General features: G+C 38.4%; 60 protein-coding genes (2 of these 60 running past the window's edge). 39 read left to right on the top strand and 21 right to left on the bottom strand.

Features of this window, described 5'->3' with window-relative positions; genetic code table 11:
- The 8 genes from dolP to murA all read left to right on the top strand — a co-directional run.
- A protein-coding gene (gene dolP, locus C5N92_RS09915; protein WP_111750689.1) for a division/outer membrane stress-associated lipid-binding lipoprotein crosses the window boundary here: on the top strand, window positions 1–14 show its end. It extends 577 nt beyond the left edge of the window; the window shows 14 of its 591 coding nt (coding positions 578–591); its start codon lies off the left edge, out of view; the stop codon is at window positions 12–14.
- 155 nt (window positions 15–169) lie between these two features.
- On the top strand, window positions 170–970 hold the full coding sequence (gene mlaF, locus C5N92_RS09910; RefSeq protein WP_111750688.1) for a phospholipid ABC transporter ATP-binding protein MlaF: 801 nt from the start codon (window positions 170–172) through the stop codon (window positions 968–970).
- Entirely contained in the window at window positions 967–1,743 is a 777-nt protein-coding gene (gene mlaE, locus C5N92_RS09905) for a lipid asymmetry maintenance ABC transporter permease subunit MlaE (RefSeq protein WP_111750687.1), read from the top strand. The genes mlaF and mlaE overlap by 4 nt, the downstream gene beginning before the upstream one ends.
- Window positions 1,744–1,806: 63 nt before the next feature.
- Complete coding sequence (mlaD, locus tag C5N92_RS09900) at window positions 1,807–2,316, top strand: outer membrane lipid asymmetry maintenance protein MlaD (RefSeq protein ID WP_111750686.1); 510 nt, start codon at window positions 1,807–1,809, stop codon at window positions 2,314–2,316.
- A gap of 69 nt (window positions 2,317–2,385) precedes the next feature.
- Window positions 2,386–3,021, top strand: coding sequence for a phospholipid-binding protein MlaC (gene mlaC, locus C5N92_RS09895; protein WP_111750685.1), 636 nt, complete (start codon window positions 2,386–2,388; stop codon window positions 3,019–3,021).
- A gap of 6 nt (window positions 3,022–3,027) precedes the next feature.
- Window positions 3,028–3,366, top strand: coding sequence for an STAS domain-containing protein (locus C5N92_RS09890; protein ID WP_111750684.1), 339 nt, complete (start codon window positions 3,028–3,030; stop codon window positions 3,364–3,366).
- A gap of 2 nt (window positions 3,367–3,368) precedes the next feature.
- Window positions 3,369–3,626 (top strand): BolA family protein, encoded by a 258-nt coding sequence (locus C5N92_RS09885; RefSeq protein ID WP_111750683.1) that lies wholly within the window; start codon window positions 3,369–3,371, stop codon window positions 3,624–3,626.
- 95 nt (window positions 3,627–3,721) lie between these two features.
- The gene (murA, locus tag C5N92_RS09880) at window positions 3,722–4,996 is read left to right on the top strand and encodes a UDP-N-acetylglucosamine 1-carboxyvinyltransferase (RefSeq protein ID WP_111750682.1); all 1,275 of its coding nucleotides are present in this window, start codon (window positions 3,722–3,724) and stop codon (window positions 4,994–4,996) included.
- A gap of 101 nt (window positions 4,997–5,097) precedes the next feature.
- Here murA and serA read toward each other — a convergent pair whose 3' ends face one another.
- The 9 genes from serA to tsaA form a co-directional block, all read right to left on the bottom strand.
- Complete coding sequence (gene serA, locus C5N92_RS09875; protein WP_111750681.1) at window positions 5,098–6,330, bottom strand: phosphoglycerate dehydrogenase; 1,233 nt, start codon at window positions 6,328–6,330, stop codon at window positions 5,098–5,100.
- A gap of 80 nt (window positions 6,331–6,410) precedes the next feature.
- On the bottom strand, window positions 6,411–7,070 hold the full coding sequence (rpiA, locus tag C5N92_RS09870; protein WP_111750680.1) for a ribose-5-phosphate isomerase RpiA: 660 nt from the start codon (window positions 7,068–7,070) through the stop codon (window positions 6,411–6,413).
- 99 nt (window positions 7,071–7,169) lie between these two features.
- Complete coding sequence (gene glmM, locus C5N92_RS09865; RefSeq protein ID WP_111750679.1) at window positions 7,170–8,504, bottom strand: phosphoglucosamine mutase; 1,335 nt, start codon at window positions 8,502–8,504, stop codon at window positions 7,170–7,172.
- Window positions 8,505–8,650: 146 nt separating this feature from the next.
- Complete coding sequence (gene ilvA, locus C5N92_RS09860) at window positions 8,651–10,177, bottom strand: threonine ammonia-lyase, biosynthetic (protein WP_111750678.1); 1,527 nt, start codon at window positions 10,175–10,177, stop codon at window positions 8,651–8,653.
- A gap of 18 nt (window positions 10,178–10,195) precedes the next feature.
- On the bottom strand, window positions 10,196–10,771 hold the full coding sequence (slyD, locus tag C5N92_RS09855; protein ID WP_111750677.1) for a peptidylprolyl isomerase: 576 nt from the start codon (window positions 10,769–10,771) through the stop codon (window positions 10,196–10,198).
- Between the two features lie 120 nt (window positions 10,772–10,891).
- The gene (locus C5N92_RS11270) at window positions 10,892–11,053 is read right to left on the bottom strand and encodes a hypothetical protein (protein WP_165827755.1); all 162 of its coding nucleotides are present in this window, start codon (window positions 11,051–11,053) and stop codon (window positions 10,892–10,894) included.
- 56 nt (window positions 11,054–11,109) lie between these two features.
- The gene (gene aqpZ, locus C5N92_RS09850) at window positions 11,110–11,796 is read right to left on the bottom strand and encodes an aquaporin Z (protein WP_111750676.1); all 687 of its coding nucleotides are present in this window, start codon (window positions 11,794–11,796) and stop codon (window positions 11,110–11,112) included.
- 101 nt (window positions 11,797–11,897) lie between these two features.
- Entirely contained in the window at window positions 11,898–12,626 is a 729-nt protein-coding gene (locus C5N92_RS09845; RefSeq protein WP_111750675.1) for an SIMPL domain-containing protein, read from the bottom strand.
- 67 nt (window positions 12,627–12,693) lie between these two features.
- Window positions 12,694–13,437 carry a tRNA (N6-threonylcarbamoyladenosine(37)-N6)-methyltransferase TrmO gene (gene tsaA / locus C5N92_RS09840; protein ID WP_111750674.1) on the bottom strand — a complete coding sequence of 248 codons (744 nt, stop codon included), beginning with the start codon at window positions 13,435–13,437 and terminating at the stop codon, window positions 12,694–12,696.
- 100 nt (window positions 13,438–13,537) lie between these two features.
- Between tsaA and C5N92_RS09835 the strand changes: the two genes are divergently transcribed.
- On the top strand, window positions 13,538–14,443 hold the full coding sequence (locus C5N92_RS09835; RefSeq protein ID WP_111750673.1) for a 1,4-dihydroxy-2-naphthoate polyprenyltransferase: 906 nt from the start codon (window positions 13,538–13,540) through the stop codon (window positions 14,441–14,443).
- A 65-nt stretch (window positions 14,444–14,508) separates the two neighbouring features.
- Here C5N92_RS09835 and erpA read toward each other — a convergent pair whose 3' ends face one another.
- Entirely contained in the window at window positions 14,509–14,850 is a 342-nt protein-coding gene (gene erpA / locus C5N92_RS09830) for an iron-sulfur cluster insertion protein ErpA (RefSeq protein WP_111750672.1), read from the bottom strand.
- A 154-nt stretch (window positions 14,851–15,004) separates the two neighbouring features.
- Here erpA and rffG point away from each other — a divergent pair, with 154 nt between their 5' ends.
- From rffG to wbaP, 14 genes are read left to right on the top strand one after another with little or no spacing between them, the layout of a single operon-like run.
- A complete protein-coding gene (gene rffG, locus C5N92_RS09825; protein WP_111750671.1) occupies window positions 15,005–16,069 on the top strand; it encodes a dTDP-glucose 4,6-dehydratase in 1,065 nt (354 codons plus the stop codon).
- Window positions 16,070–16,075: 6 nt separating this feature from the next.
- On the top strand, window positions 16,076–16,954 hold the full coding sequence (gene rfbA, locus C5N92_RS09820) for a glucose-1-phosphate thymidylyltransferase RfbA (protein WP_111750670.1): 879 nt from the start codon (window positions 16,076–16,078) through the stop codon (window positions 16,952–16,954).
- Complete coding sequence (gene rfbD / locus C5N92_RS09815; RefSeq protein ID WP_111750669.1) at window positions 16,954–17,832, top strand: dTDP-4-dehydrorhamnose reductase; 879 nt, start codon at window positions 16,954–16,956, stop codon at window positions 17,830–17,832. Before rfbA ends, rfbD begins: the two co-directional genes overlap by 1 nt.
- A gap of 15 nt (window positions 17,833–17,847) precedes the next feature.
- On the top strand, window positions 17,848–18,444 hold the full coding sequence (locus C5N92_RS09810) for a Uma2 family endonuclease (protein WP_111750668.1): 597 nt from the start codon (window positions 17,848–17,850) through the stop codon (window positions 18,442–18,444).
- 13 nt (window positions 18,445–18,457) lie between these two features.
- Window positions 18,458–19,000, top strand: coding sequence for a dTDP-4-dehydrorhamnose 3,5-epimerase (rfbC, locus tag C5N92_RS09805; RefSeq protein ID WP_111750667.1), 543 nt, complete (start codon window positions 18,458–18,460; stop codon window positions 18,998–19,000).
- 23 nt (window positions 19,001–19,023) lie between these two features.
- Window positions 19,024–19,815, top strand: a complete 792-nt coding sequence (locus C5N92_RS09800; protein ID WP_111750666.1) for an ABC transporter permease — start codon at window positions 19,024–19,026, stop codon at window positions 19,813–19,815.
- A complete protein-coding gene (locus C5N92_RS09795; protein ID WP_111750710.1) occupies window positions 19,815–20,552 on the top strand; it encodes an ABC transporter ATP-binding protein in 738 nt (245 codons plus the stop codon). The genes C5N92_RS09800 and C5N92_RS09795 overlap by 1 nt, the downstream gene beginning before the upstream one ends.
- A 19-nt stretch (window positions 20,553–20,571) precedes the next feature.
- The gene (locus C5N92_RS09790; protein WP_111750665.1) at window positions 20,572–23,292 is read left to right on the top strand and encodes a glycosyltransferase; all 2,721 of its coding nucleotides are present in this window, start codon (window positions 20,572–20,574) and stop codon (window positions 23,290–23,292) included.
- 4 nt (window positions 23,293–23,296) lie between these two features.
- Window positions 23,297–24,646 (top strand): DUF2142 domain-containing protein, encoded by a 1,350-nt coding sequence (locus tag C5N92_RS09785; protein ID WP_111750664.1) that lies wholly within the window; start codon window positions 23,297–23,299, stop codon window positions 24,644–24,646.
- A gap of 1 nt (window position 24,647) precedes the next feature.
- On the top strand, window positions 24,648–25,007 hold the full coding sequence (locus tag C5N92_RS09780; protein ID WP_111750663.1) for a GtrA family protein: 360 nt from the start codon (window positions 24,648–24,650) through the stop codon (window positions 25,005–25,007).
- Window positions 25,008–25,019: 12 nt separating this feature from the next.
- Window positions 25,020–25,985 (top strand): glycosyltransferase family 2 protein, encoded by a 966-nt coding sequence (locus C5N92_RS09775; protein WP_111750662.1) that lies wholly within the window; start codon window positions 25,020–25,022, stop codon window positions 25,983–25,985.
- Complete coding sequence (locus C5N92_RS09770; protein ID WP_111750661.1) at window positions 25,978–26,853, top strand: glycosyltransferase family 2 protein; 876 nt, start codon at window positions 25,978–25,980, stop codon at window positions 26,851–26,853. Before C5N92_RS09775 ends, C5N92_RS09770 begins: the two co-directional genes overlap by 8 nt.
- Complete coding sequence (locus tag C5N92_RS09765) at window positions 26,850–27,761, top strand: glycosyltransferase family 2 protein (RefSeq protein WP_111750660.1); 912 nt, start codon at window positions 26,850–26,852, stop codon at window positions 27,759–27,761. The genes C5N92_RS09770 and C5N92_RS09765 overlap by 4 nt, the downstream gene beginning before the upstream one ends.
- Window positions 27,761–29,179, top strand: a complete 1,419-nt coding sequence (gene wbaP, locus C5N92_RS09760; protein ID WP_111750659.1) for an undecaprenyl-phosphate galactose phosphotransferase WbaP — start codon at window positions 27,761–27,763, stop codon at window positions 29,177–29,179. The genes C5N92_RS09765 and wbaP overlap by 1 nt, the downstream gene beginning before the upstream one ends.
- Window positions 29,180–29,236: 57 nt before the next feature.
- Here wbaP and C5N92_RS09755 read toward each other — a convergent pair whose 3' ends face one another.
- Complete coding sequence (locus C5N92_RS09755) at window positions 29,237–30,493, bottom strand: O-antigen ligase family protein (protein ID WP_111750658.1); 1,257 nt, start codon at window positions 30,491–30,493, stop codon at window positions 29,237–29,239.
- A 209-nt stretch (window positions 30,494–30,702) separates the two neighbouring features.
- On the opposite strand from C5N92_RS09755, the gene rpsU reads away from it, so the two are divergent.
- From rpsU to rpoD, 3 genes are all read left to right on the top strand, one after another.
- Window positions 30,703–30,918, top strand: coding sequence for a 30S ribosomal protein S21 (gene rpsU / locus C5N92_RS09750; RefSeq protein ID WP_005712190.1), 216 nt, complete (start codon window positions 30,703–30,705; stop codon window positions 30,916–30,918).
- Between the two features lie 144 nt (window positions 30,919–31,062).
- On the top strand, window positions 31,063–32,811 hold the full coding sequence (gene dnaG / locus C5N92_RS09745) for a DNA primase (protein WP_111750657.1): 1,749 nt from the start codon (window positions 31,063–31,065) through the stop codon (window positions 32,809–32,811).
- Between the two features lie 99 nt (window positions 32,812–32,910).
- Window positions 32,911–34,779, top strand: a complete 1,869-nt coding sequence (gene rpoD / locus C5N92_RS09740; RefSeq protein WP_111750656.1) for an RNA polymerase sigma factor RpoD — start codon at window positions 32,911–32,913, stop codon at window positions 34,777–34,779.
- Window positions 34,780–34,821: 42 nt separating this feature from the next.
- On the opposite strand, the gene C5N92_RS09735 is transcribed toward rpoD, so the two are convergent.
- The 8 genes from C5N92_RS09735 to rluC form a co-directional block, all read right to left on the bottom strand.
- Window positions 34,822–35,340: a porin family protein gene (locus tag C5N92_RS09735; RefSeq protein ID WP_111750655.1), complete on the bottom strand. Its 519-nt coding sequence runs from the start codon at window positions 35,338–35,340 to the stop codon at window positions 34,822–34,824.
- Between the two features lie 76 nt (window positions 35,341–35,416).
- Window positions 35,417–36,169 carry a class I SAM-dependent methyltransferase gene (locus tag C5N92_RS09730; protein WP_111750654.1) on the bottom strand — a complete coding sequence of 251 codons (753 nt, stop codon included), beginning with the start codon at window positions 36,167–36,169 and terminating at the stop codon, window positions 35,417–35,419.
- A 98-nt stretch (window positions 36,170–36,267) separates the two neighbouring features.
- Window positions 36,268–36,954: a M15 family metallopeptidase gene (locus tag C5N92_RS09725; protein WP_111750653.1), complete on the bottom strand. Its 687-nt coding sequence runs from the start codon at window positions 36,952–36,954 to the stop codon at window positions 36,268–36,270.
- Window positions 36,955–37,198: 244 nt separating this feature from the next.
- Window positions 37,199–38,596 (bottom strand): cytochrome-c peroxidase, encoded by a 1,398-nt coding sequence (locus tag C5N92_RS09720; protein ID WP_111750652.1) that lies wholly within the window; start codon window positions 38,594–38,596, stop codon window positions 37,199–37,201.
- A gap of 123 nt (window positions 38,597–38,719) precedes the next feature.
- Window positions 38,720–39,853 carry a succinyl-diaminopimelate desuccinylase gene (gene dapE / locus C5N92_RS09715; protein WP_111750651.1) on the bottom strand — a complete coding sequence of 378 codons (1,134 nt, stop codon included), beginning with the start codon at window positions 39,851–39,853 and terminating at the stop codon, window positions 38,720–38,722.
- A gap of 1 nt (window position 39,854) precedes the next feature.
- Window positions 39,855–40,202: an ArsC family reductase gene (locus C5N92_RS09710; protein ID WP_111750650.1), complete on the bottom strand. Its 348-nt coding sequence runs from the start codon at window positions 40,200–40,202 to the stop codon at window positions 39,855–39,857.
- Between the two features lie 11 nt (window positions 40,203–40,213).
- Entirely contained in the window at window positions 40,214–41,059 is an 846-nt protein-coding gene (gene folP, locus C5N92_RS09705) for a dihydropteroate synthase (protein ID WP_111750649.1), read from the bottom strand.
- Window positions 41,056–42,018, bottom strand: a complete 963-nt coding sequence (rluC, locus tag C5N92_RS09700; RefSeq protein WP_111750648.1) for a 23S rRNA pseudouridine(955/2504/2580) synthase RluC — start codon at window positions 42,016–42,018, stop codon at window positions 41,056–41,058. The genes folP and rluC overlap by 4 nt, the downstream gene beginning before the upstream one ends.
- 108 nt (window positions 42,019–42,126) lie before the next feature.
- Here rluC and C5N92_RS09695 point away from each other — a divergent pair, with 108 nt between their 5' ends.
- The 9 genes from C5N92_RS09695 (at window position 42,127) to C5N92_RS09655 (ending at window position 53,369) form a co-directional block, all read left to right on the top strand.
- Window positions 42,127–43,044, top strand: coding sequence for a mechanosensitive ion channel family protein (locus C5N92_RS09695; protein ID WP_111750647.1), 918 nt, complete (start codon window positions 42,127–42,129; stop codon window positions 43,042–43,044).
- A 379-nt stretch (window positions 43,045–43,423) separates the two neighbouring features.
- Window positions 43,424–46,360, top strand: a complete 2,937-nt coding sequence (gene rne / locus C5N92_RS09690; RefSeq protein ID WP_181015882.1) for a ribonuclease E — start codon at window positions 43,424–43,426, stop codon at window positions 46,358–46,360.
- 110 nt (window positions 46,361–46,470) lie between these two features.
- A complete protein-coding gene (locus C5N92_RS09685) occupies window positions 46,471–46,950 on the top strand; it encodes a hypothetical protein (protein ID WP_111750646.1) in 480 nt (159 codons plus the stop codon).
- A 71-nt stretch (window positions 46,951–47,021) separates the two neighbouring features.
- The gene (locus tag C5N92_RS09680; protein ID WP_111750645.1) at window positions 47,022–47,678 is read left to right on the top strand and encodes a hypothetical protein; all 657 of its coding nucleotides are present in this window, start codon (window positions 47,022–47,024) and stop codon (window positions 47,676–47,678) included.
- Window positions 47,679–47,826: 148 nt separating this feature from the next.
- Entirely contained in the window at window positions 47,827–48,753 is a 927-nt protein-coding gene (locus C5N92_RS09675) for an aminoimidazole riboside kinase (protein ID WP_111750644.1), read from the top strand.
- Window positions 48,754–48,951: 198 nt separating this feature from the next.
- Entirely contained in the window at window positions 48,952–50,394 is a 1,443-nt protein-coding gene (locus C5N92_RS09670; protein WP_111750643.1) for a glycoside hydrolase family 32 protein, read from the top strand.
- 63 nt (window positions 50,395–50,457) lie between these two features.
- Window positions 50,458–51,480: a LacI family DNA-binding transcriptional regulator gene (locus C5N92_RS09665; protein WP_111750642.1), complete on the top strand. Its 1,023-nt coding sequence runs from the start codon at window positions 50,458–50,460 to the stop codon at window positions 51,478–51,480.
- Window positions 51,481–51,753: 273 nt separating this feature from the next.
- Window positions 51,754–53,268: a sodium-dependent transporter gene (locus C5N92_RS09660; RefSeq protein WP_369828929.1), complete on the top strand. Its 1,515-nt coding sequence runs from the start codon at window positions 51,754–51,756 to the stop codon at window positions 53,266–53,268.
- A 2-nt stretch (window positions 53,269–53,270) separates the two neighbouring features.
- Window positions 53,271–53,369 carry a methionine/alanine import family NSS transporter small subunit gene (locus C5N92_RS09655; protein WP_111750641.1) on the top strand — a complete coding sequence of 33 codons (99 nt, stop codon included), beginning with the start codon at window positions 53,271–53,273 and terminating at the stop codon, window positions 53,367–53,369.
- Window positions 53,370–53,488: 119 nt separating this feature from the next.
- Here C5N92_RS09655 and infA read toward each other — a convergent pair whose 3' ends face one another.
- Together infA and C5N92_RS09645 are read right to left on the bottom strand one after the other, a co-directional pair.
- Window positions 53,489–53,707 (bottom strand): translation initiation factor IF-1, encoded by a 219-nt coding sequence (gene infA / locus C5N92_RS09650; protein WP_005712424.1) that lies wholly within the window; start codon window positions 53,705–53,707, stop codon window positions 53,489–53,491.
- 95 nt (window positions 53,708–53,802) lie between these two features.
- Window positions 53,803–54,471, bottom strand: coding sequence for a YtjB family periplasmic protein (locus tag C5N92_RS09645; protein WP_111750640.1), 669 nt, complete (start codon window positions 54,469–54,471; stop codon window positions 53,803–53,805).
- An 83-nt stretch (window positions 54,472–54,554) separates the two neighbouring features.
- On the opposite strand from C5N92_RS09645, the gene serB reads away from it, so the two are divergent.
- From serB to dnaN, 4 genes are all read left to right on the top strand, one after another.
- Entirely contained in the window at window positions 54,555–55,415 is an 861-nt protein-coding gene (serB, locus tag C5N92_RS09640) for a phosphoserine phosphatase SerB (protein WP_111750639.1), read from the top strand.
- Window positions 55,416–55,425: 10 nt separating this feature from the next.
- Entirely contained in the window at window positions 55,426–55,917 is a 492-nt protein-coding gene (locus tag C5N92_RS09635) for a YajQ family cyclic di-GMP-binding protein (protein WP_111750638.1), read from the top strand.
- Between the two features lie 296 nt (window positions 55,918–56,213).
- Window positions 56,214–57,560 carry a chromosomal replication initiator protein DnaA gene (gene dnaA, locus C5N92_RS09630; RefSeq protein WP_181015881.1) on the top strand — a complete coding sequence of 449 codons (1,347 nt, stop codon included), beginning with the start codon at window positions 56,214–56,216 and terminating at the stop codon, window positions 57,558–57,560.
- A gap of 9 nt (window positions 57,561–57,569) precedes the next feature.
- Window positions 57,570–57,671: the 5' portion of a DNA polymerase III subunit beta gene (gene dnaN, locus C5N92_RS09625; protein WP_111750636.1), read on the top strand. The gene runs 1,002 nt beyond the window's last position; only the first 102 of its 1,104 coding nucleotides appear in the window; the start codon lies at window positions 57,570–57,572; its stop codon lies off the right edge, out of view.

The raw sequence follows: 57,671 nt of genomic DNA, 5'->3' as shown, positions 1-57,671 counted from the left end.
CTTATGTACAATAATTTGTAGCGATATCATGTAGATCGGCATATTGAATAAACGCCTATCAATATGCCTTTTTTATTGGAAAGAAATTTGTCAATTTTTTTAAATAACATTGACTTTAATAAGGTCATCATTGATTATCGCAAGCTATTTTTTAACCTAGAGAGACCGAATGCGTAATGAAGAGAATTTGGTTGAAGTAAAGCATCTCACCTTTAAACGAGGTGAAAGAGTGATTTATGACAATCTCAATCTAAAAGTGCAGAAAGGCAAAGTAACGGCAATTATGGGACCATCAGGGATTGGGAAAACGACCCTACTACGCCTTATTGGTGGTCAAATTTTACCTGAAAGCGGTGAAATACTCTTTGATGGACAAGATATTTGCCAAGCAAATAATAAAACCTTGTACCAAATTCGTCAGCGAATGGGCATGTTATTTCAATCAGGCGCATTATTTACCGATTTATCTACCTTTGATAATGTTGCGTTTCCTATTCGTGAACATACCCGTTTACCAGAAGAATTAATTCGTAAACTTGTTTTAATGAAATTAGAAGCAGTCGGATTAAGAGGGGCTGCACAGCTTATGCCTTCAGAACTATCAGGCGGTATGGCACGTCGAGCTGCGTTAGCTCGAGCGATTGCCTTAGATCCCGATCTGATCATGTATGATGAACCATTTACAGGGCAGGATCCTATTAGCATGGGCGTGATTGTTGAATTAATTAAAAAGCTAAATCAAGCGCTTAATTTGACATCGATTGTGGTTTCCCATGATGTCACAGAAGTGTTAAGTATCGCAGATTATGCCTACATTATTGCCGATAAGCGAATTATTGCAGAAGGTATACCTGAAGCATTATTAGCAAGTCAAGATCCGCAAGTCGTGCAATTTTTAGCGGGAAAATCAGATGGACCGGTGAGATTTCATTATCCTGCGGAAGATTATACGAAGGAGCTGTTTCAATGATAGGATTCATTTCATCTGTTGGACGCTCAGTGATCCACTTTATCCAAGCCTTTGGGCGAGCGAGCTTTATGCTCTGGGGCGCACTGGTTGGTAAACCTGAATTTCGTAAGCATACGCCATTATTGATTAAGCAACTGCATGTATTAGGTGTTCAATCCTTATTAATTATCATGCTTTCAGGCTTATTTATTGGTATGGTACTTGGCTTACAAGGCTACGTGGTTCTTGTTGATTTTTCAGCAGAAACAAGCTTAGGACAGTTAGTTTCTCTTTCTCTTTTACGTGAATTAGGTCCTGTGGTGACAGCATTATTATTTGCTGGGCGAGCAGGTTCTGCATTAACGGCAGAAATAGGCTTAATGAAAGCGACAGAACAGCTATCTAGTTTAGAAATGATGGCGGTTGACCCACTTCGCCGCGTCATTGCACCACGCTTTTGGGCGGGGGTAATTGCTATGCCAATTTTGGCTGTTATTTTTACAGCTATTGGTATTTGGGGCGGATCACTTGTTGGCGTGGATTGGAAAGGCGTAGATTCAGGCAGTTTCTGGTCTGTGATGCAAAGTAGCGTTACTGTTAGCGATTTACTTAATGGCTTTATTAAGAGTGCCGTATTTGCTTTTGCGGTAGTATGGATTGCCTTATTTAATGGCTATGATGCGTTGCCAACATCAGAAGGGATTAGCCAAGCAACAACAAGAACCGTTGTTCATGCATCATTAGTGATTTTAGGCTTAGATTTTATTTTAACGGCGATTATGTTTGGTGGCTAAGCGCCATTTTGCAAAAAATAAAGCAAAAGTGACCGCTTGTAGCTCATTTCAATAAGGAAAATTATGCGTCAATCAATTAAATATGAATTTTGGGTAGGCTTGTTTGTTCTACTTGGCTTAGGAGCTTTAATCTTTTTAGGCTTGCGAGTTGCCAATGTGCAAGGTTTTAGTTCTGAAAAAACTTATGCGCTTTATGCAACTTTTGATAATATTGGTGGACTAAAGGTTCGCGCACCGATTAAGGTCGGTGGCGTTGTTGTAGGACGAGTCTCAGATATTCAACTTGATCCAAAAACCTATACGCCGAAAGTGACTTTAGCGATTAATGAAGAATTTAACCAAATTCCAGATACAAGTTCACTTTCAATTAAAACAGCTGGTTTACTCGGAGAACAATATATTGCCTTAAATGTTGGCTTTGTTCTTGAAGGTGAAACAAGCATGTTAAAAGCAGGAGATACTTTTGCGGATACAAATTCAGCAATGGTACTCGAAGATTTAATTGGTCAGTTCTTATATGGTGATAAGAAATCTGATACAAAAGAAGAAGCCGCTGAGCCAAAAGCGGAATAAGTAACAGGCATATGCCTATTATCATTTGATAAAAGTGGAGTTTTCCACCTAAACTTTGGAGTTTTAAACATGATCAAAACCCTTAAAAATCTTTTTGTTGCTGGTTTAGTTGCGGTTTCTGCGCTAGTTTCAACAACGGCATTTGCTTCAACAAGCCCTTATGTTTTAATGCAACAAACAGCAGATAAACTTTTCGGGGATATCAAAGCAAATCAAAGCAAAATTCAAAAAGATCCTAACTATTTACGTACCATTGTGCGTAATGATTTAATGCCACATGTTCATGTGAAATATGCAGGACAATTAGTGTTAGGTAAAAATTTAGCGTCAGCCACAGATGCACAACGTGAAGCATTCTTCACTGCGTTTGGTCAATTTATTGAACAATCTTATGCGCAAGTTTTAACGCAATACAAAGATCAACAAGTTCAAATTGAAAGTGAAAAACCAGTGGGTGACAAGTCTATCGTTAGCATCCGTGTCAATGTATTACAATCAGGTAATGCACAGCCAATTAAACTTGATTTCAAATGGCGTAAAAACAGCAAAACAGGTGAATGGCAAGCATATGATATGGCGGCTGAAGGCGTGAGTATGGTGGCAACGAAGCAAAATGAATGGAGTGGTGTTTTACGTCAACAAGGTATTGATGCACTCACAGCTCAAGTTGCTCAATCAGCAAAACAACCTATTACTTTAAAATAATTCTGTATGCAATCTAAAAATCCATTACAATGGGACATTCAGCAAAATAATGAAAGCTTGATCGTTCAGTTGTCTGGTGACTTTACTCGTGACACGTTGCTTCCGTTATGGAAGCAACGTGCTTCTTTTTTATCACCAAAAAGCAACCAACATATTTATTGGGATCTCAAATCGCTTACCAGTATCGATTCTTCGGGCTTCACATTACTTGCAGAACTTCTTAACCATTATCAACAAAAAAATCCAAACAGCCTATTAAATGCGCCGTCAACAGTGTATAGCTTAGCGGAATTATTTGATTTAGCTGATTGGTTTAAAACTTTTTTATCTCAAGAGAAAAAATAACAATGGAACCAAAACAAATTGAAGAAATTCTAAAAAATGCGCTAGACCTTGATGAAGTCTATGTGCAAGGTGAAAATTCACACTATGGCGTTATTGCTGTCAGCGATGCATTCGCATCATTATCAAAAGTAAAACAACAACAAATGATTTATGGCCCATTAACTGAATTTTTTGCCACAAATGCCATTCATGCATTAACAATCAAAACATTTACAACAGAACAGTGGAAGAGAGAACGTCTTCTCAATATGGCTGGTTAATTTAAAATTGAAGATAAAATACAAAAAAGTGAGTTAATCTCACCGCTTGTAGTGTTTTATATTTGATTTTTTGTCTCATTATTTAAGGAATCAAGATGGAAAAATTTCGTGTGCACGGCCCCTTTACATTAAGTGGAACGGTAGATATTTCAGGTGCAAAAAATGCTGCCCTGCCGATTTTATTTGCGGCTATTTTGGCGGAAGAACCTGTTGTTTTAACGAACGTACCTAATTTAAAAGATGTCGATACGACATTTAAAATTTTACGTAAGTTAGGTGTGGTTGTAGAACGTAAAGAAGATAATGCTGTTCATATTGATGCAAGTCGCATTGACCATTATGTCGCACCTTATGAATTAGTGAAAACCATGCGTGCATCCATTTGGGCTTTAGCGCCGTTACTCACACGTTTCCATCAAGGACAAGTATCATTACCGGGGGGATGTACTATCGGTGCCCGTCCTGTTGATATGCATATTGCAGGTCTTGAAAAAATGGGGGCAGAAATTACCCTTGATGAAGGTTATGTCAAAGCAGAAGTGAGCGGACGTTTATCTGGTGCGCGTGTGTTAATGGACAAAGTGAGTGTTGGTGCCACATTATCTGTCATGATGGCAGCAACCTTAGCAAAAGGTATAACTGTTATTGAGAATGCGGCACGTGAGCCTGAAGTGGTAGATACCGCTATTTTCCTGAATAAAATGGGTGCAAAAATTCAAGGTGCAGGCAGCGATATGATCACTATTGAAGGTGTTGAACGTTTAGGTGGTTGTGAACATCATATCGTACCAGACCGTATTGAAACAGGGACATTCCTTGTTGCTGCAGCGATTTCAGGAGGACGTATTACTTGCCGTGGTACAAAAGCAGATACCTTAGATGCGGTGATTGAAAAATTACGTGAAGCAGGCATGCAAGTTGATGTGACAGAAGATACTATTACTCTTGACTCACTTGGTATGCGTCCAAAAGCGGTTAATATCCGCACGATGCCACACCCGGGCTTCCCAACCGATATGCAAGCACAATTTACGTTATTGAATGTCGTTGCAAATGGTACAAGCCGAATTACTGAAACAATTTTTGAAAACCGTTTTATGCATATTCCTGAATTAATTCGTATGGGTGCAAAAGCAGAAATTGAAGGTAATACCGCTATTTGCCACGGTGTCGACGCGTTATCTGCGGCAGAAGTGATGGCGACCGATTTACGTGCATCAATCAGTTTAGTCTTAGCGGGCTGTATTGCTAATGGTGAAACTATCGTGGATCGTATTTATCACATCGATCGAGGATATGAACATATTGAAGAGAAATTACAGAAATTAGGCGCTCGAATCGAAAGATTTAATGCACCATTTGAAGAGTAGCTATAACAGAGAAAAGAGTGCTCTTTAAGCCTCAAATAACAAGCGGTAGGATTCGTAAAATATTTTGCAAATCCTACCGCTGTTTGTTTTATAGAATAATACTAATAGAGAACACGGGCTTTAATTGTCCCATCAATTTCTTTCAAACGAGCGAGAGCTTCAGTCGTATTTTCAGTTTCTACATCAATCACCACATAACCAATCGTAGGGTCGGTTTGTAAGAATTGTGCGGCAATATTGACGTTTGCATCCACAAATACTTGGTTGATTTTGTTTAACACGCCCGGGTGATTTTCGTGAATATGCAATAAACGTTTTGTTCCTTTGTGTTCTGGCAATGAGACTTCAGGGAAGTTTACCGCAGAAAGGGTTGAGCCGTTATCCGAATATTTCACAAACTTGTTTGCGACTTCTGTACCGATATTCTCTTGGGCTTCAGAGGTTGAACCGCCAATGTGTGGGGTTAAGATCACATTATCAAAAGCACAAAGTGGTGATTCAAATGGGTCGTTAATTGACGCAGGCTCTTCAGGGAACACGTCTAATGCCGCACCACGTAATTTACCTGATTTCAAGGTTTCAACTAGCGCATCAATATCTACTACCGTACCACGAGCTGCATTGATGAGAACTGACCCTTCTTTCATCTGCGCTAAACGTTCTGCATTGATTAAGTTCTTCGTTGAAGCATTTTCAGGCACATGTAATGAAATCGCATCACAAGTCGCAAGTAGCTCTTGTAAGCTTGAGACTTGTTGAGCATTACCGAGCGGTAATTTATTTTCAATATCGTAGAAGTAAACTTGCATACCAATTGATTCAGCAATAATACTTAATTGTGAACCGATGTGGCCGTAGCCGATGATCCCCAATTTTTTACCACGCACTTCATTTGAGCCTGCTGCTGATTTATCCCAAATGCCACGGTGAACTTCTGCATTGGCTTTTGGCACTTGACGCATTAATACAATGATTTCGCCTAACACTAATTCTGCAACAGAACGGGTATTTGAGAAGGGCGCATTGAACACAGGAATACCACGGCGTTTTGCTGATTCTAAATCGACTTGGTTAGTGCCGATACAGAAGCAACCCACCGCAATTAATTTTTGCGCTTGTTGTAATACTTCGTCGGTTAGGAAGGTGCGAGAACGAATCCCAAGAAAATGAGCATCTTTGATCGCATCAATCAGCTCTTGACCATCAAGGGCTTTTTTGTAGTATTCAATATTGCTATAACCTGCATTTTTTAGCACATCAATGGCATTTTGATGTACGCCTTCAAGCAGTACAAATTTGATTTTAGATTTATCTAGAGAAACTTTAGTTGTCATCTTTGCCTTCCTTATATAGTAGAGAGCGGAAAGTCGAACGTGAATAAAGAGAAATTCAACTTTCCGTTTTTTTATTATGTCTATTCAATAATTTTCGCACCGTCAGGTGTGCCAACAATAGTCACATTGGCATAACGTTGTGCAAAAATCCCGTTAGTCACTACTCCTGCGATATTGTTGATCGTATGTTCCATTTTTAACGGCTCAAGAATTTTAAAGTTATATACATCTAAAATCACATTGCCGTTGTCAGTTACCACACCTTCACGATATTCAGGCGAACCGCCCAACGCCACCAACTGGCGAGCCACATAAGAGCGAGCCATTGGGATCACTTCCACAGGTAGAGCAAAAGTAGAGCCTAACACATCCACTTGCTTACTGGAATCAACAATACAGATGAATTTTTTTGCTAATGAACTCACAATTTTTTCACGAGTGAGTGCCGCACCGCCGCCCTTAATCATATAGCCTTGTGGCGTAATCTCGTCCGCCCCGTCAATATAGACATCAAGTTCTGTCACTTCATTGGCACTAAATACTTCAATGCCTAAGGCTCTCAAACGTTCTTCAGACGCTTTTGACGCAGCAACCGCCCCTTTAATATCGTCAGCCATTTCACCTAACGCATCAATAAAGCAGTTCACTGTTGAACCGCTACCGACCCCAACAATCGTATCGGGTTTCACATATTGCAATGCAGCCCGTGCTGCGATTTTTTTCATTTCTAGTTGATCCATATGATTCCTCCTTAAGCAAACGTTTGCGTTATTATAATTAAAAAAAGATCAAGCGGTAAGATCCCGGCAACATTTTACCAAGATCCTACCGCTTGTTAATTAGTTACGTTTCACCGCTTCGGCGATCTCTTCCGCACAGCTTTGAGCTAAAGCCCCGTCTTCACATTCTACCATTACACGAATAAGTGGCTCTGTGCCTGACTTGCGTAATAAGATGCGTCCTTTGCCCGCTAAACGTTGTTCAACATCTTTCGCTACCGCTTTGACTTCATCGCTCTCTAGTGGGTTTGCACCGCCTGCAAAGCGGACGTTGATCAACACTTGTGGGAACAACGGTACGGCTTTGGCTAAATCGGCTAGGCTCATTTTGTGGGTTGCCATTGCTGCAAGCACTTCTAATGAAGCCACAATGCCGTCACCTGTGGTGTTTTTATCCAACACGATTATATGCCCTGAATTTTCGCCGCCGAGTTTCCAGCCTTTTTCTTTCAACACTTCAAGCACATAGCGGTCGCCCACGTTGGCACGAGCAAACGGAATAGCAAGCTCTTTTAAGGCAAGCTCAAGGCTCATATTGCTCATTAATGTACCAACCACGCCACCTTTGAGTTTGCCTGAACGTAAGGCTTCACGGGCGATGATAAACAGAATTTGGTCGCCATCGACTTTGTTACCTAATTGATCGACCATAATTAAGCGGTCGCCGTCTCCGTCATAGGCTAAACCAACATCAGCTCCAGCTTCAACTACCACTTGTTGCAACGCTTTGATGTCCGTTGCACCACATTTTTCGTTGATGTTTAAGCCATTTGGGTGTGTGCCGATTTCGATCACTTCCGCCCCTAATTCACGCATTACGCTTGGAGCGATGTGGTAGGTTGCACCGTTGGCACAATCGACCACGATTTTATAACCGTCAAGGCTTAAATGGGACGGGAAAGTGCTTTTGCAAAATTCGATATAACGTCCTGCGGCATCATTGATACGGCTTGCACGTCCAAGTTCTGCAGACGCTACGCAATCCATTGGTTGATCGAGCATTGCTTCAATCGCTTCTTCCACTTCATCGGGTAATTTTTCGCCGACTGCAGAGAAGAATTTGATGCCGTTATCATCGTAAGGGTTGTGAGAAGCAGAGATCACAATACCTGCTTCTGCACGGAAAGTGCGAGTTAAATAGGCAATCGCAGGGGTTGGCATTGGACCTGTAAACGCCGCTGACAAGCCTGCCGCCGCTAAACCTGCTTCTAATGCCGATTCTAACATGTAGCCTGAAATACGGGTGTCTTTACCGATTAAGACCTTTTTTGAACCTTGAGTGGCAAGTACTTTACCAGCTGCCCAACCAAGTTTTAAGGCAAAATCAGGGGTAATCGGATATTGTCCTACTTTGCCACGCACACCATCGGTGCCGAAATATTTACGTTCTGCCATAAAATTGTCCTTTTAAATAGGATTATTGTGCGGACACACGCAGTGTGTCCCTACCACAAATTTGTTAATGCTCTATCGTAGGGACACACTGCGTGTGTCCGTAGATGATGAATAACTACAAATGTTTTACCAAATCTCACCGCTTGTTATTTTAAAAAATAACGATAAGCAGGGCTGTCGCTGACATTTTGATAGCGATAGCCAAGTTTTTCTAAATCTTGTTGGAAAGTCTCTTTTTCTGTCTCTTTCACTACAAATGCCGCCAAAATATCTCCATAATCCGCTCCGTGAGCTCGATAATGGAATAGGGAAATATCCCAGTTGGTCAGCGTTTGTAAAAACTTCAACAACGCCCCTTTTTGCTCAGGAAATTCAAAGCTGTACAGTTCTTCTTGTTCTATTGAACTTGGACGACCGCCGACCATATAGCGAATATGGGTTTTGGCAATATCATCATCGGAAAGATCGGCGACTGAATAGCCGTTTTGTTGTAAATCTTTGATAATTTCCGATTTTTCGGCATTACCACTGATCCGAACCCCAACGAAAATGCAAGCCTGTTGATCGTCAGCGTGGCGATAGTTAAATTCAGTGACTGCACGATTGCCGATCAGTTGGCAAAATTCAAGAAATGCCCCTTTTTGTTCAGGAATGGTAACAGCCAGCAACGCTTCGTGTTTTTCGCCGATTTCGCAACGCTCTGAAACATAACGTAGCGTATGGAAATTCAGGTTCGCCCCCGACAAAATACAAGCTAAATTTTTGCCTTGAAGATTGTGTTGTGCCACATATTTTTTCAAGCCAGCCAAAGACAACGCCCCTGATGGCTCTGCCACTGCTCGCACGTTTTCAAACACATCTTTCAGTGCCGCACAGACTTCATCATTATCAACCAACACTACATCATCAACATATTGCTGACACAAGCGGAAGGTTTCATCGCCGATCCGTTTAACTGCCACACCGTCTGCAAACAGCCCAACTCGGTCTAAGTCCACAGGTTGCCCTGCTTGTAACGCATAAAACAAACACGCCGAGTCCTTTGATTCCACGCCGATAATTTTAATTTCAGGCATCAACTGCTTAATCAACACTGCAATGCCCGCAATCAAACCGCCGCCGCCAACGGGAATAAACACATAGTTAAGATCGGCATTTTGTTGCAACAATTCCATACCGATAGAGCCTTGCCCTGCAATCACTAAAGGGTGATCGAAGGGGTGAACAAAGGTCATATTTAATTCTTTGGACAGCTCAATCGCTTTGGCTTTGGCTTCATCGAAATTTGCCCCGTAGAGCAACACTTCGCCGCCAAATCCACGCACCGCATCGACTTTGATTGACGGTGTATTTTGTGGCATCACAATTAATGCACGCAAACCGAGATGTTTTGCAGACAGGGCAACGCCTTGGGCATGATTGCCTGCTGACGCTGCAATCACACCTGCGTTTTTTTGAGCAGGGAAAAGGTTCGAAATCATCGCATAAGCCCCACGCAGTTTAAAACTATGCACAGGCTGGCGATCTTCTCGCTTAATGGAAATCGTATTACCCAAACGCTCCGAGAGCTTTTCCATTTTTTGCAATGGCGTGACTTGGGCAAGATCGTAGATTTTAGAACTTAAAATGGCACGGAGATAATCCGTGCCTGATTGTAAAGGGGTATCACTCATCGTTCCACCAAACCTAAATTAGTGGTTGCAGCCACAACCACCGTGTCCGTGATGGTGGTGATGGTCATGATCGTGATGACCGCCACAGCAAGTGTGTTCTTCATCATGATCGTGTCCACAGCAGCCACCTTCTTGGTGAATATGACCGTGAGCGATCTCTTCTAATGTCGCTTCACGCGTTGCAACAACTTCTACAGAGAAGAGTAACTCTTGACCAGCTAACATATGGTTGCCATCAACAACTACTTCATCGCCATCAACTTCAGTGATCACCACAGGCAATGGACCTAAGTCAGTGTCTGCGATAAAACGCATACCGACTTCTAATTCATCAACGCCCATAAACACTTCTTTTGGTACACGTTGCACCATATTTTCGTTGTATTCACCGTAAGCTTCTTCAGGTTTAACACGCACTTCAAAAGTATCGCCAACCGCTTTGCCTTCTAACGCATTTTCTAAACCGATCACAAGGTTGTTATGACCGTGTAAGTATTCTAATGGTTGCTCAACAGGCGCTTCATCAACTAATACGCCATCTTGTGTACGAACTTGGTATGCAATGCTAGGCACAACGTTTTTAGTAATTTTCATGTAAGTATTCCTTATTTATGGATAAAAATTTCAAGCATTGTAGCTTGTTATGTAGGATTTGCAAATTTTAGAAAGAAAGTGACCGCTTGTAGTGATACAGCGGCCATTTTAAGATTATCATTAATCTGTAATATCAGGGGTTACAGCATCTGCCACATCAACAGCGGCACCGACTACCGTTGTTGCAGCCCCAACCGTTGCACCAACAACCGATGTCACAAGGCAAGCACTTAATGTGCTACAGAGAAGAATTAATCCGAAAATATTAACTAAGTGTTTCATATCAATATAAAAATGCAGTCTATCTAGTGAAAGACTGCATTATAAACGAATTTAGATTACTTTTCTTCAGCGATAAAACGATATGCTAAAGCACCAATGACTGCACCTACGATTGGCGCGACCCAGAACATCCATAATTGTTCAATAGCCCAACTACCTTGGAACAGTGCTACACCTGTAGAGCGAGCTGGGTTTACCGATGTATTTGTCACAGGAATGCTGATTAAGTGAATTAAGGTTAAGCCTAAACCGATCGCAATAGGTGCAAAGCCTGCTGGTGCACGTTTATCTGTTGCGCCCATGATGATCATTAAGAAGAATGCCGTTAATACGACTTCAATCAATAATGCAGCAACAAGGCTATAGCCATGTGGTGAGTGTTCACCGTAACCATTGCTTGCAAAACCAGCTGTGGCATCGAAACCAGCGACACCTGATGCGATGGCATAAAGCACAGCCGCTGCTGCGATAGCACCCAATACTTGTGATGCAATATAAGGGACTAAATCTTTTGCATTAAAACGACCACCAACCAATAAGCCGATAGAGACCGCTGGGTTAAAGTGTCCGCCTGAAATATGACCAACAGCGTAAGCCATGGTTAATACGGTTAAACCAAAGGCTAATGATACACCCATATAACCAATACCTAAGTCTGGAATACCTGCCGCTAGAACAGCACTACCACAACCACCAAATACCAACCAGAATGTGCCAAAAAATTCGGCGAAATATTTTTTCATTTTACTTTCCTTTAATTAAAAAATGACGAAATGCCATGTTAAAGCGTTCAATATGAACGTGAAGTTTTAAGAAGTAGTCTATCTACTTCTTAAAATAGGGTTTACTCAAAACGGACTTTACCTGATGCAGATGCATTGATAGTTTGTTTTCCCGCTTCAAGTGGTAATTCATTAGCTGATTTCATGCTGACAGATGCAGCTTCCATCGCATACATACGTGGTGATGTATAGCCATCATTAGCACTGTTTGGTGTCTCTAAGCGAATATCACTTAAGATATATTTATTTGCTTTTAAGCCTTTTTGAATCACTTCTGCTTTATGCTGAAATTGCTGAATGATTTCTAAGGTCATTTCGTCTTCAAGAGCGCTTGCTTTTTCAGGGGAAACACTAAAGCGTACAGCGTTAATCGCAACGTTGTCGCCTAAGTTTTCTAACACGTTAGCGATGGCGTCAAAATTTTTACCTTTAAGCTGAATATGACCTTCTGCCACCCAACCAATCACTTTGCCTTTATTATCATATTCAGCGTAATTGCTGATGCCATCTGCTGAAACTTCAATACTTGAATCTTGCTTTGCAAGCGTTAAGACTTTGTTTAAGTCATTGGAAACTGTTTTTTTCAATTCAGCCAAATTTTTGCCTGATTTACGGCTATAAACATCGGCATGCATTAAATCTTTATCAACACTGCGAGTGACTTGAGTAGAAAAATGAAAAACAGAACCGTTTTCTGTTTTCGTCGCTAGGCTATTATTTTCTGTTTCAGCAGAAACGCCTAGTGTCACTAATGCAAGCGGTAAGATTGCAAGATAATTTTTCAATTTCATATTAAATACCTTTTAGGATAACGACCGATTTAGTCTTGAATGGGGGCTTAGAGCATCATTTTGCAAATTAGTTCCCAAGCTCAATAGCAAAAACAGTTGCTTTGTTTAAGCTGTCTTCGTTTATTTTCCATTTGATATTAAGTCCTGCAACCGACATACCATAAGAGCGATTGTTTACTTTCCCTTGCTGATAAGCCGGGCGGGGATCTTGCTCAATGATTTCTTGAATAAAGGTTATCGGATCTTCAATCCCAAATTTTGCAAAATTTTCACTGGATCGGACCGCTTGTAATGCAGACTCACTGAAGGTAACGCAGAGCTTGGCTTCGGGCTTACTTTGTGCAAAACCTGAAACCGCATTCGGTTCGCTATCTGCATAAGCAATGTAAGGTTTAATATCTAAAATCGGTGTACCATCGACTAAATCGACGCTGCCTAAGTGGAGAAAAACATTGCCATCTGTGATTTCCACTTTCTTTAATTCGACTTTAGAAAGCCCGATAGGATTTGGACGATGTGTCGCACGGCTAGCGAAAACCCCTACTCGTTCATTGCCGCCCAAGCGTGGCGGGCGAACAGTCGCATGCCACTCTCGTTCAGGAATGTGGTGAAACTGAAAAATAAGCCAAAGGTGGCTAAACTGTTCCAAGCCACGTACGGCATCAGGTGTATTATAAGGGGGAAGCAGTTGCAAAATACCTTTACCTTCTTTGACAAGATTAGGTTGTCGTGGCACAGCAAATTTTTCGTCATAAGGCGAATGAACGATCCCAATAGGATTGACCATCAAAGGAGAAATCGGATTTGTCATAAAATCTATAAAATTCTGCGAAAAATCAAAATATAGAGTCGCATTGTGTAATAATATGCGCAACTTTCAAAGTAAAACTTCCAATAAGTATCTATTTAATATGAATAAAGATTCTTCTTTCTCGATTTGGTTTTCGACCGCTCGCCCAAAGACATTACCTTTGGCGTTAGCGTCTATTTTAGTGGGATCAGCGCTTGCAGGGTGGCAAGGGCAGTTTAATGTTGTCACGACATTATTGGCTTTTATTACTACAATCTTATTGCAGATTCTTTCAAACTTCGCCAATGACTATGGCGATCATGTAAAAGGATCCGATACCACAGAACGCATTGGTCCGCTTCGTGCCATTCAACATGGGCAAATCAGTGGCGAACAGTTAAAACGAGCATTGATTGTAGTGGCAATATTGGCGTTTCTTTCGGGGGCTATTTTAATCGGCTATGCTTATCAAACTTGGCAAGATTTATTGGTGTTTGCTGGTTTAGGAATTGTTGCAATTGTTGCAGCGATTACCTATACCGTGGGTAAAAAGCCTTATGGCTATTTGGGTCTAGGCGATATTTCAGTGTTAATTTTCTTCGGTTTTCTTGCTGTATTAGGGACATTCTATTTGCAAGCCCACGAACTCACACCAAATCTATTATTGCCTGCGTTTGGTTGTGGATTACTTTCCGTTGCAGTATTAAATATCAATAACTTACGAGACATTGAACAAGATAGACAAGCAGGGAAAAATACACTGATTGTCCGCATCGGTAGCCAAAATGGACGTATTTACCATGTTGTATTACTTAGTGTGGCATTGCTCTCTTACTTGAGTTTTGCGCTAGCACATTTCAATCATTGGTATAACTTCTTATTTTTACTGGCAACACCGCTATTAGTTAAACATGGCTTATTTGTTTATCGCCATAAAGATCCAGCAGAACTGCGCCCTAAATTAGGCGAAATGGCGGGGATCGCCTTAGTGACGAATGTCTTATTTAGCTTAAGTATCATTTTGTAAAAAAGAGATAGAAAAAGACCGCTTGTATCACACCAATACAAGCGGTCTTTTTGTTGAAATATTTTTCAAATACTAAAAGATGAACCACAGCCACAGGTTGAACTCGCATTTGGGTTTTGCACTACAAAGCGAGAGCCTTCAAGCCCTTCTACATAATCTACCGTTCCGCCGATTAAATATTGCAGACTCATCGGATCGACCACTAAGCCAACATTTTGGTTCTCAATCGTTAGATCTCCGTCATTGACTTGATCGTCAAAAGTAAAACCGTACTGGAAACCACTGCATCCACCACCTGTAATATACACACGTAAACGTAGGTTTGGATTGTCTTCCCCTTCAATCAAACTCTTTACTTTGCGAGCCGCCGCATCGGTAAAGACGAGAGGTACATTTATATCACTCATTTTTTGTCCTACATCAAATTTCTAGAAAGTGGTGCATTATCTAACAATTGTTAGGGAAGGGCAATAAAGTCATCAAAATAGTTTTATGGTGGTAAACAATTTATATTCAGCTATAATGAAGCAATTTTTGACTAGTTAAATTTAGGATCAAAATATGAAAATTTTAGTTACAGGTGGTGCAGGTTTTATTGGCTCTGCGGTCGTTCGCCATATCATTAACGACACGCAAGATTCAGTTATTAATGTAGATAAACTCACTTATGCGGGTAACCTAGAATCTTTAGAATCTGTTTCAGATAATGCTCGTTATACCTTTGAGCAAGTCGATATTTGCGATAAAGCCGAATTAGAACGTGTATTTAACCAACATCAGCCTGATGCGGTCATGCATTTGGCGGCTGAAAGCCACGTAGATCGTTCTATTGATGGTCCTGCGGCATTTATTGAAACCAATATCGTGGGTACTTATACCTTATTAGAAGCAGCACGTAACTATTGGAATGGCTTAGATGCTGAGAAAAAATCAGCATTTCGCTTTCACCATATTTCAACTGATGAAGTATACGGTGATTTAGAAGGAACTGATGATTTATTCACAGAAACAACGCCTTATGCACCTTCTAGCCCTTATTCTGCATCAAAAGCATCAAGCGATCATTTGGTGCGTGCGTGGTTGCGTACTTATGGTTTACCGACTATTGTGACTAACTGCTCAAATAACTATGGTCCTTTCCACTTCCCTGAAAAACTGATCCCATTGATGATTTTAAATGCCTTAGAGGGTAAACAATTACCTGTTTACGGCAACGGTATGCAAATTCGTGACTGGTTATTTGTGGAAGATCACGCTCGTGCATTGTATAAAGTCGTCACAGAAGGCGTAGTAGGCGAAACCTATAATATCGGCGGTCATAACGAAAAAGCAAATATTGAAGTGGTGCGTACGATTTGTGGTCTATTAGAAGAATTAGTGCCAAATAAACCTGCTGGCGTAGCGAAATACGAAGATTTAATTACTTATGTCACAGACCGTCCAGGCCACGATGTACGTTATGCCATTGATGCAACTAAAATTGGCAACGAGCTAGGCTGGAAACCACAAGAAACCTTTGAAACGGGTATTCGCAAAACGGTGGAGTGGTACTTGAATAATAAAAAATGGTGGAGCCGTGTGTTAGATGGTTCTTATAATTTAGAGCGTTTAGGTACAAACAAGTAGGTGACTATGAAAGGTATTATTCTTGCTGGAGGTTCCGGTACGCGCCTTTATCCGATTACCCGTGGTGTATCGAAACAGTTACTTCCTGTTTATGATAAGCCAATGATTTACTATCCATTGTCTGTGCTGATGTTGGCGGGTATCCGTGATATTTTAATTATTACTACCCCTGAAGATAATGAAGCATTCAAACGTTTGTTGGGCGATGGTTCAGATTTTGGTATCCATCTTCAATATGCGATTCAGCCAAGCCCAGACGGTTTAGCCCAAGCCTTTTTAATTGGCGAAGAGTTTATCGGTAACGACAGCGTTTGCTTAGTGTTAGGTGATAATATTTTCTATGGTCAGCACTTTACAGCAGCCTTAAAAGAAGCTGCGGCACACGCAGATAACAAAGGAGCAGCAGTTTTTGGGTACCAAGTAAAAGACCCTGAGCGTTTCGGGGTTGTAGAATTTGATGAAAACTTTAAAGCCATTTCCATTGAAGAAAAACCAGCAAAACCAAAATCAAATTACGCAGTAACGGGGTTATATTTCTATGATAACCGTGTAGTTAAATTTGCAAAGCAAGTTAAACCTTCAGCGCGTGGTGAATTAGAAATTACCACGTTAAACGAAATGTATCTAAATGACGGTACATTAAATGTGCAACTATTAGGGCGTGGTTTCGCTTGGTTAGATACGGGAACTCACGACAGTTTGCACGAAGCGGCTTCTTTTGTGAAAACGATTGAACATGTGCAAAATCTGCAAGTCGCTTGCTTAGAAGAAATTGCATGGCGTAATGGCTGGCTTACGTCTGAACAAGTCGAAACCCTTGCTAAACCAATGGCAAAAAATGAATATGGTCAATACTTATTACGTTTAGTAAAAGGTGGTAAATAATGGCAAAGTTTTTAATTACGGGAGCTAAAGGGCAAGTTGGTCATTGTTTAACGCAACAATTAACAGGCAAAGCAGAAATTTTGGCTATTGATCGTGATGAATTGGATATAACTGATCGGGATGCAGTTTTTAATACGGTGAGATCTTTCCGCCCTGATGTAATTATCAATGCTGCAGCGCATACTGCGGTAGATAAAGCAGAAACAGAAATTGAACTGTCTGAAGCCATTAATGTGAAAGGTCCACAATATCTTGCAGAAGCGGCAAATGAAATTGGTGCGTTGATTTTACATATCTCGACTGACTATGTGTTTAATGGCGAAGGCTCACACGAATATAAAGAGAGTGATAAAACCGGTCCACAGGGTGTATATGGTAAGACCAAACTAGCAGGCGAAATTGCCGTGCAGCAGGCAAATGCCCGTTCGATTATTTTACGTACCGCTTGGGTATTTGGGGAGCATGGTCATAACTTTGTTAAAACGATGCTACGTCTTGCAAAAGATCGTGATACGTTGGGTGTTGTGGGCGATCAGTTTGGTGGCCCAACTTACGCGGGTGACATTGCCAAAGCCTTGATTGAAATTGCCAATCAAATCCTTGCAGGCAAGGAAAATGCTTTTGGCGTTTATCACTTTACGGGCAAACCTTATGTCAGTTGGTATGAATTTGCGAAAGCGATTTTTGCAGAAGCTGAATTGCAAAATATTATTGAAAAACAACCGCTTGTAAGCAGTATTGCAACAAGCGATTATCCAACGCCAGCTAAACGCCCAGCTAACTCTCGTTTAGATTTAACGAAAGTTAAGCAGGTATTTGATGTTGAACCAAGTGATTGGCAACAGGCTTTAAAAAATATTAAAGCGTATAAGAGTTAAATATCAGGAGGCGATATGAGCTTAATCCCAATGAATGAAATTACTCGTTTAGATCAATTAGATCCCAATGGTAGCTACAGCTATTCAGATTATCTTGTTTGGAAATTGAAAGAACGAGTAGAGATAATCAAAGGCAAAATTATGGCTATGTCGCCTGCACCTAATCGGTTGCATCAGCGTATTTCTATGAAGCTAACGAAAGAGTTCTTAAATGTATTCTCGGGGCATAAATGTGAATTATATGTTGCCCCATTCGATGTTCGCTTCCCTGACCAAGGTGGCAAAATAAAAACCGTTGTTCAGCCTGACTTATGTGTGATTTGCGATCCAAAAAAATTAGATGAAAAAGGCTGTATTGGTGCACCTGATTTAGTAGTTGAAATTCTCTCGCCAGGTAATTCCAAGCGAGAGATGAAAGATAAATACGAGCTTTATCAAGAACAAGGCGTGAGTGAATACTGGGTTGTTCGTCCAGAAGAGCAAAATATTCATATTTATGTTTTAGAAAATGGGAAATATATCGGAATTACACCAGTGGTAGAAGGTGATGTGATTACATCAGTAAAATTCCCCGCATTGAGTTTTTCAACAGCGAGATTATACGAGCTATAAAAAAGGTTAAATTATGAAAATTATTGAGACAAAAATTCCTGATGTAAAATTATTAGAACCAACGGTATTCGGTGATGAACGTGGGTTCTTTATGGAAACCTTTCGTGATGAATGGTTCAAAGAAAATGTAGCGAATCGTACATTTGTACAAGAAAACCATTCAAAATCAGTCAAAGGTGTTTTACGAGGCTTACATTATCAAACAGAAAATACACAAGGTAAACTTGTGCGTGTTGTTCAAGGTGCAGTATTTGATGTCGCGGTTGACTTACGTAAGAATTCTCCAACTTTTGGGCAATGGGTGGGGGAAATTTTATCTGCTGAGAATAAACGTCAGCTATGGGTTCCTGAAGGTTTTGCTCACGGTTTTTATGTTTTAACTGAAACTGCTGAATTTACTTATAAATGTACAGACTACTACAATCCTAAGGCTGAACATTCATTAATTTGGAACGATAAAACCGTTGGGATTGAATGGCCATTAGATGGTGAACCGAGTTTGTCGGCTAAAGATTTAGCTGGTAAATTTTTGGAAGATACATTAACGTTCGAGTAATAAATATAGTAAAAAGAGATTATATGTTTAATAAATTTAAAGGTAAATTTCAACGTCTTTTAGCATTTGATGAACTATTAAAGCAGCTTATTATTCGAGACATAAAATTAAAATATAGAAGAAGCTATTTAGGATATTTATGGAGTATTCTAAATCCATTAATGTTAATGATGGTCTTAGTTATTGTTTTTTCTAACTTATTTAGATTTGATATTCCTAATTTTCCCGTGTATCTATTATCCGCTCAGATACTATTTAATTTTATGGTGGAAGCAACAAATATATCTGTTACCTCAATTACTGGTAATGCATCTTTATTAAAAAAGACTTATGTGCCTAAGTATATATTTACATTATCAAAAGTAGGAAGTTCTTTGGTTAATTTAATATTTTCCTTAAGTGCTTTGTTATTAGTAATGCTAATCACAGGTACATCTTTCTCTATGAACTTACTATTTTTTCCAATAGTTTTATTTCAAGTTTTCATTTTTAGCTTGGGAATTGGTCTATTTCTATCTGCGGCGACTGTTTTTTTTAGAGATATTCAGTATCTATGGGGAGTTTTCTTATCTATGTGGATGTATTTAACTCCTATCTTTTACCCAGTATCTATTATCCCCATAGAATATCAGACACTTTATAAAAGTGTAAATCCTATGTACTGGTACATTGAACAATTTAGAGATATTGTCTTATATGCACAATTTCCAAATTATAGTTCTATTGTTATAGGTACAATTATTGCGTTCCTTATGCTTATTATAGGTATTTGGTATTTTAACAAAAAACAAAATGAGTTTATTTTATATATATGATGCATCAAGACAATGTTATAGAAGTGCATAATGCAACCGTTAGATTTAATAAAGCAACAGAAAACTATAGTGGGCTTAAAGATTACGTAATCAGAATGATGAAAGGTCAATTGATGTTCCAGGAGTTTCTTGCTTTAAAAGACATTAATTTAGAAATAAAAAAAGGTGAATCTTGGGGACTTATTGGTAACAATGGATCTGGTAAATCAACTTTACTGAAATTGATTTGTGGTATCCTAGAACCTTACAAAGGTAGCGTTGAAGTTAAAGGGACCATTGCGCCTCTTATTGAACTAGGGGCTGGATTTGATGGAGAATTAACTGCAAGAGAAAATATTTTTCTGAATGGTGCTTTATTGGGATACAAGCGTTCTTTCATGGAAGAGCATTTTGATGAAATTATTGAATTTGCAGAACTTCAAGATTTTATTGATGTTCCTATTAAAAATTTCTCATCAGGAATGGCTGCAAGATTAGGATTTTCTATTGCAACGATAGTAAAGCCTGATATTTTGATTGTAGATGAAGTTCTAGCTGTTGGAGATGCATCATTCCAAGAAAAATGTAAAAAGAGAATGGAGAATATGTTGTCAGGAGGGACAACATTGTTGTTTGTATCTCATTCTATTGATCAAGTTAAAGAGCTTTGTAAATATGCGCTTTGGATTGATAAAGGTATTGTTCGGGCTAAAGGGGACATAAGAGATGTTTCTGACGCCTATTTAGATGTTTGTTAAGGATTAAGGTTATATTGGCATGCAGGGTAAAGAAGATTTAAATAATCTAGAATATTATAAAGAAAAAGGTTTGAAGAGTGTTCAGTCTTCAAATGAAGATGTTGCTTATCATGAAAAATATATAATTGAATTAGAAAATGATATTAGATTATTAAAAAATAGGATCGGAGAATTAGAAAAAGTAATATATTTGATGGAAAATAGTCGTTCTTGGAAAATCACTAGTATAGCTAGAAAATTGGGAATAAATTTAAGACTTATAAAAAGAATACTTGTGGCGTTACCAATAACTATTGAAAGAAAAGGTGGGGTATTCAATCTTTCTAAATTATGTATATCTAAATTACGAAATGGTGGGGTTAGAGATCTTTATAATTCAGTTAATAAACTGATTATGCAATCTGAAATTGAAACTCCATCATGTCAGAAAACTGAGAATATGGAATTTTTGTCTAATGTTACAAAAAAGGCAAGTAATATTTTTGAGAAAAGAATTCTAATTATTGCAGAAATGGGTATTCCACAATGTACTAAATATAGAGTTATACAGAAGAAGGAACTTTTTGAACAATTGGGTATTAAATGTGAGATTGTATCTTGGAAAGATGCTAATAAAGCAAAAAGCCTAATCTCATTAAGCTCATATGTTATTTTTTATAGAGTATATTATGAAAATGATGTCATTACTTTAATAAATGAGTGTAAAAGACTTAATATTCCAACATTTTGGGAAATCGATGATTTGATGTTCAATAGAACTATTTTAGAAGAAAATAGAACAGTTCAATCTCTACCTATTCATGTTCGTGATAATTTATATAAAGATGCAGAATTATTTAAGAAAGCAATGCTCGCTTGTAATTATGCTATAACATCTACATCTAAATTAGCTTCTGAAATGAAAGCAGTTGGGATGAAGGATGTATTTATTATTGAGAATGCTATAGATGAAGAAACATTAAATATTGCTAACGAGATTTTAATAAATAGATGTGTAGTAGATGATAAAATAAGAATCGTATATGGTTCAGGAACTACAGCACATAATATAGACTTCCAAGAAGTTGCGCCGTCTTTAGCCAAGATATTAAGAGAATATGATAACGTGGTCTTTAGGCTTATTGGAATGTTGGAATTACCAAGCTATTTTAGTGAATTAAAAGATAAAATAGAAAGAATAGAATTTTGTAGTTATCCAGAATATCTAAGATTATTATCAGAATGCGATATAAGTATAGCTCCTTTAGAGAACTCTATAACAAATCATGCCAAAAGTAATATAAAATATTTAGAAGCATCAATACTTAAAATTCCATCTATATGTTCGCCACTACAATCTTTTACTGATGTCGTAATTCATAATAAAAATGGTTTATTAGCTAATTCTGATAAGGAATGGTATGAATGTTTTATTAAGCTTATAAATAGCCGAGATTTAAGAAAATGCCTTGCTGAGCAAGCATATACTGATGTCAATAAAGGTTATTCATATCAATATATAGCTAAAAAATTATTACATTTATTGCCAGAGTGTAATAATCATCTAAAAAAGCGATTGTTATCATTTAATATTTTCTATTATCCAAGATCTTTTGGTGGAGCAACTATAGTTGCTGAAGAAATTAACAATTTAATGAAGGAAAATGATTTTGAAGTTTATGTAGTAACTTCTTTACCAGTAAGTATGTCTTTATCTCCTTATTCTATTGTTAGATATGAACATAATGGTGTTACTGTGTTTGGGATTGCTATTCCTGATACAGATATGGGAGTATATACTAATGCAAGAGTGGCTGAGATCGTAGAAAAAATTATAGAATTAGTTTCACCAGATATTGCTCATTTTCATGCTATTCAGGGATTAGGTGTCGATATTGTAGAACTATGTCATAAAAAACGAATCAAGACAGCTGTAACTTTGCACGATGCTTGGTGGATTTGCTCTCAACAATTTATGATTAAGCCAGATGGGAAGTTCTGTCATCAATATACATTAAATAAAAGTGAGTGTATAAAATGTGCTGGTAATGGAAGTAAATACGCTATTAGATATAATAGATTGTATTCTATTCTAGAAAATGTTGATTATTTATTAGCTCCTAGTTCTTATTCTCAGGAATTATATTATTCTTATATAGGAAGAAAACCAATTTTAAACAAAAATGGAATTAATTATCCACAATGTTTAGAGTACAAATCTATTTCTAGAACTATTCGGTTTGGATATGTTGGTGGAAATGGTTTTATGAAAGGATTTCCACTAATATCAAAGGCATTCAGAGAATATAAATTTAGTAATGCTAAATTAGTTGTTGTAGATAATGCACTGAATTTAGGACTAAGAACTTATATAGATAAAGATTTTAATGGGATAGAAAATTATGAAATTGTTCCGGCTTACACTCAAGATACTCTAGATGATTTCTTTGATTCAATTGATATTTTATTATTCCCAACTCAATGTAAAGAAAGCTTTGGGTTAACTATACGGGAAGCTATTGTGCGAAATGTGTGGGTAATTAGCACAGATTGTGGAGGTCCAATAGATGATATTATTGAAGATGTGAATGGTAATATTATTCCACTTGATAGTGACTATAAACAGTTAGCGAATACAATCCAAAGAGTAATTGAACGTTATCAAGAGAAATATTGTGAAAGAGAAATTTCATTAGAAAAATCTCATATATTTAGTTTTAGAAATCAAGTAGACCAGTTAATAGAAATTTTTCGAGAGTAATTGTATGAAATTATTAAGTAATAAGAGTAGCAGTTTTAGTTATTTTTTTATGTTTGGTCTGATGATGACTATAGCTATGATAACTATTCTGACACCTCCTTTCCAAGCTCCTGATGAATTTAAACATTTTGAACGAGGTTATACAATTTCTAAAGGTGAATTTTTGTTAAGTAAGAATGGGAATGGTCTTATAGATAAAAATTTGTTGGAATTCGAGAAAATATATGAAGTGTTACCATTTCAGCATGTTAATAGAGTGTCAGCAGAAATGGATAACTTAGCTAAAAATTATAGTTGGGCAAAAGAATATATACCAACTCCTTTAGCTAATACTGCAGTATATTTTCCTTTGCCCTATATTCCTTTATCACTAGGAATATTCTTAGGTGAAAAATTAGATCTTTCTATTTATCAGACCTATAAACTGGCTAAATACACCGCTATATTTTTTTGCATAATTTTGATTTTTTTTGCTAATAGAATTTATCCTATCAGTTATTTAGGCTATGCTATGTTAGCACTACCTATGACGATATTTCAGCTTGCTTCGGCTAATCCTGATGGAATTTTATTTTCATTATCTGTAGTGTTGGGGGCAATTATATTGAAAGGATATAGATATAGGGATTTATCGGTTTATCATTTTATATTAGGGTGTGGAATTGTTTTCATAATATCTACGATGAAAATGAATATGTTGCCAATAATTTTAGTGTTTTTACCGATTGCGTACATTAATAAGATTCGCCATGGGTATAAAATAATACTTTTCACTATATTATTTATTTTGTTGTGGATTGCTTTTGCAGCTTTTACATATACATTATCCAGTGAACATTTTGTTCAATCAGGAATGAATGCCAGTAATAAAATAGAGTATTATCTATCTCATAAAATAGAATTCATAAATATGTTTATAAATACATTTTTGGTAGATAACCCTAATTTATTATCTATGTATTATCAACAATTTATAGGAGTTCTAGGCTGGATAGATGTTCATTTCTCGCAGTGGAGTTATAAATTTATTTTATCTTTTTTAACTATATTATTATTATTTGGTATTGATTATAGGAAAGTGTTCTCTTTTTATTCTATATTTAATTCTTTTATTCTGTTTTCTATTGTTTTTCTTACTTTCTTTTTATTATTGTTAACTTGGACTCCAATAGAAGAAAAGTTTATACATGGTGTTCAAGGAAGATATTTTATTCCATTGGCTCTTATTTATTCTTTCTTTTATATAAAACGGAGTGGTTATGAATGGATATATCAGTTGTCTGTTTTGGTACTGTTGAGTTTTTCTAATTTTATTACATTAGGTTCATTAGTTGAAAGGTATTATTTGAAATAGGATGAAAAGAATAATTATTTTTTTATTTGTTGGTATAGGTTCGGCCTTAATTGATATAGGTGTATTATATGTTCTGAATAAAAATGTAGTATGGGAAAATAGTTTGTCTATTTCTATCGCATTTATTTGTGGCTTAATTTTTAACTATCTTTGTCATACCTATTTTACTTTCGAGAAACATGCAACGAAGTCTAATGCATTTAAATATCTTATTGTAGTGTTAATTAATTATGTGTTAACACTATGGGTAATAAAATTACAAATACAATTTGGTGTTGATATTATTCTAGCGAAAGTAATTACACTACCTATTGTTGCAGCAGTAACCTTTATATTATCTAATAAATGGGTTTATAAATAACTAAGGATATTTATGTTAAAAAATAAAAAAATTGCAGCTGTTATACCAACTTTTCGAGTTTTAGCACAGATTGAAAAAGTACTTAATAAGATACCTGATTATTTTGATACGATTTATGTCGTTGATGATAAGTGTGATCAAGGGAGTGGTAAGTTTGTGCAAGAACATATTACAGACTCTCGAGTGAGAGTAATTTTTCACACTGAAAATCAAGGAGTTGGTGGAGCAGTTATTTCCGGATATAAACAAGCTATTTTAGATCATATGGATATTGTTGTTAAAATTGATGGTGATAACCAAATGGATCCGTATCTAGCAGAGAAATTTATTTTACCTATTGCGAATGGTGAGGCTGATTATACAAAAGGTAATAGGTTTTTTAATCTTTCTGATGTAACAGATATGCCTAAAGTTAGGTTTTTTGGAAATATCGCTTTATCTTTTTTAACTAAAGCATCTTCTGGTTATTGGAAAATTTTTGACCCTACTAATGGCTATACTGCAATTAGTGTAAAAGTGCTAAAAATGCTTCCTTTGGAGAAAATTCAGAAACGCTATTTTTTTGAAAGTGATATTCTTTTTAGATTAAATCTTATTTCAGCTAAGGTTACAGATATTCCTATGGTTGCGATATATGGTGATGAAATTTCAAATCTAAAAATTAGTAAGATTTTCTTTCCATTCTTAAAAGGGAATCTCTCAAATTTTTTAAAAAGGATATTTTATAAGTATTTTTTACAGGATTTTAATGTTGCTTCCTTAGAATTAATTTTCGGGACTATAATGACTCTATTTGGTACAATATTTGGCTTTTATAACTGGATTAGTAATGCAATGAGTGAGATAGAAACACCAACAGGAACAATAATGATTTCAGCTTTATTTATTTTGGTTGGTATTCATTTATTACTTTCATTTCTTTCTTATGATGTGAATAATTGTCCAACAGAATCTATTAGTAAAAGTTTAAATGAATAAATATATTTATGCAATAATTGTTTGCTATCATCCGACTGATAATATATATCAGTTGTTGAATTCTTTAATTCAACAAGATGTTTATCCCATTGTTATAGATAACTCGGAAGAAAAATTCCTTAACTTTGATAAAAAAGGTTATCTATATAGAAAATTAGGTAAAAATGTTGGTATTGCAGAAGCACAAAATATAGGTATTGATTTAGCCCTAGAACAGGGAGCTAAAGTTATTGTATTCTTTGATCAAGATTCTGTTGTGAGTAATGATTTGATCAGTAGGCTTTATAAGCCTATTTTAGAGAATAAAACTGATATTTCTGCACCTATTTATAAAAATATTGCAGGAAATTTCTACTATCAGATTATTAAATGTAATAAATGGGGATTGAGAACAAAAATTATTCCATCGCCAAATATGCCAAATTTTACAACTAATATAGCTATATCTTCTGGTAGTATGATTAGATGTGAACTATTTAATATTATCGGGAAAATGGACCATTCTTTATTTATTGATCATGTTGATACAGAGTGGTTTTTAAGAGCATTTCATAAAGGATATTCTACGCTTATAGTAACTAATGCGGTGATGAAACATCGTATTGGAGATGACGTTGTTGATTTAAAATGGTTTAAAGTCCCTATACATTCCCCATTAAGACGCTATTATAGAATAAGGAACAATTTTCTGTTATTAAGATATAACCATTTTCCTAAATTATTAGCTTTTAGAGAAATATTTTTTTCTTTTTTACATCAATTTATTATTATTTTATTTTCTCCAGGAAAAAGATGGAATTATATTAAAAATCTTTTTAAAGCCGTATTTGATGGTATAGTCAATAAGAAAGGGAAAATTACTCAGTGAAATTCTCAGTTATTGTCCCTACTTATAATGCGGGTTATCTTTGGGAAGAATGGATAAAAGCTTATAACCAGCAAACTTTAAGAGCTGATAAAGTAATTGTGATTGATTCATGCTCAACAGATCAAACCGCTGTTTTAGCAGAACAAGCGGGTTTTTTTGTGCAAAAAATTGCAAAAGCCGAATTTAATCACGGAGATACACGAAATTTAGCTACTCAATACGTTTCTATGGATACGGATATTTTGGTTTTTCTGACTCAAGATGCTTTGTTGGCAGATAGGCAAGCATTAGCAAATCTGATAAATAATTTTGAAAATCCAGAAATTGCTGCGGTTTGCGGTCGTCAATTACCTCACTTAGATGCCAATTTGTTGGCTACTCATGCTCGATTATTTAACTATCCAGATAAAAGTGTGATAAAAAGTAAAAATGATATTAATTCTTTAGGGCTTAAAACAGTCTTTATGTCAAACTCCTTTGCAGCATATCGAAAATCTATATTTGATAAACTAGGTGGTTTTCCACAAGATACTATTTTAGCTGAAGATATGTACTTAACAGCTAAAATAATAAATGCGGATTATAAGGTTGTATATTGTGCAGAAGCTCAAGTTTATCATTCACATAATTATTCTTTAATTCAGGAATTTCAGCGCTATTTTGATACAGGTGTTTTCCAACAAAAACATGCTTGGATTCAATCGCAATTTGGTAAGGCAAATAATGAGGGGAAAAAATTTGTTATTTCAGAACTTAAATTTTTATTGAAAAATAATTTTATATTGATTCCAATGAGCTTGTTATCGATACTGTTTAAATTTTCTGGATTTAAGTTAGGATTTATTTGGAACAAACTACCTATATGGTTAGTTAGAAAATTAAGTATGCATAAAGGGTATTGGAAATAATGGAAAAACAAGTTTTGTCTAAATATATACTCGCATCTGTTGATTTTTTCTTATGTTTTATAGCATCAATTTTGTCAACATTTCTTATTTATCTTTGGTTTGGTGAGTTAAATAGTTATATCCCACATGAGCAACTGAAAGAAAGATTATTTATCCATCTTATATTAACAATAATATGTATAGTTTGGTTTTGGATTCGTTTAAGACATTATACTTATCGGAAACCTTTTTGGTTTGAGCTTAAAGAAATATTTCGAACTCTCATCATTATTTCTATTATAGAGCTTGCGATTATAACTTTTTCTAAATTATATTTTTCCCGTTATTTGTGGGTGTTTACTTGGATGATTGCTTTGGTTTTAGTACCTATAGGGCGAGTATTAATAAAAACGGTTTTGATAAGAACAAAATATTTTTTAAAAGATACAATTATTATTGGTGGTGGAAAGAATGCTATAGACGCTTACCATGCTTTGATGAGTGAACCTTATTTGGGATTTAGGATAAAGTATTTTATTGCTACCAATCAGTCTAATGAGTTGAGAGATCTAAATATCCCTATCATTAATGAAACTAGACAGAGTATTTGGGAATTAGTTACTAAAAAAACAGATCAATTTATTATTGCATTAGAAGATGAAGAAAGTGAAGAACGTGATAGATGGTTAAGATATCTATCTAAAAAATTCTATCGCTCTGTATCAGTTATTCCTACATTACGAGGATTACCATTATATAGTACAGATATGTCTTTTATTTTTAGTTATGATGTGATTCTTCTCCGAATTAATAATAATTTAGCGAAACGTTCTTCGAGAATTATTAAACGATTAGTTGACATATTTTTATCATTGGTATTTATTATATTACTTTCTCCTGTTCTTGTGACAATTTTTTGTTTAATTAAGAAGGATGGTGGACCTGCAATATATGGACATTCTCGTATTGGGCAAAATGGTAAAATATTTAAATGTTTAAAGTTCCGCTCAATGGTTATTAATTCTGAGCAAATTTTATCAGAATTATTAGAAAATAATGAAGAGGCTAGACGAGAATGGGAAAGAGATTTTAAGTTAAAGATTGATCCTAGAATTACGCCTGTTGGTCGGTTTCTAAGACAAAGCAGTCTTGATGAATTACCGCAATTATTTAATGTGCTAGTTGGGCAAATGAGTTTAGTTGGTCCAAGACCTGTTGTAAAAGAAGAGTTAGCCTATTATCAAGAAGATGTGGATTATTATTTAATGGCAAAACCTGGCATGACTGGATTATGGCAAGTTAGTGGACGTAATAATGTTGATTATGAAACGAGAGTTTATTTTGACTCTTGGTATGTAAAAAATTGGTCTCTTTGGAACGATATTGCTATTTTATTTAAAACAATTAATGCTGTTTTAAGAAAGAATGGAGCATACTAATAATATGTTTGATTTATAAAGAGCAGGAAAATTCGTACTTTCTGCTCTTTATTTATATTATTTCTCTTTCTCTAGATTTTTAATTAAACTATAAAAGAGAGTGATTAAGAAGAAATAAAATATAGATCCAGAATTGTGGGCTAAGAATGTTTGGCTTAGGAAATAACATAAAGTAGACGTAATATGTATTAAGCCTAATGTAGCTATAGATTTTATTTCTAAGCAAGATGAATTTATTCTTTTTAAGAAATAAGTAAATGGGATAATTAGAATTAATATTAAACTGATAAAACCAATAATGCCTCGTTTTACAAAGGTATCAAGATATTGATTATGTGAGTCATTAAATAATAATGTTGATTCCGCCATAGTTCCATTTTCTACTTGGCGTTTTTTTAATTCTATATAACCTTTACTGCCCCATCCTAGAATTGGTCGTTCTCCAATACCAAGAAGTGCATTTTCCCACATATCAAATCGAGCCCCTAGCGATGAATTTTCATTATTGTGAGATAAGTATTGGGTAATATCTGATTTTGCTTCATGATAACGCTGAATAACACCGAATTTAGGCACACTAATTAAGATAGTTGCTAAAATAATGAAAGAGCCGATGACAAGACTAACCCATTTCATGTTTAAGTATTTTTTATAGCAATATAGAATGGTTAAAATAACGATAGGTAATCCAATCCAACCGCCTCGAGCTCCAGATAACGCGCTAGCTAACATACCTAATATTACACCGAGAATACTGATTATAACCCATCGATAGTTTTTTTGAATTCCCCAATAAATAGCAGTGGCAATACTAAATGATGCTAATGCGATGGAGATATTACCTGCCTGGATATGCATAATTTCAGGGAATGGCTTAGGTAAGCCTAAGTAAAATTTTTGGATAAGAGCGAGAAGCCCTGTGGTAATGGAACCTACTGGAATTGCATAAAGTATAAAATGGGCGTGAGTCAATAGTTGTGTTATGAGAAGAAGCAGTGGTATAAACAGTAATACCTTGCTTGGATTATCAATTTCTCTAAAGCCATCGCCGTGAATAATCGCTGATATTAAGAAAGTCGAGAAATAAGCTAAAAAGGCAAATATGAGCCATTTATCTTCTTTATCTAATCTCCATTTTTGTTTGAATTTAAAAATGTAGAGAAGTAAGTAAATAGCACTTATGCCGCCTAGTGTCATTGGTACATAGCTATATCCTTTCTTGAACATTAATACTGTTACAAAGAACAGTGAAATGAGAATATTCAGTAAAAAAGAGATGTGCTTAGTTTCTATTCTAGAAAGTAATGTAGGCATACATAAATCCTATAACTGAGAGAAGAAATGACCTATTCTAGCGGAAATTGCTCTTAAACAGTAGTCGTGTTTTTAGAACAATAGAGTTAGCGTAAATATGCTCTTTACTTCTGAGACAGTCTAGGCTAAAATGCACCACCTTTTTTAGTTCTATGCCGCCACCAATTGTGCGGTTTAATTTAAACATATATTTCCTGAGGTGATGGCTTATGCCAGTAATTAAAGTTCGTGAAAATGAATCATTTGACGTTGCATTACGTCGTTTCAAACGCTCTTGCGAAAAAGCAGGTTTATTAGCTGAAGTTCGTGCTCGTGAATTCTACGAGAAACCAACAACAATTCGTAAACGTGAAAAAGCGTCTTTAGCGAAACGTCATGCTAAACGTAACTTCCGTGAGAACGCACGTAACACTCGTTTATACTAATTTTATATTAGATAACAGAAGTTAGTTTGAGACCGTGAAACCGTTTGGAATCACGGTTTCCGCATTTATAAAGAGTCATTATAAGCGGTCACTTTTGCAAAGTATTTTGTAAATCTAACCGCTTGCTTAGCAGGGAGATAATCAATGAAAGGTTCTATTCCACGTTCATTTATTGATGATCTTGTTGCTCGAACCGATATTGTCGAGTTGATCAATAGTCGTGTTAAACTCAAAAAAGCAGGCAGAGATTATCAAGCCTGTTGTCCTTTTCACCATGAAAAAAGTCCTTCTTTTACCGTAAGTCAATCTAAGCAGTTCTATCATTGTTTCGGCTGTGGTGCACATGGTAATGCCATTAGTTTTCTAATGGAATACGATAAGCTAGAGTTTCCAGAAGCAATCGAAGAACTTGCAGCTTTGCATGGTTTGGAAGTTCCGCGAGAAAATGTGACCAACCGCGATGGGAGACCCCAAGCAAGTTATAAAACCCGACGTAATCTGTATGAGTTGTTGGATTTAGTTGCTCAATTTTATCAACAACAACTAGCTCAAGACAGTCAAAGCCAAGCCTATTTACAACAACGTGGGCTATCGCAAGAGATCATTGAACGTTTTGAAATTGGCTTTGCACCGAATGCTATGGACGTAGTACTTCGTCGATTTGGTAATAACCCTGAAGAAGTTCAAAAGCTACTAGATACTGGAATGCTTTCTAAAAATGAGCGTGGCAATGTTTATGATCGTTTTCGCAATCGTGTGATGTTTCCTATTCGTGATAAACGAGGGCGAGTGATTGCTTTTGGTGGACGGGTTTTAGGTGATGAGAAACCGAAATATCTCAATTCTCCTGAATCAGCGACTTATCATAAAGGTAACGAGCTTTACGGTTTATATCAAGCCTTACAACATAATGAGAATCCTGAATTTTTATTTGTGGTAGAAGGCTATATGGATGTGGTTGCTCTAGCACAATTTGGGGTGAATAATGCGGTAGCTTCGTTAGGTACAGCGACTACAGGTGAACAAATTCAGCTGATGTTTCGTGCCACTGAGCAAGTGATTTGTTGCTATGATGGCGACCGAGCAGGGCGAGATGCAGCATGGCGAGCATTGGAAAATGCGCTACCTCACTTACATGATGGCAGACAGCTCAAATTTATTTTTTTACCAGATGGTGAAGACCCGGATACCTTTATTCGCTCACAAGGCAAAGATGGGTTCGAACGTTACCTTGAAAAAGCACAAACCTTGAGTGAATTTTTATTTGATTCACTATTAGCACAAGTTGATCTTTCGACAAAAGAAGGTGCATCAAAACTTGCATCTTTAGCTATTCCGTTAATTAAGCGTATCCCTGGTGAAATGTTACGCCTTTACTTACGAAATATTTTAGGACAAAAATTAGGGATTCTTGATCCAACGCAACTAGAAGCATTATTACCAAAAATGGCTATTGAAAAAGAACCTACTCGCCACAATATGCCAAAAATTGAGCGCACACCAATGCGTTTATTAATTGCGTTATTATTGCAGAATCCCAAATTAGTTCAGCATGTTCCTGAAGATATTCGGTTTTTACAAAACTTGGAAGAAAAAGGGTTTTCTCTTTTTTTAGAACTTGCTCAGATTTGTCATCAAAACTTAGGGATATCAATGGGAGGATTGCTTGAGCATCTCCGTGATACACCTAATTATCGACATCTTGTAGCATTGGCTAATTGGGATCATCTTGTTTCGCCAGAGAACGTGGAAAATACATTTATTGATACGTTAGATTTTTTTTATAAAAAGCTTGTTGAAAGACAAATTGAAATCTTGATGGCAAAAGACCGTACCACAGGATTAAATCAGCAAGAAAAGCAAGAATTAATGTTATTGCTAGCAGGACGATAAGCGGTCATATTTTTATAATTTTTTACAAAATTAGCTCTCAATGTGAAAACCAGTGGTATAATCCACTGCTTATTTTTGCTCTAAAGAATGGATAAAACTATGGAACAACACTCTCAATTAGAAGAACAACAATCTCAGTTAGAACTTCTTATCGCTCAAGGGCGTGAGCAAGGATATTTAACGATTTCAGAAGTGCATGACCATTTGCCTGAAGAACTCGTCGATGCAGATCAAATCGAAGATATCATTCAGATGATCAATGATATGGGGATCAAGGTACTTGAAACCGCACCTGATGCTGATGATTTAATGCTTTCAGGTAATATTGCTGATGAAGATGTGGTAGAAGAGGCAACTAAAGTACTTTCAACGGTAGAATCAGAGCTTGGACGAACGACAGATCCCGTGCGTATGTATATGCGTGAAATGGGGACAGTTGAACTTCTTACTCGAGAAGGCGAGATCGATATTGCAAAACGTATTGAAGAAGGTATTAACGAAGTTCAATGCGCTATTGCAGAGTATCCTGAAGCATTATCAGAACTCATTGCTCGTTATGATCAGGTTGAAGAAGGAACGATTCGTTTATCTGATTTGGTAACGGCCTTTGTTGATCCTAATGCAGAAGAAACAGCATTAGTAGAAGATCTTGATGCAGTTTTAGAGCAAGATAATGAAGCGGATACCGTTGCGGATTTAGATGATGAAAGCGAAGACGAAGAAGGTGAGTCATCAGGGGATAATGGTGACGATAATTCGATTGATCCTGAATTAGCTCGTGAAAAATTCACATTACTAAAAGAGCAACATCAAAAAGCTTTACAAGCGATCCAAAAACATGGCCGTACAAGTAAACGTTCAAGAGATCAAATTCAAGCATTATCTGATATTTTCAGAGAATTCCGTTTAGTACCAAAACAATTTGACTTACTTGTTGAATCTATGCAAAAAATGATGAAACAGGTACGGGCTGAAGAACGTCAAATTCAACGTTATGCTGTGGAATATGCTGGAATGAAGAAAGTAGATTTCGTTAAAGCATTCCAAGGTAATGAACTTTCTGAAGCATGGATTGAAAAAGCGATTAATGCCAAAAAAGGCGGTGTACCGAAATTAGCCAATTATGTTGATAATATTCGCGTAAATATTGCGAATTTACAAAAACTTGAAGAGAACACGGGATTAACTATTTCCCAAATTCGAGAAATTGGCGGACGTATCGCTGATGGTGAATTAAAAGCGCGTAAGGCGAAAAAAGAGATGGTTGAGGCAAACTTGCGTCTTGTGATTTCGATTGCGAAGAAATACACCAACCGTGGTTTACAGTTCCTTGATTTAATTCAAGAAGGTAACATCGGCTTAATGAAAGCGGTTGATAAATTTGAATACCGTCGTGGTTATAAATTCTCAACTTATGCGACATGGTGGATTCGTCAGGCAATTACACGTTCTATTGCGGATCAGGCTCGAACCATTCGTATTCCTGTACATATGATTGAAACGATCAATAAACTTAATCGTATCTCTCGCCAATGTTTACAGGAAATGGGGCGTGAAGCAACCCCTGAAGAGTTGGCAGAAAAAATGGGCATGCCTGAAGATAAGATTCGTAAGGTACTTAAAATTGCTAAAGAACCTATCTCAATGGAAACACCAGTTGGCGATGACGATGATTCACATTTAGGTGATTTTATTGAGGATAGTTCACTTGAGCTACCGCTTGATTCTGCGACAGCAGAAAGCCTACGTATTGCGACAAATGAAGTGTTAGAAGGATTAACACCAAGAGAAGCAAAAGTATTACGTATGCGCTTTGGTATTGATATGAATACCGATCATACATTAGAAGAGGTCGGTAAACAGTTTGATGTAACACGTGAGCGTATTCGTCAAATTGAAGCGAAAGCACTACGTAAACTCAGACATCCAAGTCGCTCTGAAACCTTACGCAGTTTCTTAGATGATTAATCGAAAATCCCTAGCTTTTAGCTAGGGATTTTTTATCTGAATTTAAAAACGATATGCTGCACTTGCACTAAACGCATTACCTTTTAATTTCGTACCGCTATGTTTAAGGTTACTTCTAAGGTATTCTGCACCAATTTCGATATCATTTGATACCGCATATTTTACACCAGCGCCATAGCCGATACCTTTAAAACTACCAATATCACCTACTTTACTCACACTATAATTTAATTTTGCGTAAGGAAGTAAATCTGGTAAGACACGATAACCTTGTAAATAACCCGCACTGAATTGGGTTTTCTGTTTCACATCATTAAAAATTTTGCTACTGCCTAATTTTGCTTTACCTTCCACAAAACCAACGAGATCGTGTCCATAATCTATACCATAATCAACAACTAAGTTTACGCCTGTTGCTTGTTTACCTGCTAAACCTGCACTTTTATATTTTACAGTTGTTAGATCAAGACCAGCACCAAACCCAGTAAAGGTTGTGCCAACAGGGGCTGCAAATACTGTGCTTGATAATAGTGTAGTTGCGACAATCGCTAATTTTTTCATAATAAAAACTCCTATAAGGGTTAAAAGCATGGGAAGTTTACCCATGGATCTTTATCAATACAAGAAAATAATATCTTTATTTTAAATGAGATAAATAGATATCGAATCGATGATTTTTCGTCTCTTGGCTAAAATCAGGTTTTTGTTCAGCTAAAAACGGCGCATAATCAGGACGTTTGACGACCACTCTTTTTCGCGCTAGCGCCTTAGCGGGTAAGAAAAAATCATCTGAATCTAAATCCGCCCCAACCAAATGCTGAAATACCCGCATTTCCTTTTTAACTAACGCACTTTTCTGTTTATGCGGATACATAGGATCAAGGTAAACCACATCGGCAAAATCACGCTCAGGATCTAGCTCCGCAATCGAGTGAGCTGGTAATAACACCACTCGCTCTCTCATAAATCCGCCAATTTCCGCATCTTGATAAGCCCGAGCCAAACCGTCTTCTAACAACGCACTCACCACAGGATTACGTTCCACCAATTTTACTTTACAACCTACAGCCGCCAGTACAAAGGCATCTCGCCCAAGCCCTGCAGTTGCGTCAATCACGGTTGGCAAGTAATCGCCTTTGATCCCTACCGCTTTTGCCACCGCTTCACCACGTCCACCACCAAATTTACGCCGATGTGCCATTGTGCCGTCCACAAAGTTTACTGCGATAGCGCCTAATTTTGGCTCATCAAGTTTGCGTAATTCTAAGCGTTCGTTGGTTTGAACTAAGGCTAAAATCGCATCGGGATTGTGCTGTAATTGCCATTTTTCACAGGTGGCTTGAAATTTCTCAGGGAAATCGCTTTCGTTGAGTAGTTGGATTATTGTCATTTCTTTTTCATTGTAGGGACACACTGCGTGTGTCCGTAAAATAGTACATTTATCTAAATTTAATATGGAGCGGACACACGCAGTGTGTCCCTACCACATTATAAAATATAATGCTTAAATAGTTCATCAATATGTCGGTTCAAACTCTCACTGCCTGCCACATCTTCCCCTTGCCACACCATTTGCAAAATGTCAGACGAAAGTGACCGCTCGTATTGCTCGGCGATCGGGAAATAACTAATATGCCAAGGCTCTAAACCAATCTGCTTACTGTGATCTTCCATAAACGGAAAATAGAACCCGAACTGCTCCGCATTGACCAGTAGCCAATTCGTTAAACGTTGAAAATAACCGCCTGTTTGATATTCCCAAGGCTCTAACATTAACGTCTGACCTTCGGGGAGCAAGTCAGGATCAAAAATATCGATTTCCGTTCCCCAATGATGACGGCTTGCACCAGGCACTGCAGACCAACGCAAAATCGCTTGGCATTTTTGCCAATCGTCCAAACCGCTTAAATCTAACGCACAGCCGTTATCATCGTGAACTTTACGCCCGCCATTAAATTTGGTATTCCAAATCAGTTTTTGTCGCTCAAAATCACGGTAGGTGCTGGCAGGTTGAAGATTAAAGCCCGCCTGTTTTGCTGCTTGTTGGAGCTGTAAAAAAGCGTTTACCACATCAGCTTGCAGGTAGTGTTTATCTGACAATTCATTCGGTAGTGGTACTAAATGTCCTCGGCTTTTGCCTGTGAGAATATCGTTTAAATTTGCAAAATTTGGCATAGATGAGACCGCTTGGGGAAATGGAGAGATTATAGCAGAAAAGGGAAGCGGGAGAGATATTTCTCCCTTTGGAAAATAAGGCTATCAAGTTCTACTGTAGGGACACACTGCGTGTGTCCGTAAACACAATCAAATAAAATTTAGATAATCGGACACACGCAGTGTGTCCCTACAGGATAAATTTGTTAGAACTTGGCAACTCCCCTTTGACAAAAGGGAGTTTAGCTAAGGACTACGCAAAAAATTATTCTTCACGCGTTAGGATTTTACCCTTATATTCCCCAGTTAATGCTTCAAGGAATGAAGTGAGATCGTTAAGCTCTTGATCTGTCAAGGTTTTACCGCTTTGGTAATGTGCCATTACACGTACCGCTTCTTTCAGATCTTTCACACTACCGTCGTGCATATAAGGGGCGGTGAGTGCCACGTTACGCAAAGTTGGTACTTTGAAACGGTGCATATCCGCTGGATCTTTGGTTTGTGAGAAACGACCGTGATCGTCTGCAGTAATCGGTGTGCCGCGTGCTTTGAAGTAATCATCATACAATCCCATATATTCAAAGGATTGTCCGCCCATTGCTGTACCTGTGTGGCAGGTGTCGCATTTGGCTGATTTGAACAATTCATAACCACGTTTTTGAGCGTCGTTTAACGCATTTTGATCGCCTTTTAAGAACTTGTCGAAGGCACTGTTTGGCGTAATCAAGGTTTTCTCAAATTCTGCAATCGCATCGGTTAATGTATCCGCTGTCAATTCAGGATACGCCGCCAAGAACTCTTGCATAAAGGCAGGATCTTGCTTGAATTTCGCTAAAATTTCATCAAAGCTATGTGAACCCATTTCCACTGGATTAAGCGGTGGGCCTTTCGCTTGATCCGCTAAATCTTTCGCACGACCGTCCCAGAATTGTAAGTGGTTGAACGCCGCATTATAGACAGTTGGGGCATTGATGCCGCCTTTTTGTCCACGAATACCAGTTGATGTGGTCAATCCGTCCACACCTCCTTTGTCTAATTGGTGGCAGTTGCTACACGCCACTGTGCCGTCACCAGATAAACGTCCATCGTGATAGATCGTATCACCTAACGCCACTTTGCGTGGGTCGGTGGCTAAAGCATCAGGAATTGGCTGAACTAAACGAGTTGGATCAACGCCAGCGGTGTTTTTCGGCACAAAATGCTCCGCACGTTGTTGGTGAATCCAGTCAAGCACGATTTGTTTCTCTTGCTCATCAGGGCGAGATCCCCAGTGAATATGGATAAAGCTTGCAATCGGCATTGTGTCGTTGCGTAACACATATTCTAGTTTAGCAAGATCGGCTTCAGATAATTTGCTCGGATCTTTCATACCTTCTAATATTTTATCTAAACGGAAAAAGCGGTTGCCCGTAGCGACATCATTTTCCATCATTGAGTTGACAACAGGAAGATTTGCATAGAACGGCATTTCGGCATTTGGTGAGTGGCAGTATTGGCAACCGTTGTCAAAAAGGACTTTGGCGACTTCTTGTTGTTTGCCACTAAAATTGGTTTGAGCCAGTAATTTGGTGGCTTGCTCTTGGTCAAAGGTATGCACATATCCTACAACTCCTAAAAAGCCAGCCACGCCAAGTGCAATGGCGGATAACAGTAGTTTTTTCATTGGTAACGCTCCATAAATAAAGAAAGAAGGAAAACGGCGTTATTATCCATAGAAAAAACTAAGGTTATTTGATCTAGTTCAATAGATTTAATTTATAAATACTATTTGAATGATAGTTAAAATTTATATTGTTAAAATCTTTTGAGCAATTTGGTAATACACTTCGCCACATTTGCCCAAATCGTCTACGTTTACACATTCGTTTACTTTGTGGATTGTTTGGTTAATTGGTCCAAATTCCACCACTTCCGCACCCATTAAAGCAATAAAACGCCCGTCTGATGTGCCGCCGCCTGTATCAAGCTTAGGCGTAATTTGTGTCACGTTTTCGACCGCTTGTATTGTTGCCTGAACCAATTTTCCATTTCCTGCTAAAAATGGTTTTCCCGACAAGTTCCACTCAATTCGGTGTTTTAAATCGTGTTTTTGCAACATTTCAGCCACTTTTGTTTTGATGATGTCATCGTTCACTTCCGTACAGTAACGCAAATTAAACTGCACATAAAGCTCACCGGGGATCACGTTATTACTGCCCGTGCCAGCCTTAATATTGGCAATTTGTAAGCTTGTCGGTGGGAAAAAGGCATTGCCGTTATCCCATTGATAGTTCGTCAATTCGCTTAAAAACGGCAGGGCGGTATGCACCGGGTTTTCAGCTAAATGGGGATAGGCGACGTGTCCTTGAATGCCATCGATATATAAATTAGCGGTAATCGAACCACGGCGACCGTTTTTCACCACATCACCAAGCTGTTTGGTGCTGGACGGCTCGCCAACCACGCAATAATGGATCGGCTCCTGACGTTGCATTAAGGTTTCGACCACTTTAACCGTACCGTCCTTTGCCGCTGCTTCTTCATCAGACGTGATGAGTAGGGCGATTTTGCCCTGATGATTAGGATTATTTCTCACAAAGGTTTCGCAAGCAATCACCATTGCTGCTAACGATCCTTTCATATCTGCTGCCCCACGACCGTAAAGTACGTTATCGACAATCTCTGCCGAAAACGGCGGATATGTCCATTGGCTTTCATCGCCTTCAGGCACAACATCGGTATGCCCTGCAAACGCAAGACAAGGCTCGCCTTCGCCGTGAGTTGCCCATAAATTTAGGGTGTCGCCAAAAGGCAACCATTCCAATTTAAATCCGACCGCTTGTAGTCGTTCGGCAATCAGTTGTTGGCAGCCTTCATCATTCGGACTGATCGATTTACGTTGAATAAGGGATTGAGCAAGAAAGATGATTTGATTTTTCATATTACTTCCCAAACGCCTGCTGATATGACTTTTCATCAAACCCAATCAATGCTACGCCTTCTGCAAGCACAATCGGGCGTTTGATTAAGGTTGGCTGTTCTGCCAATACTTTTAACGCTACTTCTTTAGTGAGATTATTTTTGATCTCATCATCTAAATTACGCCAAGTGGTGCTACGTTTATTGACTAAATTTTCCCAGCCGAATTTTTCCGCCATTTCGGCAAGCCAAGCGGTATCTAACCCATCTACACGGTAGTCGTGTAGTTGCGGATTGAGATTGTTATCCGCTAGCCATTTGATCGCTTTTTTAACCGTATCGCAGTTTTTAATGCCGTAGAGTGTTGTCATTTTTGTTCCTTTTATTCACATTCGTTCATTGCTTGCCACACTTTCAGAGCATCTGCCGTCTCCGCCACATCGTGGACTCGCACGATTTTCGCTCCATTTTGTACCGCCAATAATGCCCCTGCGACACTGCCAGCCACACGCTGATCGACAGGTTTGTTAATCACATTGCCGATCATCGACTTGCGAGAAAGCCCAGCCAACACAGGATATCCCGACTCCACAAACACTTTTAAATGTTTAAGCAGTTGATAATTATGTTGCACCGTTTTGCCAAACCCGAAACCGACATCTAAAATAATATGCTCTTTGGAAATGCCCGCCATTGTGCAAGCGAAAATCCGTTGATTCAAGAAATCCGCCACTTCTTCCACCACATCATCATAATCAGGATTTTGTTGCATCGTCTGCGGTGTGCCTTGCATATGCATTAAGCAAACGGGCAAGCCGAGTTCCGTTGCTGTTTCCAACGCATTTGGTTCTTGCAAGGCTCGAATATCATTGAGAATATCCACCCCAGCCATTGCCGATTGACGAAAAACTTCCGCCTTTGAGCTATCCACCGAAATCAAACAATCAAACCGCTTGCGAACGGCTTCCACCAACGGCACAACTCGCTCTAACTCTTGTTCAAGAGTCACCACTTCCGCATTTGGACGTGTGGATTCGCCGCCAATATCAATAATATATGCTCCATCATTGAGCATTTTTTCAACTTGAAATAGGGCTTTATCAAGCGTAAAAAACTTGCCCGAATCCGAAAACGAATCGGGGGTAAAATTTAAAATCCCCATAATTTTCGGGGAACTGAGATCTAACAAGCGGTCGTTTTGTTGGAAATTTTTGTAATGGATTTTCACTTTTCTTCTCTCAATTTAGATAACACCGCTTTCAACTGCTTATCCAACGGTGCTGTTACCACCATTTCCTCTCCCGTTTTTGGGTGAACAAAGCGGATAGAATGAGCGTGTAGGAATAAACGGTTTAGTCCAACTTGTTGCATTTTTTGATCGAAATCACGGTCGCCATATTTGTCGTCTAAGGCAATTGGATGTCCTGCGTATTGGGTATGCACACGGATTTGGTGGGTTCTGCCTGTAACGGGCGAAGCCTTAACCAGAGTAGCCGTTGGGTAGCGTTCTTCAATCACAAAACGGGTTTCGGACGGTTTGCCCTCTTCGCTCACTCGCACAATACGTTCGCCACTTGAAAGTTCGTTTTTCAGTAGCGGTGCTTTAATCACTTTCACGTGCGATTGCCACTGTCCACGCACCAAGGCGAGATAATCTTTCTGTACCACTTTTTCACGCAGTTGCTCGTGTAGATTTCGCAAGGCAGAACGTTTTTTTGCCACTAGCAACAGTCCTGATGTATCACGGTCGATTCGATGTACCAGTTCTAAAAAACGGGCTTCTGGGCGTAACGCTCGCAAGGCTTCAATCACGCCAAAACTCAATCCACTACCGCCGTGGACGGCAATGCCAGACGGTTTATTGACCACTAACATCACTTCATCTTCATAGAGAATGTGGTTTTCCAGTTCCGCCACTTTGTTGAGCTTGGTTGAAATCTGCGGTTCATTTTTTTCCGCCACACGCACCGGTGGTACACGCACGATGTCGTCTGCTTGCAGTTTATATTCAGGCTTAATTCGCCCTTTGTTTACTCGCACTTCGCCTTTACGCACGATGCGATAAATCAAACTTTTCGGCACGCCTTTGAGTTTGGCGAGCAGGAAATTATCTAAACGTTGCCCAGCTTCATCATCGCTAATGGTAAAAAATTGAACGCTGGCACTTATTATTTTTTCTGTTGTCATATTCACTTCAAAATAGGAAAAATTGGGAAGATTCTATCATAGAATCACCTAAGAGTTCGGTTTGCTTATGTTAGAATGCGCCGATTTTATTGATTATTGGAGAAAACCATGACCACAACTGCTGATAAAGCAAAGGAAACAACTACAGAACTGACCTTGCCCCCTGAAGCAAAGGAGATTATCAGTGATGTAAAAAATTTAGATTTTCAAGGACTTATCCATGATTGGATCATTCCTTATGGGACAAAATTATTAATTGCCATCGCCATTTTTATTGTCGGGCGCTATCTAGCTCGTATTTTAAGCGGTCTCATTGGCAAAGCTGTCTTAGCATCAAGTAAAGATGAGATGCTACAAGGGTTTGTCCGCTCAATAGCCTATTTTCTTTTCTTATTAATTACGGTTATTGCTGCATTATCACAACTAGGCATTAATACAAGCTCACTTGTTGCATTAATTGGTGCTGCTGGTTTAGCGATTGGTTTGGCCTTACAAAATTCATTGCAAAATTTTGCCGCAGGTGTGATGTTGTTGATCTTTAAACCTTTTAATAAAGGTGACTTTATTGAAGCGGGGGGCAGTTCAGGAAAAGTAGAACAAATGGGGATTTTGATGTTGGAACTTCGTACAGGTGATAATAAAACTGTCTTAATTCCAAACGGCAAAGTCTTTGCCGACAGCATTACTAACTACTCTCGTAATGAAACTCGCCGTATCGACTTTATTTTTGATATTAGCTATGAATCAGATATTGAGAAGGCAAAAGAAATTATTGCTCAAATTCTCTTTGAAGATGAGCATGTACTTAATTATCCAGAACCAACCATTGCCGTTGGTAATTTAGCTGCGAGTAGTGTTCAGCTCTTTGTTCGCCCTTGGGTTCAAACGGGTAATTATTCAGATGCCCAATTTGCAATTTTAGAAAAAGTAAAAATCGGTTTTGATAAGGTTGGAATTTCAATTCCTTATAATCAATTAGATTTACACTTACCGTCGCAAACATCCATTACGTTATCTAAATCTTAATTTAAACTTACAAGCGGTTAGTTTCAGACGATTTTTTGCAAATATCAATGAACTGACTGCTTGATTTTTTCTCCCTAATACCCCTACTTTTGTCTTTCTATTTTCTGCTTAAAGTGCCATAATGACTCGCTTTTTCTGTCTATTGAATTTTATCTGATGAAATTACAAAAAATTAGACAAAAAGCACCGCTTGCAACGGTTGAATATGCAGTTTTTGTGATTAATTATGCGGTCAATGGTTGAGTGTAAGACATAAAAAATCACATTAGATATAGGGTATCAGACAGTTTGTCCTTAGACAGTCGGGAGATTGGCAGATGATCATAAAAACAAACCCGAGCCCTAGAAAACACTAACAAAAATAAAATGAGAAAACACAATGAAAAGAATGTTAATCAATGCAACTCAAAAAGAAGAGTTGCGAGTTGCCCTTGTTGACGGGCAACGTTTGTTTGACTTGGACATTGAAAGTCCAGGTCACGAACAAAAGAAAGCGAATATTTACAAAGGTAAAATTACGCGTGTAGAGCCAAGTCTTGAAGCTGCATTCGTGGATTACGGTGCAGAACGTCACGGTTTCCTTCCTTTAAAAGAAATTTCTCGCGAATACTTCCCTGAAGGCTATGTATTTCAAGGTCGCCCGAATATTAAAGATATTATTCAGGAAGGGGCGGAAGTTATTGTTCAGGTGAGCAAAGAAGAACGTGGTAATAAAGGGGCTGCGTTAACGACCTTTATCTCGTTAGCAGGTAGTTACCTTGTGTTGATGCCAAATAACCCTCGTGCGGGTGGGATTTCTCGCCGTATTGAAGGGGACGAGCGTTTAGAGCTAAAAGAAGCGTTGGATTGCTTAGATGTGCCTGAAGATGTTGGTTTGATCGTGCGTACCGCTGGGGTTGGCAAGTCGCCAGAAGAGTTGCAGTGGGACTTAAAAGTGTTATTGCACCACTGGGAAGCGATTAAAAAAGCGGCGGAATCTCGTCCAGCACCGTTCTTAATTCATCAAGAAAGCGATGTGATTGTGCGTGCAATTCGTGATTATTTGCGTCGTGATATTGGTGAGATCTTAATTGACAACCGCAAAGTATTTGAAAAAGCGAAAAACCATATTCGCTTAGTGCGTCCTGATTTTATCAATCGTGTACGTCTGTATGAAGGCGAAGTGCCGTTGTTCAGCCATTATCAAATTGAGTCGCAAATTGAGTCGGCGTTCCAACGTGAAGTGCGTTTGCCGTCGGGCGGTTCTATTGTGATTGATGTGACCGAAGCATTAACGGCGATTGATATTAACTCATCTCGTGCAACCCGTGGCGGCGACATTGAAGAAACCGCTTTAAATACTAACTTGGAAGCGGCAGATGAGATCGCTCGCCAGTTACGTTTGCGTGACTTAGGCGGTTTGATTGTGATCGACTTTATCGATATGACCCCAGTGCGCCACCAACGTGAAGTGGAAAATCGTATCCGTGAAGCGACACGCCAAGACCGAGCTAGAATCCAGTTCGGACGCATTTCTCGTTTCGGCTTGCTTGAAATGAGCCGTCAGCGTTTAAGTCCGTCATTAAGTGAAGCCTCATCTCATGTTTGTCCACGCTGTCAAGGCACGGGCAAAATCCGTGATAACGAGTCTATTGCCTTGTCGATTTTACGTTTACTTGAAGAAGAAGCGATTAAAGAAAATTCATCACAAGTTCACGCCATTGTGCCAGTGGAAATTGCCTCTTACTTGCTCAATGAAAAACGTAAAGCGATCAGCGACATCGAAAAACGCCACGATGTGCAAGTGATTGTTGTGCCAACGGAAAGTATGGAAACGCCACACTTTAGCGTTTACCGTCTGCGTGAAAATGAAATCGTGCCAACCTTAAGTTACGATTTGGCGAAACGTTACCAAGAGCAAGATGAAGAAAACCATATTCATCATCACCATTCTGAAGAAGCGTTGGTTACTCGCAACGAACCTGTGATTACGGTGGAGTCAGTGTTGCAAAGTTCAGAATTGAATTTACAACCAGCACCAACGCCAGTAGAACCTGCGAAGCCGTCTTTGATTAGCCGTATTATTGCGAAAATTAAAGGGATCTTTGCTTCAGAAGAAAAAGAGCCTGAGAAAAAACAGGGCAAAGGTAAAACACGCAACCAGCGTGAGCGTCGCCAACAACGCCGTGAACGACCAAATCGTAATGAACGCCAAGAGCGTAAAGCTACGGCAGTCGAAGCAGTGAAAGAAGTCGCTCCAGTTCAAGCAGAACCGAAAAAACGCCGTGAAATTGTTGAAGAAGTTGTGCAACAGCCGACAGAACAACGTCCGCAACGTGATGCAAAAGTCGCTGAGCGTCGTCAACGTCGTGATTTGCGTAAAAAAGTGCGTGTAGAGTCTTCTGAAAATGTAGAAGAAACCAGTGTTTCTTTAGCTCCTGTTGAAAATGTTGCGACTTCATTTGCTGCAGCAGAACCTGTTATTGCACCAACGAATGTGGAAACCACCGTTGAAAATATCGAACCTGTTGCTGAAGAGCGTAATGAACAACGTGAGTCTCGTCAGCGCCGTTTGCCACGCCATTTACGAGTGGGCAATCAACGTCGTCGTGAGCGCCGTGAAGAAGTGAAAGCGGCTATGCCGTTAAGTTCTGCGGTTGCTTCACCAGAGCTTGCAAGCGGTAAGATTTGGGTGAAGTTTAACGAAACACCAAAAGCGAATACAGAAGAGAAAACACGTTTCTTATCTGTCGATGAAATGCTACAACAGCAGTCAGAGCCTGTGAAAGCCGTAGCTGAAACAGTTCAACCTGCCGAAGCAGAGAGTAAAGACTCTGCGGTTCCTTTTGGTTATTTTGTAAAACAAGGGACGGATCGTGATTTAGTTAAAGATAATCACAAACGTCGTTTTAAGTCAGATGATAGCTCAGACGAGATTGATGAAAAAGCCGTTGCGTTATCTGCGAAACCGTTTGGATTAGTTGTTTCACAATCAACGGATCGTGATCTTGTAAAAGAAAATCATGAGCGCAGACGTATTGTTCAAGCTACTGTTCAAGCACCAGAGCAAATGGAGCCAGAGAGTAGTCTAGAGCAGCCGATAAAAATTTATCAAAGCCAATATCAATTTGAAGGTAAACTTGGTACTTTTTCGAGAGCTAAGCATACTCAAGTAACGATGACCGTAGCATCTGCTCCGAAAGAAGAAATTGAGCTAATTCAAGTGAAAGAATGGCAAAATTCCAAATATTATTTCTATGGAAAAGGGTTTGGCGGTCATAGTAGTGCGGTAAGCCATGTTTACTCTGCTCCGCGTATTGCTAAAACAGTTGCCTAATAAATAGGCATATAGGAATAAATAAAAGGAACTAAGTTTTTAGTTTATACTCTAAAAGGACGCTCTATATGGAGCGTCTTTTTTATTCTTGGTTTAATAGGAAAATGTATATGAAAAAATCATTATTAACGGCTTTAGTTTTAGGTGTTGCAACTCTTTCTTTAACTGCTTGTGATCAAGCAAAAGAAAAAGCAGCAGAAGTAAAAGAAACTGCAAAAGCAGCTGCAACGGAAGTAAAAGATTCTGCAACCGCAAAAGTTGAAGAAGCAAAAGAAGCAGTATCAAAAGCAACAACTGAAACAAAAGAAGCGGTTGTAGCTAAAGCAGAAGAAGCGAAGCAAGCAGTTACTAATGCGGTAGCAGAAACAAAGGATGCTGCAGTTGCAAAAGTTGAAGAAGCAAAACAAGCAGTAACAAATACTGTCACTGAAGCAAAAGATGCGGCAGCAACTAAAGTTGAAGAAGCAAAACAAGCAGTAACAAATACTGCAACTGAAGCAAAAGATGCAGCGGCAACTAAAGTTGAAGAAGTTAAACAAGCTGTTGAAACTAAAGTTGAAGAAGTGAAATCAGCAGTAGAAACGAAGTAGTTTCTTTTAGTATAATAAATAGGCACAGTATTTACTGTGCCTTTTTTATAACAACATATGGAGATATTTCTATGAAAAAATCATTATTAGCACTATTAGTATTAGGAACAACAGTCTCACTCGCTGCTTGTGATAATGGTAAAGCTAAGGTAGAAGCTGATCTCAAAGCCACTCAAGCGCAATTAGTGGAAGTTCAAAAGCAAGCAGATGAAAAGATCGCTTTGGCTGAAAAACAAGCTCAGGAAAAAATTATAGAAGCACAAAAACTAGCAGATGAAAAAGTTGCAGAAGTACAAAAACAAGCAGATGGAAAAATTGCTGAGCTTCAAAAAGCTGCAGATGCAAAAGTCGCGGAAGCAGAAGCAAAAGTGGCAGAAATGAAAAATTCTGTTGAAGGGCGTATTGCAGAAGCTGCAAAAGTTTATGAAGACAAATGGAATGAAATTAAAACAAGTTTAGGTGCATCAATGGTAGAAGCTAAAGCAGCAATTGCAGATAAAATGGATAGCTTCGGTAAAGTCGTTCAGGGGGTTGCATCTGATCTAAAATTAGATACGAAAGATGTTGTGAAATCTGTTGAGGAAAAAGCAAAAGATGTAAAACAAACTGCGGTGGAATCAAAAGAAACTACTGATGCTGTTAAGCAAGCGGTTACAGAGAAAGTTGAAGCTGCTAAAGATGCTATAAAAGATACTCAAAGTACCGAAAAATCGGTTGAATCGAAATAAATTTCCACTTTATTTGTATGAATGCCAATATTGAGAGATATTGGCATTTTTTATAAATTTTGTAGAGAAGCCCTTTATAAAATTGCAAAACTAAACCGTTTTAGCTACTATGCATAAAATTATTTTTTACTCTTTGCGAGGATGAATTATGAGCAAAATTTGGGTGTTAGGCGATGCAGTGGTGGATTTAATTCCTGATGGTGAGCATCACTATTTACGCTGTGCAGGCGGGGCGCCAGCGAATGTGGCTGTGGGCGTTTCTCGTCTTGGTGTGGAAGCAGGTTTTATCGGGCGTGTGGGTAACGATCCGCTCGGTAAATTTATGCAACAGACCTTGCAAGACGAAAAAGTTTGTACCGAGCAGATGATCCTTGATCCGCAACAACGTACATCGACGGTAGTCGTTGGTTTAGATCAGGGTGAGCGTAGCTTTACTTTTATGGTTAATCCAAGTGCTGACCAATTTTTAGAAGTGAGCGATCTGCCGAATTTCCAACAAGGAGAATGGTTGCACTGCTGTTCAATTGCGTTGATTAACGATCCGTCTCGTTCGACTACTATTGAAGCGATCCGCCGTGTGAAACAAGCGGGTGGATTTGTCTCTTTTGATCCAAATCTGCGAGAGTCACTCTGGTCAAGTCTTGATGAAATGAAAAAAGTAGTAAATAGCGTTGTAGCAATGGCGGACGTGTTGAAGTTCTCCGAAGAAGAATTGACGCTACTGACGAATACCACCAACCTTGACGATGCCGCCAAAGCGGTAACTTCGCTCTACCCTGAAAAGTTGATTATTATCACCTTAGGCAAAGACGGGGCGATTTATCACTTAAACGGCAAGAGCCAAATCGTTGCAGGAAAAGCCTTAAAACCTGTTGATACCACAGGGGCGGGCGATGCCTTTGTGAGCGGTTTATTAGCAGGCTTGTCGCAAGTGTCAAATTGGAAAGAAAACGAAGCGGTGTTAGTTGATGTTATCCGCAAAGCTAATGCGTCAGGAGCATTAGCGACAACAGCGAAAGGCGCAATGTCTGCTTTGCCGAATAAAGCGGAGTTAGAGACGTTTTTGCAAAGCTAGAGTACCAATTATACTCTCTCCCGTTTACGGGAGAGAGACAGCCCAAAATAGCGTAAGGCTATTTGGGGCAGAGAGAGGGCAAAAGCGGTTATTTTTGACTAAAATCTTGCAACGTTGTTGCAATCCCCCCACCCTAACCCTCCCCCGTAAACGGGGGGGAAAGCTAGTGAGAGGGGAATTACCCACAAGGTTCCCACTATGCACATTTTCAATCAAGGTAAATACAAAAGCCTACACGCTCAAGAGGCGGGTGAACTTCAAGCCGTTCGCCAAATCGTTGAGCAAGATCACGATTTCCGTCCAACTTATCACCTTGCCCCACCAACAGGGCTACTTAACGACCCAAACGGGTTGATTTTTGATGGCGAAAAATATCACATTTTCTATCAATGGTTCCCTTACGATGCCTTGCACGGTATGAAGCACTGGAAACATTTTATCACCTACGATTTCCGAACCTTTACCGAAGCCGATCCGCTTATTCCTGATGAAATGTTTGAGTCTCACGGCTGTTATTCGGGTGGAGCGATTTTGTGGCAGGATAAAATCGTGGCGTTTTACACAGGCAACACTCGCCGAGCCAGTGATAATCAGCGTGTGCCACATCAAAACATTGCGATTTTCGATAAATCGGGCAAATTGCTTGAAAAGCGTTGCATTATCGATCAAGCTCCACAAGGCTATACAGAACACGTGCGTGATCCAAAACCGTTCGTCACCCAAGAGGGCAAAATCCGTTTTGTGCTTGGGGCGCAAAGAGAAAATCTCACTGGCACAGCTTTGCTCTATGAAATGGATAACCTTGAAGCTACGCCCCGTTTGCTATCTGAAATAGCGATTAACGACTTTGACAACAGCAAAGTATTTATGTGGGAATGTCCTGATTTGTTCCGCCTTGCTGATAAAGATCTGTTCGTTTGGTCGCCACAGGGCAAAGGGCGTGAAAAAACACGCTTCCAAAATAACTACCACGCAACCTATGCGTTGGGAACCTTAAACGGCACAACCCTGACCGCAGAGCATATTGAGGAACTCGATTACGGCTTTGATTTTTACGCACCACAAACGGTACAAAATGCACGGGGGATTTTATTCGGCTGGGTGGGCTTGCCTGATTTGACCTATCCAACAGATAAATATAAGTGGCATTCAATGCTCACAATGCCACGCCAGCTTGAAGTGAAGCAGGGCAAAGTGTTCCAACAGCCTGTAAAAGAAGTTTATGCAGGGCTTGAGCATCAAGCAGAGTTAAGTGTGAATGGAATTGCTGAAATTGACAATCTCGATACCGCTTATTTGCAATTTAATGTCGAAAACCGACCGCTTGTGATCCGCTTTTTCGATAACGACGAGGGGCAACATTTGACTTTCCGCTATGAAAACGGCGTAGTGACCCTTGATCGCTCTCACACAGAGCAGACGGAGCTAATGCAACAATTTGGCGAACAGCGTTATTGTGAAGTGGAAAAACTAGAAAAGGTCGAAATCTTTTTTGATCGCTCGGTAGTGGAAATTTTCCTGAATGACGGCGAGAAAGCAATGACATCAAGGTTCTTTATCGCGAATCGTCGAAATTGTTTAGAAACATCAAGAAATATTGAGATCCAACTTGTAACTGTGACGAAAATTTGCGAAAAATAGTTAATATCGGATGGGGCACGACACAATAATAATTATGCCCCATTTTTATTTAAAGGAGAAAATATGGAAATTAAATCTCAGCGGAAACGCCTAACACTTAATGATATTGCTCAACTTTCAGGTGTGTCTAAAACAACGGCAAGTATGATTTTAAATGGTCAAGCAGAGCAATTTCGTATTAGTCCTGAAACTTGTCAAAAAGTGGAATCTATTGCTAAACAGTATGGATATCGTGCGAATGCTTATGCAAAGGCATTAAAACTTCGCCGTACTAATGTGATTGGCTTAGTCATTCCTGATCTTACCAACTATGGTTTTGCATCTACGGCAAAAACCTTAGAGAGATTATGTCGAGAAAATGGCTTACAGCTTGTGATTGCTTGTTCAGATGATAATCCACAGCAAGAAAAACAGGCGATTGAGCGCTTACTCGATCGTCAAATTGATCTATTGATTACTGCACCGACTCATCAAGATCCTAAATACTATAAATCTATTTTAAAGCATACTTTAGTATTACAGTTAGATCGATATGTGCCTAATCTTGAATTAGGTTATGTCATCAGTGCTGATACAGACAAAATTGCAGAACTTGTTGCCCTTACTATCAAGCGTTATCAACTTAAAGAATATTTTTATTTTGGAGGGCAATCATCCCTTTCCCCTAGCCAATCTCGTTTAAATGGGTTCATTCAAGGGCTTAGAAACGGAAATTTACTTGAAAATCCTGATTGGATTTTGCACAAAGATTACCAATCCGAGTCGGGGTACCAAATGATGACAGAATTAGTAGAACGTCTAGGGCGTCTTCCTGAAGCGATTTTTACTGCATCTTATACTATTTTAGAAGGTGTGCTGCGTTATTTAACCCAGCATAAGCAAATGGATAAGCTTTTAAATAGAGAATTGCATTTAGCGACTTTTGATGATCATGATCTGTTAAATGCTCTCCCTTTTCATATTCATTCTATTCGGCAAGATCATGAACAAATAGCTTTACAAACCTTCTCATTAATTAGAAGAAAGCTACAAGGTAAATCTGCAGAGAATATTCAGGTGGAATGCCAAATTCAGTGGAGAGATTAAATTTTTAAAAAATTTGTTAAAATCGTAAAAAAATTTCTTATACTAATTGTGTATTCTCTGAAAATGATAACCTTCTAAAAAATTGAATAATTTAGATTAAAAAACTAAAACTAGTAGTAATCATTAGTTTTTTAATCTGGTAAAGATCGTAAAAACTGGGTTGTTGCAAAATTTTCATCCTTTACTTTCTTTTGATTGTTAGGCATATTGCTAGCTTACGAGTATTAACTCGTTTAATTTTTGTTATTTATTATATTATTTGAGGTATTTACCGTGTCTAGCGTGAAGTCAACTGCATCAAGAGAAACATTCTCTGGTCGTGGTGCATTTATTATGGCAGCGATTAGTTCTGCCGTTGGTTTAGGTAACATTTGGCGCTTCCCTTATGTAACCTATGAAAATGGTGGTGGTGCGTTTATGATCCCTTATATCATTGCGCTGTTAACCGCTGGTATCCCATTACTTTTCTTAGATTATGCTATTGGTCACCGTCACCGTGGTGGTGCTCCACTCTCTTATCGTCGCTTCAACCGTAGCTTTGAAACATTTGGTTGGTGGCAAGTACTTGTTAACGTCATTATTGGACTCTACTATGCCGTCGTTTTAGGTTGGGCTGCAAGTTATACCTTCTTCTCAATTAATGGCGCTTGGGGAGACAAGCCAATTGACTTCTTTATCGGCGAATTCTTAAAAATGGGTGATATTAACCAAGGTATCAGCTTTGAATTTGTCGGAATGGTAACAGGTCCATTAATTGCAGTTTGGTTAATCTCTTTAGGTATTTTGGCACTTGGCATTCAAAAAGGGATTTCTAAGTCATCTAATATTTTAATGCCATTATTGGTTGTCATGTTCACTATCTTAGTGCTTTACTCATTAACTTTACCTGGTGCAGCAAAAGGTTTAGATGCATTGTTCACACCAAACTGGTCAAAACTTTCTGACCCAAGTGTATGGATTGCAGCTTACGGACAAATCTTCTTCTCACTTTCTATCTGTTTCGGGATTATGATTACTTACGCTTCATATTTGAAAAAGAACTCTGATTTAACAGGAAGTGGTCTAGTTGTTGGCTTTGCAAACAGTGGATTTGAAGTACTCGCAGGTATCGGTGTATTTGCTGCTCTTGGCTTTATGGCAACAGCGGCTGGACAAGAAGTGAGTGAAGTGGCAAAAGGTGGTATCGGTTTAGCATTCTTTGCATTCCCAACGATCATTAACCAAGCTCCATTTGGTGAATTAATTGGTGTACTCTTCTTCGGTTCATTAACTTTTGCAGCAATCACATCTTTTATCTCTGTTATTGAAGTCATTATTTCTGCAGTACAAGATAAGTTGCGTGTAGGACGTGTAAAAGTAACCTTCATTGTTGGGCTTCCAATGATGTTCTTATCAGTTATGCTTTTTGGTACGACAACAGGTTTACCAATGCTTGATGTATTAGATAAATTTGTAAACTACTTTGGTATCGTAGCTGTTGCATTTGTTTCTCTTGTTGCTATCGTAACTAATGAAAAATTAAGCACCTTAGGTAATCACTTGAATGAAACATCATCATTTAAGGTCGGTTTCTTCTGGCGTCTATGCATTATCTTAACAACAGGTGTTCTTGCATTTATGTTATTAAGTGAAGGAGCAAAAGTATTGTCTGAAGGTTACGAAGGCTACCCAAGCTGGTTTGTGAATATCTTTGGTTGGGGAATGGCAATCAGCTTAGTTGTTATCGCATTTTTCCTTTCACGTTTAAAATGGAAGGATGAGACATTAGCAGAACATAAAGGAGAATAAATATGAGTTCTATCGCAATTACAATGATGTGTGTTGCTCTTGTTATTATTTGGGGTGGATTAGTTTACGCGATTAAACGTTTACCAAAAGAAGAGCAATAATGGCAGAAATATAAAAGAAAAAACCGCTTGTATTCTATACAAGCGGTTTTTCATAAGTACTGAGAAAAACATAGGCAATAGTTCTATTACCTATGAATAATTTTCGTATTTATAAAATATTATCTCGCACGGAAAATAATACGACCTTTGCTTAGATCGTATGGTGTCATTTCAACGGTCACTTTATCTCCCGTTAAAATACGGATATAGTTTTTACGCATTTTTCCTGAAATATGTGCTGTGACAACGTGTCCATTTTCAAGTTCTACACGGAACATCGTGTTAGGTAAGGTTTCTAAAATTGTACCTTGCATTTCAATGCAATCTTCTTTAGCCATTTATTCCTCTTTGGATTAGGTTTAAGTTTAGTTTATTAATAGTGTCATAAAGACAAAAACGGGCGATATTATACTCTCCCTTGCCCGAATTACAATCATTTACGGCGAAAAGCCCGTCGACGAGAGTGAAATCGTTGTGCTTGGCTTTTGAATGTCGTCGTTGCTAGTTTTATCGGTAATGCTGCGATCGCACTATCTCTGCCTGAAAAATAGAAAAAGCAACTGACAAATAATCCTCCTGCGAGAAATAGGATAATAAGTTCTCCGTAAAGTAAGTGAAATAGCTCATTGACTTTACTCTGTGTTGTCTGCCCATATTGCGTATCAAAAGTGACACGTAAAAAGCCAATCAAATCATCTTTAGCAAAAATAGGCTCGACAATTTGTTGCGTCGTTTTTATTGTTTCTGGATTTTCACCATTTAATTTAGGATTAAATTCGACCGCATTTCTACTTTGTGCAATCAAACTACCTGATGCAGAATATAGGTTTGCATCAATCACAAATTCTTCTTTAGCAAAGGCATCAAGCGCTTCAATAAGCTCTTCATTTTTGGTATTTTTTACCAACATTAATGAAAAGAGATTCGCCTGTTGACGCACCAACAAATGCGAAAGATTTGTCACTTGGTTAATCCCTGCAAGTTGTGATCCGACTTTGAAGTGACCGATGCCATTTAGAATCACACCAACAACAGCAAGGCACAACACGATAATTAGTGCAATAACACTGCTTTTTACTGCTTTTTCACGAGAAATATACATATTTGCCCTCATAAATTGGGGCGTGATTGTAGCACGGAATTTTGCTAAATTAGCAACAATTCACACAACATCTTGGAATCACTATGTCACAAACCTTTTTTATCTACAGCAAAACATTAACCGCAGAGCAAATTGCTCAATTTGCCCAAGCCAGTTCCGCTACCCTTGTTAAACAAGCGGTCTATTTAGGCTATCAAATTGCATTTTTTCAGGGAGATCTGACCGCTTGTTTGCGTGAAAAAGCCCAAGCAGTACAGGCGGATTTCAGCTCATTAGAAATTATACCAACCCTGACACAGCAAGGTTTACTTGTAATGGATATGGACTCAACAGCGATTAAAATTGAGTGCATTGACGAAATTGCAAAACTAGCTGGCACAGGGGAAATCGTTTCAGCCATTACCGCCAGTGCAATGCGTGGCGAGTTGGATTTTGAGCAAAGTTTGCGTAAACGGGTTGGCACGCTAGAAAATGCCCCTGAAGCGATTTTGCAAAAGGTGCGTGAAAAACTACCGCTTATGGACGGCTTTGAGCAAATGGTCGAGATCTTAAAAGCTCACGGCTGGAAACTGGCGATTGCCTCAGGCGGTTTTGATTATTTTGCCGATTATCTCAAACAGACCTACGGCTTAGATTATGCGGTGTCAAACCAACTTGAAATTATTGACGGCAAATTGACAGGCAAGGTGTTAGGCAAAGTGGTGGACGCTCAATATAAAGCAGAAACACTACAAGCTCTTGCAGAACGTTTTTCGATCCCACAATCGCAATGGGTTGCCGTGGGCGATGGAGCTAACGATCTGCCGATGTTAAAAACAGCCAGTTTAGGCGTGGCACTACACGCAAAACCAAAAGTACAAGAACAAGCGGAATTTGTGGTAAACTTTGGCGATTTAACGGCGTTGGTGTTGTTGCTCAATGCTAAAGCAATTTTTAATGAATAAGGGGAAAACTATGCCATCTTTTGATATTGTATCTGAAATTACGATGCACGAAGTGCGTAATGCGGTGGAAAATGCTAACCGTGTGTTAAGTACACGCTACGATTTTCGTGGGGTGGAAGCGGTAATGGAGTTGAATGAAAAAAACGAGAGCATTAAACTCACAACCGAGTCAGATTTCCAACTGGAGCAGTTAATTGAGATTTTAATCGGCTCTTGTGTGAAACGTGGTATTGAGCATAGCTCGCTTGATATTCCAACGGAAAGCGAACATCACGGCAAACTTTACAGCAAAGAGATCAAGCTCAAACAAGGTATTGAGAGTGATATGGCGAAGAAAATCACTAAGCTTATCAAAGACTCGAAAATTAAAGTACAAACCCAAATCCAAGGGGATTCGGTGCGTGTAATGGGGAAATCTCGTGATGATTTGCAAGCCACTATTCAGCTGGTTAAAACCGCAGAGTTAGGGCAGCCGTTTCAGTTTAATAACTTTCGTGATTAATTTGATTTTACAAGCGGCTAGATTTAAGTAACGTTTTACATTTTTATTAAGAAAGGTACTGCGATTTTGTTGTAGTACCTTTTTAGTTTTTGAATGGCTTCGTCGGTTAAAATGAAGAGTAATGTCATATTACTTAGTATAGGAATTGGATAATTATTTACGATGAGTTTTATGTAACTGTTGCATAATAGCAAGGCAATATCATTATTTTACTAAGATAGTGAGATTGCACTTAAAAATTCACAAGATTTCGAAGGTATTTTCGGGTATCATACTCTCCTTTTCATCTAGTTAATTTGGAGCTAACAGTGTCTTCCCTTTGGTCTGATTGTTTGAGTCATTTACAAGCAAAAGTGTCGCCTACTGATTACAGTACTTGGTTGCGTCCGTTGCAAGCAAGTATGGTAAATGGTGATCTTGTATTGTATGCACATAATCAATTTGTGGCTAATTGGGTAAAAGAGAAGTTCTTAAATGAGATTCTTACCCTTTCTCGTGGATTATCAAAAAATGATAATTTGAGTGTAGAAATTCGAGTTGGTATTAAGCCTGTTGAGCAAGAAATTACTCAGCCTGTTCAGACCGCAATGGTTACGAAGGACTCAACATCAGCGACTCTTCGTACAGGACTGATTGAAACACTGACTTTTGATAATTTTGTGCAGGGTAAATCAAATCAGTTAGCAAAAGCCATAGCCCAGCAGGTAGCTAATCACCCTGGTGAAAGCCATTGCAATCCATTTTCGCTCTACGGTGGGACAGGTTTAGGTAAAACCCACTTATTACATGCTATTGGTAATGAAATTTTAAAGCAAAACCCAAATGCAAGGGTGGTTTATATCCATTCAGAGCGTTTTGTGCAAGACATGGTAAAAGCGTTACAAGCAAATACGATTGAAAACTTTAAAAAGTTTTACCGTTCTCTTGATGTGTTAATGATCGATGATATTCAGTTTTTTGCTAAGAAAGAGATCACGCAGGAAGAGTTTTTCCATACCTTTAACTCGTTATTTGAACGCAGTAAGCAAATTATTGTGACATCCGATGTATTCCCTAAAAATATTGAAAAAATTGAAGAGCGAATTCGTTCTCGCTTAAGTTGGGGAGTCAATGCCGCTATTGAACCGCCAGAACTTGAAACCCGTATAGCTATTTTGATGAAAAAAGCAGAAGCGCGTGGTGTTAAACTTAACGAAGATGTTGCATTTTTCCTAGGTCAGAAACTGAGAACGAATGTACGAGAACTAGAAGGTGCATTAAATCGTATGTTTGCTTGGAGTAGCTTTACTAAGCGTCAAATTACGGTAGATGCTGTGCGTGAAGCGCTAAAAGATCTCATCGCTTCTTATGATCATTTAATTACTATAGAAAATATTCAGAAGACGGTTGCTGAATATTACAATATCAAAATGACAGATTTAAAATCGAAAAGCCGTACTCGTTCGGTTGCTCGTCCACGTCAAATGGCGATGGCGCTTGCTAAAGAGCTGACGAACCACAGTTTGCCTGAAATTGGGCGTGAATTTGGCGGACGTGATCACACAACAGTGATGCACGCTTGCAAAACGATTAATGAATTGAGAGATACTGACAACAGTATTCAAGAAGATTATACTAATTTAACACGCAAATTATCGTCTTAAGGAATTGTTATGCAATTTACTATTACCCGTGAGCAGTTACTCAAGCCGTTACAACAGGTTTGTGGCGTATTAACCAGCCGTCCAACCCTGCCAGTGATTAACAACATTTTG

The sequence above is a fragment of the Glaesserella australis genome (assembly GCF_003260095.1).
GTDB classification, from domain to species: domain Bacteria; phylum Pseudomonadota; class Gammaproteobacteria; order Enterobacterales; family Pasteurellaceae; genus Glaesserella; species Glaesserella australis.
This window is presented reverse-complemented; position numbering and strand designations above follow the sequence as displayed.

Coding starts and splice junctions, on each gene's coding strand:
- rluC (WP_111750648.1), bottom strand. CDS start 42,018: ATGACAACAGAAAAAATAATAAGTGCCAGCGTTCAATTTTTTACCATT.
- C5N92_RS09725 (WP_111750653.1), bottom strand. CDS start 36,954: ATGCCAAATTTTGCAAATTTAAACGATATTCTCACAGGCAAAAGCCGA.
- C5N92_RS09710 (WP_111750650.1), bottom strand. CDS start 40,202: ATGACAACACTCTACGGCATTAAAAACTGCGATACGGTTAAAAAAGCG.
- rne (WP_181015882.1), top strand. CDS start 43,424: ATGAAAAGAATGTTAATCAATGCAACTCAAAAAGAAGAGTTGCGAGTT.
- serA (WP_111750681.1), bottom strand. CDS start 6,330: ATGACAACTAAAGTTTCTCTAGATAAATCTAAAATCAAATTTGTACTG.
- C5N92_RS09670 (WP_111750643.1), top strand. CDS start 48,952: ATGCACATTTTCAATCAAGGTAAATACAAAAGCCTACACGCTCAAGAG.
- C5N92_RS09675 (WP_111750644.1), top strand. CDS start 47,827: ATGAGCAAAATTTGGGTGTTAGGCGATGCAGTGGTGGATTTAATTCCT.
- C5N92_RS09835 (WP_111750673.1), top strand. CDS start 13,538: ATGAATAAAGATTCTTCTTTCTCGATTTGGTTTTCGACCGCTCGCCCA.
- mlaE (WP_111750687.1), top strand. CDS start 967: ATGATAGGATTCATTTCATCTGTTGGACGCTCAGTGATCCACTTTATC.
- mlaC (WP_111750685.1), top strand. CDS start 2,386: ATGATCAAAACCCTTAAAAATCTTTTTGTTGCTGGTTTAGTTGCGGTT.
- C5N92_RS09780 (WP_111750663.1), top strand. CDS start 24,648: ATGAAAAGAATAATTATTTTTTTATTTGTTGGTATAGGTTCGGCCTTA.
- ilvA (WP_111750678.1), bottom strand. CDS start 10,177: ATGAGTGATACCCCTTTACAATCAGGCACGGATTATCTCCGTGCCATT.
- C5N92_RS09655 (WP_111750641.1), top strand. CDS start 53,271: ATGAGTTCTATCGCAATTACAATGATGTGTGTTGCTCTTGTTATTATT.
- C5N92_RS09680 (WP_111750645.1), top strand. CDS start 47,022: ATGAAAAAATCATTATTAGCACTATTAGTATTAGGAACAACAGTCTCA.
- serB (WP_111750639.1), top strand. CDS start 54,555: ATGTCACAAACCTTTTTTATCTACAGCAAAACATTAACCGCAGAGCAA.
- C5N92_RS09810 (WP_111750668.1), top strand. CDS start 17,848: ATGAGCTTAATCCCAATGAATGAAATTACTCGTTTAGATCAATTAGAT.
- mlaF (WP_111750688.1), top strand. CDS start 170: ATGCGTAATGAAGAGAATTTGGTTGAAGTAAAGCATCTCACCTTTAAA.
- rfbC (WP_111750667.1), top strand. CDS start 18,458: ATGAAAATTATTGAGACAAAAATTCCTGATGTAAAATTATTAGAACCA.
- C5N92_RS09790 (WP_111750665.1), top strand. CDS start 20,572: ATGCAGGGTAAAGAAGATTTAAATAATCTAGAATATTATAAAGAAAAA.
- rpsU (WP_005712190.1), top strand. CDS start 30,703: ATGCCAGTAATTAAAGTTCGTGAAAATGAATCATTTGACGTTGCATTA.
- C5N92_RS11270 (WP_165827755.1), bottom strand. CDS start 11,053: ATGAAACACTTAGTTAATATTTTCGGATTAATTCTTCTCTGTAGCACA.
- erpA (WP_111750672.1), bottom strand. CDS start 14,850: ATGAGTGATATAAATGTACCTCTCGTCTTTACCGATGCGGCGGCTCGC.
- C5N92_RS09665 (WP_111750642.1), top strand. CDS start 50,458: ATGGAAATTAAATCTCAGCGGAAACGCCTAACACTTAATGATATTGCT.
- rfbD (WP_111750669.1), top strand. CDS start 16,954: ATGGCAAAGTTTTTAATTACGGGAGCTAAAGGGCAAGTTGGTCATTGT.
- C5N92_RS09720 (WP_111750652.1), bottom strand. CDS start 38,596: ATGAAAAAACTACTGTTATCCGCCATTGCACTTGGCGTGGCTGGCTTT.
- rffG (WP_111750671.1), top strand. CDS start 15,005: ATGAAAATTTTAGTTACAGGTGGTGCAGGTTTTATTGGCTCTGCGGTC.
- C5N92_RS09735 (WP_111750655.1), bottom strand. CDS start 35,340: ATGAAAAAATTAGCGATTGTCGCAACTACACTATTATCAAGCACAGTA.
- C5N92_RS09635 (WP_111750638.1), top strand. CDS start 55,426: ATGCCATCTTTTGATATTGTATCTGAAATTACGATGCACGAAGTGCGT.
- C5N92_RS09645 (WP_111750640.1), bottom strand. CDS start 54,471: ATGTATATTTCTCGTGAAAAAGCAGTAAAAAGCAGTGTTATTGCACTA.
- C5N92_RS09695 (WP_111750647.1), top strand. CDS start 42,127: ATGACCACAACTGCTGATAAAGCAAAGGAAACAACTACAGAACTGACC.
- dnaG (WP_111750657.1), top strand. CDS start 31,063: ATGAAAGGTTCTATTCCACGTTCATTTATTGATGATCTTGTTGCTCGA.
- aqpZ (WP_111750676.1), bottom strand. CDS start 11,796: ATGAAAAAATATTTCGCCGAATTTTTTGGCACATTCTGGTTGGTATTT.
- C5N92_RS09755 (WP_111750658.1), bottom strand. CDS start 30,493: ATGCCTACATTACTTTCTAGAATAGAAACTAAGCACATCTCTTTTTTA.
- rpiA (WP_111750680.1), bottom strand. CDS start 7,070: ATGGATCAACTAGAAATGAAAAAAATCGCAGCACGGGCTGCATTGCAA.
- C5N92_RS09885 (WP_111750683.1), top strand. CDS start 3,369: ATGGAACCAAAACAAATTGAAGAAATTCTAAAAAATGCGCTAGACCTT.
- C5N92_RS09770 (WP_111750661.1), top strand. CDS start 25,978: ATGAATAAATATATTTATGCAATAATTGTTTGCTATCATCCGACTGAT.
- dapE (WP_111750651.1), bottom strand. CDS start 39,853: ATGAAAAATCAAATCATCTTTCTTGCTCAATCCCTTATTCAACGTAAA.
- glmM (WP_111750679.1), bottom strand. CDS start 8,504: ATGGCAGAACGTAAATATTTCGGCACCGATGGTGTGCGTGGCAAAGTA.
- infA (WP_005712424.1), bottom strand. CDS start 53,707: ATGGCTAAAGAAGATTGCATTGAAATGCAAGGTACAATTTTAGAAACC.
- murA (WP_111750682.1), top strand. CDS start 3,722: ATGGAAAAATTTCGTGTGCACGGCCCCTTTACATTAAGTGGAACGGTA.
- C5N92_RS09890 (WP_111750684.1), top strand. CDS start 3,028: ATGCAATCTAAAAATCCATTACAATGGGACATTCAGCAAAATAATGAA.
- slyD (WP_111750677.1), bottom strand. CDS start 10,771: ATGAAAATTACTAAAAACGTTGTGCCTAGCATTGCATACCAAGTTCGT.
- C5N92_RS09685 (WP_111750646.1), top strand. CDS start 46,471: ATGAAAAAATCATTATTAACGGCTTTAGTTTTAGGTGTTGCAACTCTT.
- C5N92_RS09845 (WP_111750675.1), bottom strand. CDS start 12,626: ATGAAATTGAAAAATTATCTTGCAATCTTACCGCTTGCATTAGTGACA.
- tsaA (WP_111750674.1), bottom strand. CDS start 13,437: ATGACAAATCCGATTTCTCCTTTGATGGTCAATCCTATTGGGATCGTT.
- rpoD (WP_111750656.1), top strand. CDS start 32,911: ATGGAACAACACTCTCAATTAGAAGAACAACAATCTCAGTTAGAACTT.
- wbaP (WP_111750659.1), top strand. CDS start 27,761: ATGGAAAAACAAGTTTTGTCTAAATATATACTCGCATCTGTTGATTTT.
- C5N92_RS09775 (WP_111750662.1), top strand. CDS start 25,020: ATGTTAAAAAATAAAAAAATTGCAGCTGTTATACCAACTTTTCGAGTT.
- C5N92_RS09730 (WP_111750654.1), bottom strand. CDS start 36,169: ATGACAATAATCCAACTACTCAACGAAAGCGATTTCCCTGAGAAATTT.
- C5N92_RS09800 (WP_111750666.1), top strand. CDS start 19,024: ATGTTTAATAAATTTAAAGGTAAATTTCAACGTCTTTTAGCATTTGAT.
- C5N92_RS09785 (WP_111750664.1), top strand. CDS start 23,297: ATGAAATTATTAAGTAATAAGAGTAGCAGTTTTAGTTATTTTTTTATG.
- C5N92_RS09795 (WP_111750710.1), top strand. CDS start 19,815: ATGCATCAAGACAATGTTATAGAAGTGCATAATGCAACCGTTAGATTT.
- rfbA (WP_111750670.1), top strand. CDS start 16,076: ATGAAAGGTATTATTCTTGCTGGAGGTTCCGGTACGCGCCTTTATCCG.
- mlaD (WP_111750686.1), top strand. CDS start 1,807: ATGCGTCAATCAATTAAATATGAATTTTGGGTAGGCTTGTTTGTTCTA.